The organism is Cytobacillus sp. IB215316, from assembly GCF_033963865.1.
GTDB classification, from domain to species: domain Bacteria; phylum Bacillota; class Bacilli; order Bacillales; family SM2101; genus Nanhaiella; species Nanhaiella sioensis.
This window is the reverse complement of record NZ_JAXBMC010000004.1, coordinates 173014-230684: the sequence shown is the minus strand read 5'-3', so window position 1 is coordinate 230684 and position 57671 is coordinate 173014. Positions and strand designations below refer to the sequence as shown.

Genomic DNA, 57671 nt, shown 5'->3' with positions numbered 1-57671 from the left:
TGGCTTATATTCTCGCAAAATCACACACGACTTTAAAACGAATTATATGACTTTTTATGAAGTTATGGCTGTTGAAAGCGGAGAAATTTCGAAGCTTTTTGCAAACTATTCACCACGTCAATTAATAGTCACAGCTCCCGAGAGGTATGTTGATAAAATTGCTGTAAACCATAAAAAACAAGGTGCTTTTAAAGATCAAGTTACTACTGATGTAACTGATACTTTAACGAGTATCGATATTTTCGTAAATAGTAAAGATGTTGAAAAAGTAAAAGTTGAAATCTACGAAGAGAATACGAGGGTTGCGACAAAGTACGCCAAAAGATATGAATATAGTAGTAATAGACAAGAATATAATATTGGTTTCGGTAATCTACCTGTAAATTTTGATGTAAAAGTGACTGTTCTTGATAAAAATCTTGAGATTAAAGATAAGAAATTTGTCAAAGTAGTTTCTGAAGATCAACTTATTACAAATGTAATAGAAAATTATAAATATAAAACAGCTGGCGAAAGTAACTCGTTAGCTGAGCTCATGGCAGATCCTAAGCTATTTAATACTTATTTGAATGAACATAATATGAATGATATAAGGGTACAGGTTGATAAATAATGAATAATAAAATTGTCGTTTTTTTCGTTACGTTGTTCGTCATCTTAGCATTAGCTATTTCTTTTCCAAATGATCCGCTCCAAGCTTCTGACCCAGAGTTATGGGAAGAAAGCAATATAAATGACCCTCTCAAGCGGTGGGAGATATCATTTAATGAACAGGTAAGAACTAAAAGTGTTGCGTATGATAGAGTATATATTATTGATAACCAAAATAAGCTTTTGAAAACTGATTTACAAGTTAGCTCAAACGGAAAAACAATTATGATTACTCCACTTGAGCAATACAAAACCGATACAAAATATTGGTTATACATTGATAAGTCTGTTCGATCAGTCAATATGGATCCACTCAAGAAAAGCGTAATCATGCCATTTTCTTTATCAGATCAAGTTGCTACGGGCGGCTCGCCTATAGCAGTTAAAAATGATGTGCAAAATACAAGTACAGCTGATAGTCAGGAACAAGCAAAAATGACTATTCAAGTTGAAAAATATGATATGTTTGCAGATGTAACAGTGACAACAAGCTCAAATGTACAATCAGTACTTATGGATAACATAACGATGCAATACGTTGGTAATAATACATTTAATCTTGGAATAGTAGATATTATGCCAGGAGATGAGCTGAATTTTAAAGCGCTCGACCAAAATGGCAAAGTGCTTGAAAACATAAAACATGAAGTGAGATAAGCTTTCACCGTACCCTATTCTGAAAATGTGGCTCCTATACTGTGTAAGGAGCCACTTCGTTTGAAAATATGTATCGTCTTATTAGAAGAATGGTGTTGGAGGGATATAAACACCATAACAAACCTTTATAAACAACAACCTTCTTTATTAGCAACTATATTTTTGGAGATGTGAATATGTTAAAAAAATCCTTAATAAGCTTTTTTGTTTGTTTTTTAGTGTTAATTAATCTAGTCATTTGGCCAATTATTTTGCAAGAAAAACCACAGGATGATAAAGCCGAGAGCAGTGAAACTCAAACAACGAGCTCACATGCGAATAATACGACAGATGAATCCTCTGAAGAAGAATCGAGTGATGATGAACAGATTGAAGAATCAAATCCTGAAGCAAATACTGAACAAAATACTGAAAGTGAACAAGCTGAAGAACTTGTTGATCAAGAGGAACAATTTCAAATTATTGATATAAAATAGAGCTTGTAATAGCGATCTTCCATTTTTAGCAAAGCAAGAATGGTAGCATCATTGAATAGTGAATACACACCATAAGTCCTTGTAAGAAAGGTACCTTAGTCATTACGCTGGATCGCTTAAGCGTGTTAGTTCATTGGATTGGGAATGAGTTCAGCTTCCCTTAGCAGATTTACACAAACAGCCTCTCCTACCAATTGAAGCTTATGAAAGATAAACCCACTCATTATCAATGGAATAACCATCGGCAATGAGTGGATTTCTTTGTTAAGTAGACATTGTTTTAAAGCGTTCAATAAAACTGTTGTTGCTATTACATAAATATATGTACCTATAAAATAATGAGGTGCATCATCACTTTTCTTCTAAAAACAATTACAATCGTATAACACACCCCTAGTTGATACAATTTAATAGCAATCGCAAACAAAGTTCATGCACGGATTGTTGAAAGGTTCTTCAATATTGAATTTTGTTGTTAGCTTCTATTACCATGAGACTATTTCGACAGTTTCCCATTCCGTTAAGTGCTAGAGGTTATTCCTTTGTTTTACCAAAAGTGGGTCGACAGTGCTGTATGAGGTGGTTTACAATGATAAGATATGGTATTTTTCGGTGTGAATTTGTCATAATGGAGGGTTTGTATGCTTCAAGATGTGCTTTCTAAGGAGCAAGTTGTCAATTGCGCAGAAAAAATTAAAGAATTACTTGCCCCGGACAACGAGAAGGACAGAATATTAGCGAATAAAGGTCTTCTTCTTTATCGCCAAGGAAACGTATATAACGTCAACGTTGAAGAAGACGTAGTCAGAGCGCGAGTGCAAGATGTCACACCATTTGATGTCAGCCTTGATTTGGATTTTATTCAATTCAGTGAATGTACTTGTACAGCAGAACATTTTTGTAGACACCAGCTTGCTGTCTTTTTTTCGGTTTATGCTGCAGTCGATCGCGTAGGTAACTTCTTAGAGGAATGGAAGAGAAGTAGAGCAAAGATTGTCGAAAATATAGCTTTAAGTACGCTAGGTAGCAAGAAGGTCATTGCGAAATATGAAGAAAAATCTATCGCTAGTTGGATGGATTTTTTTGAAAAAGAATATACTTCTTTTTTACAGCAGCGTTCACATGACGACAATTATTTTTTTGCTAGCCTTTATCATCGCTATTACGCTAACTTAAAAGGCGAAGCACCGACTCAACTAGAATTAAAGCGCTTATTTACCATGCATGCCGGCTTAACAACCATGGCAAAAATGAACGAACATTTAACTGACATAAGCATGTCAAGTTATGGCATGGATAACTATGTTACTCCATATATACACCACCTCGTAGATGACATCATAGAACAAGCTGAACTACTTGGTAACGTTACATTACCATTTATTTTTGATTCTTTATTACAAGAGAGTATTGAAAGGCTTCATACGCTCTTTATTCCAATAAATCAATTTAAATATGATCGAATGACTGTTTATCGCGTCATTTGGTCTAAGCTATTGCAAAAAAAACAATGGGTTGACTTAGAAAGAGCATGGCTTCAAACACGACTAGACGAGCAAGAAAATGAGGATAAGAAAGCTGATTTATATGTGATAGCCCTTGCACATATGGCATTTTTAGATAAAAACGATGAGGATGCCATTAGCTTATATTCACAGCTTGATGACCCTACTGCCTTACCGTACAGCTTTACATGGCTCATACAGTTAGCCGACAAAAAAGCATGGGCAAGAATGGATCCCTGGGTTTACGATATGTTAACGAAGCTAGATGAGTATATTTCGTCTTCCCACTCCTATGACCAAAGTCGAACGATGACAAGAAAAATATTACATTTACTTGCTGATTACAGCTCAGAGTCTAATAAAGACGATGTATATGTCGAAGCAATGGAAAAGCTGTTACCTTATAGCTATTATGAATTTGATGATTATTTGTATACACATGAACAATATAAAAAATGGGTTGATCTACAAATTTTAGTAGGTTTCGCTGTTGATGAGCATGACAGATATACGTTAAAGGAAATTGAGGAAAAGGATCGCGAAGTGCTACTCCCCTACTATCACTATTCCATCATGAAAATGGTGAAGCTAAAAAATCGTCAAAGCTATAAGCAAGCTATTAAATTTTTAAAAAAGCTGCGCGCACATTATCGTAAGCTAAAGCGAGAAAATGATTGGAATATATATATAAACAAGCTCGCCACGTCCCATAAAAGACTGCGTGCCTTTCAGGAAGAGTTAAGGAAAGGAAAGTTGCTTCATGAATAGTACATTAGCGTTGCACATCGACACGTTAATAGTTGAAGATCAGTTTTTTATATACGATCGTTCCGTCGTTGAGGACAACGATTATGAGAAGCTATTTCTCTGGCATGAAGCCTCTTTTTATGGATCATTTCTTAAAATGCAAACCGTAAAAGGTGTGAAGGGAGTCATTCTTTCTCCTTGGGAAGCACTCGACTTTTTTGCTAAAGATGTTCATAACTCATTTATACATGTTGACTGGAGTGAGGAAAGCCAGCTATATAGGAAAATTGCACCTCTGCTAAAAGAAGCCCTTACGAGTACAGACTTTTTACCAGACTATCATAGTTGGAAGCTTCATCAACGATTCAGGTGGAAATTAACTGACGTTTGGCTTTCAGAGGTCAAGGAAGCTGTTAATCATAATGAAGAGCACGAAAGTATTGCTATAGCATGGTTCTCTAGTGCTTTAGCAAATTGGCTTCAATCCGATGATGAACTAAAAAATGTATGGAATGACATTGAACAAACATTCCCACTTATTAGCCTCAACGCACATGATGAACATCAACGCCTCCAGTCTAGTGAGATTAACCCGAAGCATGATCAAATTCACCCTCAAACGATCGTCTTTAGTGAAGATGATTGGTTAGAAAAGATCGGTTGGAAACTAGATACAACGCCCTTTACTGTTGGATTGCGACTTGATGAACCTGAGCAGGATGATGGAATTTGGCTGTTAGAAACATTTTTACGCTCAAAGGACAATAAAGACGAGCTAATGATTTTGAATGAAGATCAACTGCCAACCAAATGGAAGCCATATATTGATCGCATTGAAAGAGAACAAACATTGTGGGGAAAGCTTATTCCTTGGCTAAGAACAGATAGAGGTATAATGGCAAAGTTAACAGAACAGCACGCATGGGAATTTTTAACCGAGGCAAGTGAAACATTGCTCTCAGCAGGTGTTGAAATTTTGCTACCATCATGGTGGCAAGCATTAAAGGATACGAACCTCTCTATGAAAGCGAAGGTTAAATCGACATCATCCAACGGTAGAAAATCTTTTGTCGGCTTAACACAGCTAATAGATTTCGATTGGCGATTTTCGACAAATGGTATCGATTTATCGGAAGACGAATTTTTGACACTAGTCGACCAGAAACGACGCCTTGTCAACATACGGGGAAAATGGGTGAAGCTTGACCCAGAATTTATTAGAAGAGTACAAAGCGTTCTTGAGAAAGCAAACAAAGAAGGCTTGCATTTTCGAGACATTCTTGAACAAGAGCTATTACGAGATGAGTTAACAGATGGTCAATCAACTGCGGATGACAGACCCTTTGCAATGATCCAAATTGAATTGAATCGCCATTTAAAAAACATGTTAAAGCAGCTAAATGAAGTTCAAGAAATTCCTTCAGCAACAATCCCGGCTACATTTTGTGGTGAGCTGCGTCCTTATCAGCAGCAAGGTGTTGACTGGCTGTTATTTTTACGTAAATTTGGTTTTGGTGCATGTTTAGCTGATGATATGGGCCTTGGCAAAACGATTCAAATGATTGCTTATTTATTAAAGGTTAAAGAGGAAGGAAAAAAACATAAGCCATCTCTATTAATTTGTCCAACTTCCGTTTTAGGAAACTGGCAAAAAGAACTTGAAAAGTTTGCACCTTCGTTACGTGTTCATTTGCATTATGGTTCTTACCGTGCAAAAGGTGATATGTTTGAGTCCACTGTTCACAATGCCGATGTAGTAATCACTTCATATGGACTGTCACACCTTGATTTTGAAGATCTTTCAAGCATACAGTGGGGAACGATTTGCATCGATGAAGCACAAAATATTAAAAATGCGGACACAAAACAGTCTAAAGCGATACGCCAATTAGTAGGTGAACACCATATTGCGTTAACAGGTACACCGATGGAAAATCGACTTTCGGAATTATGGTCAATATTTGATTTTAGTAACCCAGGTTATTTAGGAAGCCTAGGTAAGTTCCACAAAGACTATGTGAACCCGATTGAAAAGGACCGATCTGAGCAACACATTAATAAGCTACAAAAATTAATTCGGCCCTTCTTATTACGTCGCACAAAAACCGATAAAGAAGTAGCATTGAATTTACCTGATAAACAGGAGCAAAAGGAATATTGCCCTCTTACTGTGGAGCAAGCATCATTATACGAACAGCTTGTTCAAGACACGCTTACAAAGATTGAGCAAGAAACAGGGATCAAACGCAAAGGCTTAATTCTAACGATGCTCAGTAAATTGAAGCAGCTATGTAATCACCCTGCTCTCTATTTAAAAGAAGAGCAACCGCTTGATGTATTGAATCGATCTACAAAGCTTAGTAAGCTACGAGAGCTTATCGACAATATTCGTGAAAGTGATGAAAGCTGTCTCATTTTCACACAATATATTGGTATGGGTAATATGATCAAAAAATTGTTAGAAGATGAGCTCGGTGAAGAAATATTATTCCTGAATGGTAGCTTAGCTAAAACAAAGCGTGATCAAATGATCACACGCTTTCAAAATAAAGAAGTAAACATCATGATTTTATCATTAAAAGCTGGTGGAACCGGCTTAAACTTAACCGCTGCTAATCACGTCATTCATTTTGACCGTTGGTGGAATCCTGCAGTAGAAAATCAGGCAACTGATCGAGCACACCGAATTGGGCAAAAGCGTTTCGTGCACGTCCATAAATTTATCTCGACTGGTACGCTTGAAGAAAAAATTGATCAAATGCTTGAGCAAAAGCAAGCACTAAACGATCAAATTATTCAAACTGAAGCATGGATTACAGAACTATCTACAGAGGAGCTGCAAAACTTGCTGCTGTAAGTTGGTGAACTGAATACGCTTCATCTTATATTTGTTAACCATCTATAAAGTTCATATTAAACTCTAGAGCAGGTTTCACCTAATGAGCTGTTGTAGATATAGAGGCAACCAGTTTGCCAATTAGCTGCTCCTTATAAATACCTCCCCCCTACTTAGGTATGGGGGACCCATCTCATAGCGAACTAAAACATCGATCAAGGAGGTAGGAAGATTTGGAAAAGCCTAAACGAACGAGAGGACGAAAGAAAACTACAGTAAACCCAAAACATGAGGGAAAAGCTGAGCAGTGGCAGCAACTGTTACAATTAGTGGAGAAAAAACTAAAGAAGTAAAGCATGTTAGGAAGGAAAAACGATAGGTAGATGACTAACATATTTGCGTAATTCACAGCACATTCAGGTAGATAAAATATCTATTTAGCAAACATGTGGTGCATAGTAAAACAACCTTCAGCTTTAGGCTTTAAATCATAGTAACACGTAGACAAATTATCGAATGATCGCATATCCCTATCTCCTACTTTACCTTATATAAAGTAAGGCTGTTTTTCTTACTAAGAAATACTCACGATCACAACTAAAATTCGTGAAATCTTTTGTGATATAAAATTGTATGAATCACATATCATCTCATTTAAGCAATCAAGTTAACGAAAAAGGTCTAAGGCAAAGACAATTAATATCACCACATATACATATCAGTACTATGTTTATATGACTTCTTCCATTAATGGCATCATTAAAACGATTCATTCAAGTGATGTATCGTTTGCTACTTTCCATATGTACATCATCTAAAAACTTGGAGCTGAACATTATTTCTTGAAGACATAGAATCCAGTTATTTTCACAGATTTTCTGAAAATTATTGCAGCTGTTACGATTCCCACTAAACCACCAAAGCTATCTAAAAGGACATCGGCTATAAGCGGGGAACGACTGCCCGTAAACATTTGATGAATTTCATCGCTAGCAGCATAAATAATAATAAATGACATCGCATAGATCATGCATTTCCATTTATTGCGGAAAATCATCGCTAGAGCATTAAATGTTAAAAAGCCTAATAAAAAATAAATAAAGAAGTGAGCACCTTTACGGATGAAAAACTCAAGAAATGAATAAGGTCCCTTACTTGCCACACTGATTTCCGATCCACTATAAGTAAATTGTATATGTGAAAAATAATCGATAATCCATTGCTTGTCGATATATTTTGCTAGTTGTGGTCTTAAGTCTTGCTGTGAATATGGTTGTGATGAAAAGTAAAAAATGACGGCCGCACAACTAATAACAGACAGCCAAATGAGTATAAGTACAGCTTTTTGTTTCATTTATAATCCCCTTCTATATGCATATCCTTAAAAAGGTTGGTATCAAGTGTGGGAAACAACTGACAAAGGAAGCGCTGACCCTATTTTACACCATCCACCTTTGCTATTTGCAGTTGCCCTTACCAAAGCTCATTGAACTACCTCACCCTGACCTGTTCCATCCTTTTTTAACAGTTATTCAACTACTATTTATAGCCAAAATATTAAAAAATTATATCTTTTTTTCATTATACTCATTTCACTAGATCATATGACACCGTCAGCGTGTTCTTGACAGTTTAACAATTTGTTTCAGTTAGCTTATTTTACTCCTTCTCCTGCTATTTTTGCTGATAATTTACTTACTAATTCTTTTGCCGTTATCGTTTCAGAGCCATTGCCTTGTTGGTGTGCATACTTTAAAATGTCGAGAAATTGTTGTGTAGAAATGATCGGTTTTATTCCTTCTGTTTTTAACATAATACACCTTCCATAAGTCTTATTTTCAATTCATTATTTAGCATTGATTACAGTTAACAGAACAGATCGCTACGGATTTTAAGCCAATGTGAAGCCTTTTCTTTCTAGTGTATTCAACAGCTAGAGGGGAAGACACCTGCTTCTTTAAAACGCTGACTGTTTAGTAAAACTGACAACTTTATAGGCTGTTTTCGCATTGATTGTTGCTTTTCTTCTAAGTTATAAGTACGTATATATCTAACATTCGTGGCATCTTTTCTTCTTTACCAAGATGGCTAACATATAAAATTACTTTTTATGGTACTAATTTGATAACAATAGTAACAAAGTTTACGAAAAGAGGAACTATGGCAACAAAGTTTATGAAAATACCCCTTGCTAAAAAATATAGTGGAATACAATTAGCTTTCGAGCTATCCAATGTTAATTGCGATGACAATCGCAGGAAAGCTTCACTAACTGCCCTCATTCATTAAGGGTAATTGTTACTTTCGAATGAAGGTTAGAATACGTATACAGCTAGTATTCCTGCCACCCATTCTTCAATGGAAGGATAACAGCTTCATAAACTAAACCCTATCTTATCTTGCTGACATTTTAGTGGTGATAACCACAATATCCCTTAACCCTTTCTATCTTTATATACTATTACTCTATCAAATTCAAATAATAACCAGCACATTCACAAAAAATACCATTTTTATACTAGCATGATTTCTTGCGTTTTTAGTATCGTGACATGCACTTTCAAATTTACGGTGAATATACAGTAAATAACTTAAGGTGCGAGGAGAGTCAAAATGAAAATAGTGAAAGCGTCAAATAGTGATGTGCAAACAATATTTCGGCATGCTAAGAAAGTAGCTGTCGAAAGCACGATGGGCTACGCTAAAGGGCATGAACAGCATGCAGTGAATGGCATCAAAATGGCCCTAAGTAATGGCTATTATTTAGTTGCAAAGGAGGACCACAAACTATTAGGTTGGGTTCTTGTTACAGGAACGATAGATTCTATTAAAAATACGTATATCGGCTATATTGCAGACTTATATGTGCTTGAAGAACATCGCAAAAAAGGTATCGGAAATAAATTATTAAAAGCTGGCTTGAATAAATGTAAGCAACATGGTTATAAATACGTTCAACTAAATGTTTTTGCTAAAAATCCCGCCAAAAATCTTTATGAGGAGTTTGGCTTTGAAGATCTCGTACACACAATGCAAATCAAGCTTTGATAAAGGCTCGTATCGTATACTTTCGTGATTATTTTATTAAAAATGGACAATTTGACGAGTTTTATGAGTGCTCATTAATTGTTTAGGTAGAAAAGATGCCACGAATATTAGCTATATTTGTGTTCACCTCTTTCGATGAAACGAACCATTCCTGCGAAAATTGATAAAAGAAGCCTTATACTTATATAGAAAACGCCCTTAAAAATGGGTGTTTTTCATGCAAAGAATATCAACGCGCATACGACTCTCTCCTTCTTTATCTATTAGTTAGCTCAATCAGTTCATGACAAAACAAGAAGATATTAGTATAATATGTAAAAATATAAATATTTTGAGAGGAGAACAGCATATGTCAAGTCCTGTTTCACTTACAAGATACTTAATTCGGACAATTTTATTTGCTGCAATCGGTAGTTCTATATTAGGTATATCATTAAGTACCATAATTGGCTTAGAACGAACCTCATTTGTTACTAATGTGATTGGTGTTATCATTGGAGGTGCAATCATCGGTTCACTTATTAGCTTTTTAAATTACCAAAAGTTTTTCCGTCCAATGACCATGATCATTAAACATACGAATCGACTTGCAGAAGGTGACTTAACATCTCGTCTAGATGAAAACAGAACCGGAAGCTTAAAGCCAATTGCGATATCAATAAACGAAATGAGTGACGAATGGCACCAGCTTATTACAAAAGTCTATGATGTATCGATTCAAGTATCAGAACGTTCACAGGAACTGTCTTCAAGCACCGAAATGAACAACAGAGCAACTGAGCAAATCGCTCTCGCTCTTCAAGGCGTCGCGTCTGGAACAGACAATCAACTCTCAAAAACAGCCTCTACATCACAATTTATGTCAGATATTTCATCAGGCATTAACCAAGTTGCTTCATCTATCCAGTCTGTAGCGAGGTTAACAGAAACGACAAACAAACAAGCAAACTTAGGAACTGAAGCTGTCACAAAAACGGCAGCACAAATGACTCAAATTCAGCAGCAAGCAGCTTTCGCTTCAGAGATTGTTAACAAATTCGGCGAAAAATCAAAAGCGATTGGCAAGATTGTTACACTCATAACCGAAATAGCTGAACAAACAAATTTATTAGCATTAAATGCAGCCATAGAAGCAGCAAGGGCTGGTGAGCAAGGGAAAGGATTTGCTGTTGTAGCAGATGAGGTTAGAAAGTTAGCTGAACAATCTGGTAGTGCGACAGAAGACATTCGAAAGCTTATTGAAGAAATTCAATTCGAAGCAGATAAAGCAGTGCAATCTATGATTGAAGGAAAGACAGATGTTACGAACGGCCTTTCATTAATTAACCAAACTGGACAAGCATTCAATGAGATCGCCAAGATGATTGAAGAAATAGCTACACAATCGACAGAGGTATCAACAACCGTTGAGCATGTAAATGCAAGCGCTAACAACATTGTCGTGGCTTCGGAGGAAATTGTTAACATAGCGGAGCAATCTTCAGCAAATACCCAAAACGTTGCTGCACTAACAGAGGAACAAAGCGCAACGATGGAAGACATCTCTCATGCGACAGTCGTTCTTGCAAATACCGCAGCTGAATTACAGACTATGGTTGGGCGTTTTAAAGTGTAGGCTCTATCCGTAAACTATGTTCTAATTTCACTAAAAAGGGACATTTCTATGTGTTTTATGAGAGCTCTATCATTGAAAAGTAGAAAAGGTGCCTCGAGCACTAGATGTGTATGTACTTATATGTTAGAACGAAAGTCAACAAACAAGGGGATAACAGTAAAAGTTACAAGGAAAGAGCATTCAGGTGGAGTATATCCTTCACCTGATGTCCAAACGGATTAAGCTTTATTATATTTTAAATACCAATCAATAAATTTACTTACTCCTTCTTTCAGTGATGTTTGAGGCTTAAACTTGATCTCATTTATTAAATCCTCAACATCCGCATATGTTTCTACAACATCGCCTGCTTGAAGGGGCAAAAAATTCTTTTTCGCAGTCATACCTAACTTTTCTTCAATAGCTTGAATAAAGTCAGTCAATTTGATCGGGTTATTACTGCCAATATTAAATACTCTGTATGGTACATAGCTCGTTCCAGGATCAGGATTGTTTCCAGACCAATGTTCATTTGGCTCGGGTTTTTTTTGTAATAATCTACTTATGCTTTCAACAATATCATCAATATATGTAAAATCTCGCTTCATGTTCCCTTTATTATAAACATCAATTGGTTCTCCATTTATAATTGCCTTAGTAAATAAAAATGGTGCCATATCAGGACGCCCCCACGGACCGTATACTGTGAAGAAGCGTAAACCTGTTGTCGGAAGGTTGTAAAGATGACTATACGTATGAGCCATTAGCTCATTAGCTTTTTTCGTTGCTGCATATAAGCTAACAGGATGATCGACATTATCATGCACAGAAAACGGTTGCTTCGTATTTGCGCCATATACTGAGCTTGAGGAAGCATAAATAAGCTGTTCTATACCATGACGGCGGCAAGCTTCTAGCATATTAACGAATCCAACTATGTTCGAGTTAATATAGGCATGAGGGTTTTCTAAGCTATAACGCACACCTGGTTGAGCAGCTAGATGTATGACTACAGTTGGCTGATATTCACGAAACACATTCATGATCGCATGTTCGTCAATAATGCTACATTTCTTAAATAAAAAGTTTTTATGTTCCAACAATTTTAATCTATCTTTTTTCAACGAGACATTGTAGTAATCGTTTAAATTATCAACCCCAACAACATCATAGCCATCCTGTAATAACCGTCTTGATACATGTGCTCCTATAAAGCCAGCAGCTCCAGTTACTAGAATCCTTTTCAATCCTCTCTCCTACCTTTCATACCTCACACATCATAAGAAACCTAAATGGCACTACAATGACACCTTAAATACAAAATTACTCGCTAAGATTTTTAGCCAACAACCAATGTTGATTAATATTGGCTGTTTCCGCTTTAATTGTTACTTTTCGTTCTTACATATAAAGCCCGTATATATCTAGTGTTCAAGACATTTTTAAGTTCTCACAAAATTCATCGTAGTAAAAAATAACACAGCGTTTACGAAAAGAAACATTAGTAATCAGTTAAACGATCCTAGCTATTCTCATAAAGTTTAAAATAGCATGCAGGATAAAAAAAGTTTAACTAATAATTGATGGGTTATAGGCTATTAGTGTTCGAAAATGGGCGCTTGTCATATTAGATATTCTATTTTAAACCAACCGAAACTAAAAAGAAAATTGTCATCTTCTTTCGTTTAATTACTTCTCAATTAGCTTATAATAACTGTTGACCTTTGCAAATTAGAAATGGAGTTGATGAAAATGGAGTTTGAAGCTAGAAATTCAACGGAAGCATCTCTTCATCATTATAAGGCTGGACTCGGTTTATTTACTGAAAAGATGCCCGAGCTAGCTAAAAAGTATCATTCTTTTACAGAAGAATGCTTTAAGGAAGGTAGCTTATCACAGAAGGAAAAGCAATTGATTGCATTAGGTATTAGTTTATATGCTCAAGATGAATATTGTATTATTTACCATATAAAAGGGTGTTTGGATCAAGGATGCACTGAACAAGAAATACTAGAAGCTTGCGGAGTGACTACAGCATTTGGAGGCGGAGCTTCAATGAGTCAGGCAGTCACCCTTGTCCAAGAGTGTATGCAAGAGTTAAATCAATTGGAACATTAATGTACGCTTATGGCACAATTAAAAACTTGTGCCTTTTCTCTTGTCTAATCCTTTGAATGGCTTTTTTCGATAATCAGATTATCACACATACACACTTCACGCTCGCACTTCTACTTTAAATAACGGAGATTGGATAATGCCTTGTTCCTAATTAGTTAAAAAAACAACAAAGTTTACGAAAAAAAACCTATCTAATATAATTAAAATATTTATTTTTACCTGCTACCTTTTTATTTAGTACTGCTCCTAAAATATTCGCATTCGTTTGCTCCAGTAATTCTTTAGCTTTTTTCACCTGTTTTTTATCTGTTTTTCCGCTTTTCACTACAAGAAGTACACCTCCACATAAATTGGAAACAATTTGTGCATCGGTTACTGCTAAAACAGGAGGAGTATCTAACAATACTAGATCAAATTTCTGGAGCGCTTCTTCCAAAAAGTCATTCATACGTTTTGAACTAAGTAGTTCAGCAGGGTTATTTGGGATTGGGCCACACGGAACGATGGATAAATGATCTATTTCAGTATTAGAAATGACATCATCTATCGAAGAATAAAACCCTGCTAAAAAATTTGTTAGTCCATTTTCTTGAGATATTCTAAATATATTGTGTAAAGTTGGTTTTCGAAGATCAGCATCAACAATTAATATACGTTTTCCTTGTTGTGCAAATGAGATTGATAAGTTAGTAATCGTAGTAGACTTGCCTTCATTAGGAATCGAAGAAGTAACAACAATTGATTGCTTGGCATGAGCATTCATACTAAATTGGATGTTTGTCCGTAGGGATCGATACTGTTCCGATACTATTGTTTTTGGCTTCAAATAAGCGATCCTACCTCGTAATCTACTTTTAGCTTTGCCTTTTTCAGTTCTCAAGGTTATTCACTCCCCTCTCTAGTTGAACTTCTATGTTTGTCGAATCTTTTTTGACTTTTATCTTTTTTATTTTATTCACAGTACCTAGTATATTCATGCTTAAATCATCAATATCTTGTTCTGATTTAACAGAATTATCGAAAAACTCTATTAAAAAAATGAGTACTAATGAAACTAAAATAGAAGCTACAACAGAAAGAGCAATGATTAGGTTTGGGTTTGGTTTGATAGGATTGCTCGAAGCCTTAGCTTCAGCTAAGATTGTCACATTGTTTACATTCATTAGCTCATAAATATTTTCTTTAAAAACTTGTACAATAGTATTCGTAATTTGTGCGGCCAATTCATTATCCTCATTAGTCACTTCAATCGAAAAGACTTGTGATTGACTTTCCGTTTGTATTGTTATTAGCTTATTTAAACTTGAAGGAGAGTAGCTTAACTCTAGTTCCTCCACTACTTGTTCTAAAATAAACGGACTTTTTATAATTTCGCTATAAGTATTTATTAACTCTAAGCTGAGTCGAATGTCATTAGAACTGAATGGCTGTACTTGAGAATTAGTCGGTGAAACTAGTATTTGTGCAGATGATTTGTAGGTAGGAGTTAGAACATAAAAACTGATTAATCCACTAATAACAATGGCTACTATCATCATGATGATTACAATCCATATTTTTTTAATAACGATATAAAGTATTTGTTTAAAATCGATTTCTGCTTCCATCTCTTCCTCCAATGATATATTTACTTACTTTTGTTCTTCTATCACTTTTGTTAATTACTTAAACTAGTAAACTATCATAAATATGATTACCAAAAAAACATCTCACACTCTACCACCCATCACATTAACTAAATGTACTTTTGTTAAGACTCTTTTTAGTAAGCTTTGTCCCTATAAGTTCCTAAAATAGAAGATAAAGATATAGTCTTACTCAACAGTCGCCGTTTTATAGAAGAAATGATGATCATACGTTTTCAATGCATATGCATGACACCTTGTCCTCCTTAAAGACTACCTCTTACATACCTTTTTCGTTCTAATGCAATAGCCATCACAATAACTTTGTGAACAGTGTCGTTTTTACAAAAGTACTGTTGTTTTTCATATAATTGATGATATTAAATTTTATGTTCATAACTAACAAATATTCCAACTATCTCTTTTTAATACTAAATATCTATCAAGATAACTAGAGTGCGTAGTGCTTTTCTACCTTCCATTTGGTTCGCCTACTATACCAATACGTAAAAATAACATGACTACTAGATAAAATGACCTGTTCTAGACAAAACCACTTTTTGAGCAACCTTCCACATAAAACTCTTCTATAAGATTAATAGTCTTTGAATCTAAGACCTCGACCCAAACTTTTTCAAAAGCTTCGTATTTTATATTCAATGAACAGATCCTATAAAAATTTATATAACAATTCATATGTCTAATACTTAAAAACTAATTAAGTCATCAATTTGCTGCTGGTTGACTTTGAACACTCTTCAGAGACTAATATCATTATTTTATTTTACGAATGGAATGTACCATGTGCGAAATCTAAAAATTTTATAAGCATAAATGGAAGCCATAACTTCCCGAACAATGATGCTTAATGATGTTGCAACAGCTGCACCGATCATCCCAAAGAAAGGTATTAAAATTAAGTTGCCCAGCACATTCGTAACTGCAGAAATGACAATTGCATTCCTAGCTAATTTTTCATTCCCTGTCATGTTAAGCAGTTGCATTACACTACCAGCACATGCATTAATACACTGACCAATACATAAAATGATAAGAGGGATTACCCCTTCGACATAAACATCTCCAAAAATCCCCAAAAGAGCAGGCGCGAAAAGAATAATGATAAATAACAGTGGAATAGACGTCCAAACGATGAGTCTAGATGAAAAACGGAAGATCTTTATTAAATCATGCTTTCGCCCTTCCCAATGCAGCTCAGAAAATTTAGGCAAAATAATCATGTTAATAGAAGACAGTGAAAAGCTAATTAACAGTGATAGTTTAAGAACAATGCTATAAATTCCTACAGCGCTAGTACTTTGAAAAACACCAAGCATAACGACATCTGTCCAATTTAAGATAAGCGACATAGCCGATGTTAAATACATTGGAATTGAAATATGAAGTATTTCCTTTAAACTTTTCGTTTCTATTTGATTAAATAACAGTTTTTGGTCTCCTACATCTTTTTGAATGTAATTATGCCAAGAATACATACTCATAAATGCGGTGATCGTAATAGCGATTGAAAGAGCATATATGATATGCATGAAGTTTTTATTCAATATAAGCAGGAAAAAAACTAGTAAAAGTAAGTTCCCAAAACGAATTCCAATAATTTCAAAATATATAGATTTTGTAATAGATTTGACCGCTCTAAATGCTTTTGAGTACATTCTTGTCATAACCATAAAGGGTAAGATGATAGACACTATTCTAAATGGCTGTATAAGCAGTTGTTCTTGAAATCCTAGGATAGCAATCGGCTCAGCTAAGATAAAAAGTAAAGCACTAAATAAAACAGAGAGTGGTAATAGTAATTTCATAACCTTTGTAAAAATGGTGTTTGCATGCTTCATAGAATATTGACTACGATATTCTGTAATTAATCTAATGATTGCTGTGTCTGTACCAAGTAAAACGAGCGTAAGGCAGATCGTTAATAACGTAAATGACAACGTATATATGCCTAATGCTTCAGCTCCATAAACTTTTGCAATTAAAAAGTTTAATACATATAACAGAATAAATGACAAAAGGCGTAATATAAATGTCACACCAGAACCCTTTATTAATTCCCAATAATCCTTGTTTTTTGTATAGTGACTGATCTTTGACCCAAGCTTGAATTGAAATACTCTCATAGATTCCTTCCCTTTTGATTAATCTACCTACACTATTACATCCTATGTTTATATGAATCTTGTATTCCATTTTTTTTGGAGCTGATTAGACGTTGATATTTATTAAAAATAGTAATTTTGTCCAATCATTTGAAGCAGGTGTTACACAGAATATATAAATAACAAAAAAAGGATGATATAAAATGAATGTGGTTAACATATTAGATTATGGTGCTGACCCTACTGGAAACAGCGATTCAACTGGAGCAATACAGTCTGCTTTTGACGCTGCTGTCAGTGGAGATGTTAAAACTGTATATATTCCTATTGGAAATTATTCCATCTATGATTCGTTACTAGTTGAGGGCTCAATCAATTTAGTCGGTGATGGAAAAGAATATTCAAAATTAATTTGGAAGGAAACATCAAACACGGGTAATGAGGATTTAATATATTTATCTAATGGATCAAGAACTGACAACTTTACGTGGTCTGATTTTCGAGTTCAAAATGCACCAAGAGACGGTATCCATATCGTAGACGTACATCAATGGGTGATTCAAAATATTATTGCTGATCAATGTGGGAGACATGGTTTTTATCATGAAAAATCATGGAAGGGAATCTTCATTGCATGTATGTCAAATCAAAATGGTCAAAACGGATTTCATGCGGGCTCTGAATCTCAAACAACCAATGTGTTGAACTGTTGGGCACTCTCCAATGGAAACTGTGGTGTAGTAGCAGCTGTAGAATCCTTTGTACATGGTTGTACACTCGAATCTAATGAATATTGTGGTATCTATGTTGGTAGTGCAGGGGTAAATGTTGCTGGAAATTATTTTGAAGGAAAAGGTAATTATAGTAACCCTACAGCAGGAAATGTTTATCATGTTTTAGTTGAAGATACGAATGGGGTTCATATTAGCGGTCAAGATGCACTGAAAAATATAGATATTGGACTGATGATTAGAAGCTCAAGAAACATACAGCTTAGTGGATTAACTGGAAGGCAAGCAGGTGGAGCATTAGGGTCATATGGTTGGGATAAATACGGAAACGTTGGGGTATGGATCACCGAAGACTGTGAGGATATTGTTGTTGGTGCTATTGAGTCAGTACCTATGGTCATTGAGGATCTATCTAAAGTTTATTTTCTTAGAGATCGTAAACCTGATCAAGATGTACTTGATGGATATGGTTTTTTCAATGAGGAAGGAAGTTATCCAGGCATCGCTGAAAATTGGATTCCCGATATCGATAAAGGAGTCGGTGAAGCAGAACTATTACCTTCAACTACCGAAGCAATAGGAGAATATGTCCAGGAAATCACCATGACTTCAACCTATCAGGGAATCAATAGCACCGCTACGTTTAAACCAAATACTACCTATACAATAGGTATATTTTTAAAAAATGAAATTAGAGTATTTATTCAAGATCCAGATAACAACAGAATAGCAGATCAAGATATTTACCCTAGTCCTTATATGAGGTTTTTAGCTTTTCAATTTACGACCGGAGGTAATCCAACAGGTTCAATACGCATCAGATCAAGAGAAGGTTCTGGGACCTTTTGGATTGGAGGAGTAAAAGTAGTTGAGGGTGCATTCGATATGAGCTCATTTCCAATGCCGAGCGAACATGATTTAGGAGAGGATGCTTACGTCCTTAAATCACCTAACGGAAGTAGATACAAAATAAGTGTTGATAATAACGGTCAATTAATTATTAGCAGTTTATAATCTCTAGTTAAATTTAGCTCCCCAAGTTTATCATTTTGTTTCAAAAGTAATAACTTTTACAATTCTATCATAGTATGAAAGATCAGCATGTTTTACACGTAATCTAGTAGATAAAGTTGGGGAGTTTGATCAACGTATAAGTTGGTGCATTGAAATAGTAAAATACTGCAGAAAGGAGTGTCTCAATATAAGCGACTATGAAAACATTAAATACGGTAAACTTCGAAGCAATAAGAATAGGAAAAAGAATCTGACTTGGGTACCGCAAATACATAAGTTAGCTAGAAGCAATGATTCTTTGACAATTAAAGGACGATATAGACATCCAGAATATAAACAACTAACTCCTCTTCACTATTCATTTATCGTAGACGAATTATACAACGATTTTTCACTTCTCCGTACGCATGCATTGTTAGCAAGCATAAAAAGCAGGAAAACGATGGACGAGCCTTTACATGTGGGTACAACTGATGACGCTGTCACTAGTGCAACTTCAAGGGTAACAACTACTTCTAGTAGCATAACACTTCCAGCTGATGGTTTAATTATCTCCTTTATCGGCTGTGATGGATCTGGAAAATCTACTATTACTTCGGAATTAACATCTTTTTTATCTAGCAAACTAGACATTTATAACATGTATTTAGGTAGTGGAGATGGTACGAGCTCTCTCATTAGATATCCATTAAAGCTACTAAAACAATGGACAGATAAACGACATACAAAAAAAGGGAACCCATTAAAACAAGAACACTTGCATGCAAGAAAGCTTCGCACAAAACTAACGGTCCTTGCAAAGTTTACTTGGGCTTTAACACTTTCATTCGAAAAAAGAAAAAAGTTAAAAAAAATTCGAAAGCTAAGGAGCCTTGGCTACGTCATCATTACAGACCGTTATCCTCAATATCAAATCATGGGTCGTAATGATGGACCACTCTTACATGATTGGATACAACATAAGAATAAAATCATTCAGTATTTGGCTAGGTGGGAGAGTAGAATTTACAAAGAGGCGGATATGAAGCCTCCTGATCTCATTGTTAGATTAAATGTCTCAGCCGATATCGCATTTCAAAGAAAAAAAGATATGAAGTTTGAGGAGTTTCGAAAGAGAGTCAAAGACATTAGCTCATTAGAATTTAATGAAAAAGCTACAGTTATAGAAATAGATGCAAATCGATCGTTAAATGAGGTTCTTTCAGAGGTGAAAACAAAGATATGGGGTCACATATAAAAAACTTTCATAACCATAACGACATGATGATAGAATTTATCGGTATTCCAGGTGTCGGAAAAACAACACTATCACATATGTTGGCTAAATCATTATCAGTTAAAGGCTTTCATGTTAATGAGCCAACTTATAAAATAAATTCGAAGAAAAAATTATTTAAAAAAATAACTAAGTTATTATATATTATGAAAATATTATTGACAGCTCCAAAAATATGCATCTATGCTATTCATATTATTCTTAAAACACACCAAAGAAGTTATAATGATTTTATCAAAACTGTTTCTAACCTGTTATATGTAATAGCCATTATTAAAGCTAATTCTACTAAAAAAGGAATCCATATTTTAGACCAAGGTTTTGTTCAGGCACTATGGTCAATTGAGTATAGTGCCCATCAGCTCATTAAACCACTCGATTTAAAACAATTAATAGAAATGGTTCACTCAAAACCGCTGTTAATAATAGACCTTCACGTCAAACATACAGAAGTTCTTAAAAGACTACACCAAAGAAAAACAAACTATAGTAGACTTGAAAAATACTTTTTGGAAGCGCTACCAAACCACATAAAAATATCAAATGAAATTTTAAACCAATTGAAGCATGATATTTCTATGACAAATATTGATGAGAAAAAATTAAAAATATTATCATTAAGCAATGATAGTAACGAGCAATTGGATATAAACACAATCGTCATTGACCAGTATATTCAAGAGCAATGTCTTAATTCATTTCGCTCTTATGGCAAATTATAAAGGCTCGCCGATTGGCGAGCCATATATTTTAGTTAAAACTAGCTGCTAGTTCTTTCTCATAAATCATTTCATTTAATAACTCTATCCTTAACAAATTACAATTATACCTACAAAATTCTCCCTCCTCAAAAACCCAGTTACCATTTTCCCACATATATCTACCTGGAATGCCATCAATGTACATTTGACTAGGAGAAATTGATCCGAAAAACACCTGCATTTCATTAATCAAGTAATTACCTTCTAAATCCTCAAAGATATCAAAGGACATTGAGGATATTTTTAATTTTCCACACCATGCTTTAACTAAATTTAACAATTCTTTTGGCGGATCTACCCAGTCACCAAGAAAACCAGATCCACTTCGCAACCCATTTTTCCCTTTTGGTTTTCTAAACCCAAAATAAGAATTGCCAATTTTTATTACTCTCCACTCTGTTTTCATATCCACATGTTCTTGAATGTGGATGTACCCCTGTCCTCTTTCAGTAAAAGGGAAGTATTCTCTATTCATATTTTTATACATTTTTAATGGCTTTAAATAGCTTTTCACAAACTTTGGTAGATCATTTAATGTATGATATCCTCTAAAGATATTTTTTGTAAAAAAAGATTTGTATATTTGAAGCATTAATTTAACTTTAGAATTTATTTTTTTGACACCAAGGCCTGAATTTCCACCATCACTTTTAATGATCTTTGGAAATGCCTTTGTTTGTTTAACGAAATGTAGTGCTTCTTTTATATTAAAAAAGGTGTTTGACGAGACATGTGGCAGCTCATTTAATTTATAGAAGTCAGTCATCATAATTTTAGATTCATAATATAAAATGCTCTCAAGCTCAGGAACGCATTTACCTTCTAGTCTATCTTTGATTAACCATATTCTATTAAGGAACACGTTTCTCCACAATCTTGTTTTAGTAGGAGGGCGTACAATATAACCGTCACACTCAGCCTCCTCAAACTGCTCTATCCAATTAGGTGCAAATATATCAATAATGACATAATCTACATTTCTATGAATACAAGCATCTACAATAGCCTTCTCATGTCCCTGTGGATCGGAAAAAACTCCAATCTTCATTTACCCACCACCTGTACTATTATTCATCCAGACAATAACTTCTTTTTATGATCTCTTTTTCATTTGTTGAACTAAACCGATTAGGTCTAACCGTGTATCTCGAAAAAGGATATTTAGCGAGAAATAAAAAATCATACATAATAAAATCGATATAAAATCCCAGATGAGGCCCTCATTCATTTGTTGTAAAAGATATCCTAATAAACCCATCAAAGTTGCAAAAAAAGCTGAAGGGAGCACGTTTTTAAGCATTTTAATTACAGAAATCCCGATTGCAAACTTCATTATAAATAAATTAACAATGATACCCTGCAACCTGACCCATGAACGCGCAATGACTAACACCCAAAACCCATACTGAACGCTGATGAGACAAACAGGAATTAAGACGACTAAATGTAATACTTGAGCTAATATTGATAGTTTAGGGCGACCTTTAGCTCGATACACTTCACTACAGTATCGCCCGACACCTACCATAATTGCACTAGTCAACGCCCAATAACCAATGACATCGCTAGCTTCATACCAATCATTCCCTAGAAATATTTGGGTCGCTAAATCACTATATAGGTATACACCAATGCCCAGTGGAAATACGATCAAGGAAACGTATCTTTGGATTTTAAAGAAGAAAAGATTAAACTTCTCATTATCATGTTGTAAACGTGACAAAGCAGAAAATAAAACAGGTGCAGTTGAAGCAATAATAAGCCCGAATAAAGCATCGACCATCATAATAGATGTTTTATATATTCCTAGATAATAGACACTTAAGGCACCACTAATAATAAGAACGTCTACCCAAATGGTAAACCAGATCATTACACCTTCAATTAACGACCATATACTAAAGGATAGCATCTGTCTTAATATTTTGAATTTATAAAACAATGATGGTTTCCATTCTGATTTTACAGTTAATACAATTGCACTAAATAATTGTCCTGCAATCATACCGATAATTAACGACCAATAACCTAAACCAAATAGTGCTAAAGGGATCGTAATAAAAAATGGGATACATACAGTCCCTACTCTGACTGTAAATAAAGTCCGAAAATCAAAACTTCGTCTGTATAATGCCATTTGAATACTTGAAAAGGATGTTAAAGGTAATACCATACAAGAAATCGCAACAACCATTCCTAAACCAGGATTTCCTACTAAAGTAGCAATTAAATCACTAAATATAATGATTATTCCCCAAAGAAACAAAGAAATTCCAAGGTTTGTCCAAAAAGCAACATTCGTATTTTTCAGCTTTTCTTCCTTATCCTTAAACTCACGTTGAACCAAGTATTTTTGAAAACCTGCATCTGTAAACATATCTGCAAAGCTAATAATCATTGTGATGGTCGCAACAACTCCGAACGCCTCGGGAGCTAAGATTCTAGCTAAAATCATATTGGTAATAGGAGTAACTATTTTTGCAGCGATCTCAGTTAACGTTGCCCATTTAGTAGCATTTATCATTTTTCCTTTTAATTCTTTATTATCCAAAGTTATATACCTCTTAAATAATATAGTCATACTTAACAGAATTTAGAAATCATGTTTTCCCATTCCTTAATAATATGATTTATATTAAAATCACTTATCCTTTCAACACTTCTATTAGCATAATATTTCCTCAAATCTTCATTATTTAATAAGTGATGAATGTGATTAGCTAACGTTAATTCTTCTTCTAGTAAGCTGTCTGTTTCCCTTAAATGATTACTTCTACAAACTGGTGTTAACACTCCGAACATCTCTCTATCAACTTCATATGTCATATTCTTAACACCCATATGAGTTGGTGCTAGTATTTCTCTTGGACCAGATAAACAGTCTGTTGAAATGATAGGTATACCGCAAGCCATCGCTTCTGCTAATGCATTCGGAAAACCTTCATATAAAGATGAAAGAACAAACACTTGTGACTTATGAATATATTTAAATGGGTTTTGCTGAAAACCCAGAAAATGGACATCTTGTTTAATATTTAAATCCTCGGCCAATTGTTCTAGTTCTTCCTTTAATACACCTTCCCCCAGAATAACTAGTTTCGCATTTGGATTTAATGCTTTCACTCTACTAAATGCTCTAATGAGATGACACTGCCCCTTTTGTTTATTTAATCTTCCAGCTGTAATAATTACTGGATGTTCAAATATATTTCTATATTGCTCTTCAATGGGTTCTTCTGATAATTGATTAATTTTTTGAATTGGGTATGAGTTATAAATAATTGTTATTTTATCTGCATCAATGCCATAATTCGTAACTAAATCACTTTTAATTTCGTGTGAAACTGCCACAATTTTATCAGCTTTTTTATACAAGATTTTGATAGTCTTTTTCCAAAAAAAAGCTTTAAGCCCCTTTTTATGTTTCGTAGACATATGATTTCTAACAGAAATAACCGTTTTTCCATATTTTCTAGTTAATAAGTTGATTAGATTCGGATATTCTAAAAAGCTGATCATTGTTTTAATTTCATTTTCTTTCTTTAGCTTCTTAATGATATTCATCCTATAATAAAGTGCTAAACATTTATAAATGACATTGCTTGCTTTTACATTTCTCACTTTAATTATTTCTCCAGTATAGGGGTATTCAACCTTTGCTTTATTTTCAAATAAAATTATATTGTTATCAAATTCATTTGATAAATTTAATGTTAAATTTGATACCGCTCTTTCAGCTCCACCTGTTGCTAGTGTTCCTATGAAAAATGCAATTTTATGTTTCATGAGAAGCCTCCTGGTATAACAAACAGTTTTGGCGATCAATCAGAACTAGCAATGAAGTCCAACCCACAAAGTATGTTGCTTACTAAGTATTCAGGTAACTTAGTTTACAATACTTACTTGAGGGCTACATTATTCATTTTGCTTCTTTTTAAATCTACAGCAATAATTAATAAAATCATTAGAAATATCCATAGCATCGTATTCCTAATACCATTATGAAACAGACCATAAAACATTAAGCCAATAATTGAACTGATATTTTTAAATCCCTCTACCTTTTCTATATAAAAAATAATAAATATAAAGATAAATAGACCTACTATTCCATATGAAAAAACAAGGTTCCCAATCGTTGAATGGATTTCCTTATTAATTTGACTTTCAAAACGATCGTATAATCCCTCTCCAGCTCCAAATATTAAATAATTGATATGGTTAAAAATCCTATCGTACCCTCGCCCACCTAATGAATCATCTTTATCTTGTCCAATTTTATTAATTCTTTCAACTACATTAGTCGTTAATGGATTGTTTACAATTTCATCCTGAAAAACAACTCCAATTGGAATAATAATTAATAGTAGAATAAAAAGTGTTTTGATCCATTTACCGTTCTTCATAGAAAATCGTTTAACAAGTGTTGGAATAAAAATGAGTAGATATGCTAGCATTGCAGCTTTTGACAAAGATATTAAACATATGACTAAACTAGAAAATAAAGATATGAAATACAAAGGTTTATATATAACGTAAGCTTTTAAAGCAAGGAGTAGGGCTGCGATTAGTATTGCATAATAACCTAACTGATTAGGGTTATTAAAAAACAACACCATTCTTGAAGAGGAAAAACCACCATATATGATGAATAGCAAAAATTGAGTAATGATGGATAATTGGACGGCTAAAGCTGATGCTCTCAAAAAGGCTACATCGTATACTTTATATAATCCTACTACCATTAGCATCGCAAAAAAATTAAATATATAAAACAACGAATTTTTAAAGTAAGCACTCCATTCTTGATTGATGATTCCCCAAATAACATTGATAAAAACTACATACATACAAAAAAACAGCGCAACTTTCAAAATTAACATAACTGGTTCAGGAGCGAGAAACTTTCCATTTAGACCAATAAGAAGTATCCCGAAGGTGGCCAACAAAATAAAATCGGCGATTTGTAAAGATCCACTACTAAAAAGGTAAAAGGGTTTCAAGGTAAAATACATCACATAGCCAAATAATAAAGCCACAGCAGGCTTAGTATCATTAATACTTATCATAACCATTTACTCCAAGCTCCTTGATTTTACAGGGCTAAAATAATTTCTTAGCATGGTATTCACCTTACCAGGTAAGATATACATCAGCAGTGCTTTAATAATACCTGACATACATGCCTTTTTAGGAAGGTAGTTATTTTTCATTGCATTTACTCTAATTTTTATTCCATTCCTTAATTGAACTTTATTTTTATTGTAGGTAATAGAATTACTAATATCATAAACACTTGTTGATAATGTCTCTGGAATAACATATAAACTAGAAGTATGGAGCATTTTTACCCACAAATCGTAATCTTGAGAAGTATAGTATTTTTTGTTATACCCACCAACTTCATCATATATAGATCTTCTAAACATAGTAGTACAATGCTCAATTCTATTACCTAAAGCCATTGATTTCTTAATATTTTCAGCTTCTAGTACTTTGTTGTACTGTTCTATCATTATTCCATCTTTCATTTTAATAATGTTACAATATGAAGTAACTAAGCCAACCTTATCATGTTCATCCAAAATTTCTTTTTGTTTTCTAAGTCGTTCAGGGTGCATTAAATCTCCAGCATCAATTCTCGCAATATATTCCCCGTGTGATAAACGAACTGCTTTTATAAGTGATTTTGTCAAACCTATATTCTCTGTATTTTTTATTAAAGTCATTCGAGGATCTAATGTAATTTTTTCTTCTATTGCTTCTACTGTATTGTCGGTTGAATAATCATCAACAATAATAAGTTCATAGTCTTGAAATTGTTGGGATGAAATTGATTCTATCGTTCTCCCAATTATTTCAGCAGCATTATAACAACTCATTACAATGGAAATATATTTTTTTATAATAACCTCTCCTTCTTTAATAAATAGAGTTTTACCATCACCTTATCCATCAGCTTATACAATTGTCGATTCAATAAGCTAGGTATCACTCTTAGCCCGAGTTTATACTTTTTCCAGCATTTAAGGGCCGCTAAGAAATCTTTATTCAAAAGATGTTGCTTATAAATCTCTAAATAGTTATAAAAATAAATTAAATGACCTCGTTTTTGATAAGTTTGTATAATGCCCTCATATTTAGATAAAAACTGTTTTTTTATTTTTTCCATAGCGGCGGTATCCAATATGTTAGCCCTGTCATCTTTATAAATACTTAACAAGGACTTATTAATATATTTAGTCTTATAGTCATTAAAAAACCTTACTAGAAACTCTAAATCCTGATGTCTGTTAAATCTCTCATCATAAAATCCTGTGTTTTGAACTGCATTTTTCTTAAAAAGGAAGTTAGAGCCTGAAATATTCAATTTGTTGCATAATACATCGAATTGTAAATTACCTTCTTTGTTATACCGATTCTTTCTAATTATTTGATTGTTATCCTTCACTACAAAGTCACAATACACGGCACCAATCTTTCCGTCAGTTTTTCGTAATTCCTTCACTTGGTACCAAACTTTATCCTTATGAAACTCATCATCATCATCTAAAAAGCCGATATATTGACCTCTTGCTAGTTTTATACCTGAATTTCTTGCTGAAGCACCATTTTTGTTTCTATCATGTTTAAAATAAATAACATTTGGTGTATTTATAAATTCTTTCATAATGCTTTCAGTTTTTTTTCTATACTCTGTATGAGGATCATTATCGTCTACAACGATAACCTCAATATTTGTATATGATTGATTTAACACACTCGCAATGGCTCTTTCTAATAAATCAGCTCTTTTATATGTTGGTATAATAATGCTCACAAATTCATCTTGCATTCTTAAGTTCACCTCATATGAAATCAACTATAAGTAACTATTATGTCTATAGAAACAAATCATGGTGGGAAGCATGTTTTCCATCACACGATTTATTAATAGTTTAATAGCTCCTCTGCCTCTCATTCATTACATTAATATCATATTCCTTGCTTATTAAATCTCTATAAAGAACATCTAGCCTAGCTGCCACTTTCGCTTCGGTAAATTCGCTAATTATTCTTTCTCGCGAGTTCTTTGCAAATTGTTCTAACTCTAATCTATAATTCTCTGAAATCCACTTGGACATTGTTTCTGTCAAACCTTCTATGTCATTTAATTCTACTAATTCACCCGTTTGATTATGCACAACTAATTCTTTCGTTCCTAGCACATTTGTAGCTAATACCGGCTTATTGAACGCCATGGCTTCCATTAAAATTCTCGGTATCCCTTCTTTTTCCGAAGTTAGAATGACAGCATCACATAGTTGGATTAAGTCATACATATCTTCTCTATATCCTAAAAACAAAACTTTGTCTGTAATACGAAGATTCTCAGCCAATAACTTCATACTTTCTAATTCATCTCCTGTACCAGCAAGAAGAAACTTACACGAACGATCGGTTTTTAAATTGGCAATTGACCTCAATAACATTTGATGATTTTTCACACCCTCAAACCTTGCACCCATTAAAAATACAAATTCATTATTGTTGATACCCATGTTTTGTAGCAGCTCTGCTTTTCTTGAAGTCGCTATCTTTTCATGCTTATCAATTTTATTTAAAGGAATACCATTTCCTTCATATGCTGTTATAATTCTTTTTGGTACGATCTTCCTTATAACATTTAAATCTTCTTTATTTTGAGAAAAGTAAGCATGGCTAAAAAAGCTAGCCATTCTCTCTAAACCTTTATAGACAAAGTTTTTTATGCTAGATTGCCCCTGGTAAAAAGGTAAGCCATGACTTGTATGAATGATCATTTTTACTCCAGCTATTTTAGCCGCTATTCGACCTATGACACCTGCTTTAGCTGCATGTGTGTGCACAATATCATATTTCTCATTTTTCAAGATTTTAACAATCTTCATAATACTAATGAGATCCTTTAATGGTTTTATTTTGCGAGACATACTTACTGTAATGTGACGATAACCTCTGCCCTCTATTTCTGTAACTAAGCCGGTATCATCAGAAAGAAAATCAATGGTATAATTTAACTCTCTTAGTTCATCCATCTTATCTAGCAGCATATCTTTTATCGTTAAATCAATTGTTGACATATGAAGAACCTTTACATGCTTATGATTCATATAACCAACTTCCCCTATTTCGTTATTGGAGTGTAGTATTTTTTGTACCAATCGACAAATTGATTTATTCCCTGCTCAATGCTAGTTGATGGTGTAAAGCCGATATCATTTGTTAATGAATCTATATCTGCATACGTTTCTTTTACATCTCCTGGTTGCATCGGAAGGTATTCGATGATTGCTTTTTTTCCAACAGCCTTTTCTATCGTATCGATAAAGGTCATTAACTCGACTGGTCGATTATTACCAATATTGTATACTTTATACGGTGCATAGCTTGAATCTGGCACAGGATGCTCTCTATTCCAACTTTCATTCGATTGTGGAACCTTATCTATTAAATTTACAATTCCCTCTACGATATCATCTATATAAGTAAAATCCCTCTTCATCTTTCCATGATTAAATACTTGTATAGGTTTCCCTTCAATAATTGCTTTCGTAAATTTAAAGTAAGCCATATCAGGTCTTCCCATTGGGCCGTATACAGTAAAAAATCTTAAGCCAGTAGTTGGTAAACCATACAAGTGACTATACGTGTGTGCGAGTAATTCATTTGACTTTTTTGTCGCTGCATAAAGACTTATAGGGTGATCTACATTATCTTGAACCGCGTATGGCATTTTTTTATTAGCACCATAAACAGAACTTGATGATGCGTAAATGAGATGTTTAATGCCATGATGTCTACACGCCTCCAATACATTTGTAAAACCTAGAACATTTGAGTGGATATAAGATAAAGGATTTTCTAAGCTATATCGAACACCAGCCTGTGCTGCTAAGTTAATTACTTTAGATATTGGGTAATTATTGAATATATGCATCACTTGACCTTGGTCTTTCAAATCTACCTTCTCAAATGTAAACCTCTTGTTTACCTCAAGTAGCTTCAATCTATCTTCTTTTAATGTGACATCATAGTAATCATTTAAGTTATCTATGCCTAAAACTTCATGTCCTTCTTTTAATAGATACTGTGATAAATGATAGCCAATAAAGCCTGCAGCACCAGTAACTAAAATCATATTTTTTATCTCCTTATATTTAAAATCTTTTTTACTACCTTGCTCCATTTCCTGTAATTACGATGCGAACTGTTTTTAACATAATCTTCAGCTCCATCAAAATAGATTGATTCTCTATATAATAAAGATCCAGCTTTAGTTTCTCATTTGGAGTAATCTCATATCCACCATTAATTTGAGCCCATCCAGTTAATCCCGGTTTTACTGATAAGCGATTTATAAAGCCAGGAATTTCTTCATTAAATTGAGCTGTAAACATCGGGCGTTCAGGCCTTGGACCTATAATACTCATGTTACCTCTTAATACGTTAATAAATTGAGGCAATTCATCAATCCTTGTTTTTCGCATAAAACTTCCAACCTTCGTTACTCTTGGATCATTTTTTTGGGCCCATTGAGCTCCATTCTTTTCTGCATCTATACACATAGATCGCAATTTGATTAAATTAAAGTATTTTCCGTTTTTACCCACTCTTTTTTGAATAAAAAATGCAGGTCCTGGTGTCTCCAGTTTTACCAAAATAGCAAATACGATAATAATGATAGATGTCATTAACAATCCGATTAGCGAAAGAAGTATATCTGCCCACCTTTTCATTACTGGAAATATAATATTCTTTTGCATTTTAAAACTATCTTTTTCTATGTAAGTAGCAGAAACATAAGTGTCGAAAAAGTTATTTGTTGTTTTCAATACGCTGCTTCCCTCCTGTTTTGTTTAGCAATTTATCCTACTTCCTATTCTCACTCTCTATGGGCAACAAGTATCCCTCCTCTAACTAATGCTATAAACATACAAATCTACTTTTTTATAGTTGGAAAATGAACACTGAAATGTGTTTAAACCAAACCTTGATTCATTATATGCACTTGATTACTTATTAATACTGTTTTTATCATTATTAAAAAATTAAGAGAGTTTCTATCATAAAGGGTGGAAAAATATAAGAATGAGATTGCCAACCAACATCTTTTTAGTGAAGTGATAGGCAATCTTTGTGAAATCTACCTTATACTAAAGAGTAGTTTTTATAATAATCTATCGTTTCTTTTAAACCTTCTTGAAATGAGTAGGACAAATTCCAACTTAGTTGTTCCTCTGTAGATTTGTTACATAATACGCTATTCGCTAGTTCTCCTTTTCTAGAATTTTGATAGCTTGCTTCTTGCTTATAATCTAGCAAAGCTGTCATTGTCTTAAATAAATGGTTTATTGTTACTGGCATAGTTGAAGAAACATTTAAGACTAATCCATCACCATTCTTCAAGGCTCGAATATTAGCAGCAGCTACATCCTTAACATAAATAAAATCTCTCGTTTGCTCGCCGTCACCATATATGTTAATTTCCTCATGATTACTCATTTGATTGGCAAAGATGGCTACTACTCCACCCTCACCCAAATAGTTTTGACGTGGTCCATAAACATTGCTATACCTTAAAATACTGAACTTCACACCATAATACTTTGAAGCCATTTTCAAATATTCCTCTGTTGTCCATTTGGATAAACCATATGGAGATTGGGGCTTTGTAGGATGATAGATATCAATGGGTAGGTATTGCGTTTCACCGTACACAGCAGCTGATGATGCAAAAATAATCTTTTGTACTTTAAACCGTTTGGCTGCTTCAATTACATTTAAAGAACCCTTAATATTAACTTCAGCATCGTGCATCATATTCACAGTAGAATTGACAACTGATACATGTGCTGCTTGATGTATGATATAATCTGGTTTTGTTTTTTGCACAACCTCATGGAATTCATCACTTGTAACATCACATACAAACAACTCAACCTTATTTGAAGGAATGTTATCTAAACGACCAGAGCTGAGATTATCCACTACTACAACTTCATACTGTTGTTCCAGTAGTTGATCTACTATATGAGATCCAATAAAACCACATCCGCCAGTTACCATAATTTTTGTACCCATTATTGCTCCCCCTCATCTTATTCATATGAATTGCAGCTAATTATCAATTTTCTTTGTGTTACATTTCGATATGAATCTACGAATCAATACTTTCAAGTTACCTAACTCGCTTTCCATGTTATGTACGTATGACTACTTCTGTTGTCTAGCATAATATTCTCACTCACACTCCCTTTCAATAATTTATAGATAAACAATACTATGCGTCTTCATTTACCAATATGTCATTTTTTGCTAATCAAATAATCCAAAAAGTGCTTTTCATAAAACTTAATAATATTTCATAAAATTCAAATAATTTAAATGGATTTTATATCAATATCAATAACTTATGAATAATATGCACGAACGCTAGTTATATTCGTCTTTATTTCTTAGTGTGAAGATAACGCATAATGAGAGACCTTTTTAATGTTATTCAAGTATATAAAAGTGAGGGGCATGCCTTGCTAGCGGCATCAAGAGGTAAACGTGATGGAGCTTGACTTAGATGTAACTGAAACTTCTTAGCTATTAAAAAAACCTCTCAATCAACAGCAAACGTAGATTAAGAGGTTTCATATTTATTATTTCATCTGAAAAATTTTCGGCAGAAAGGTCATACTAATACCAACGATAGCACCAGCACTATCGATGATAACGTCCCTCATTTGAGCACCTCTGCCAGAAACAAATAGCTGATGAAATTCGTCCGATATTGCAAATAACACACAAATCATTAGAGCAACACCAGAGGATTTCAAACTAGACCATCCACTGTTCCTCAATGCCAATACAATTAGCATTCCTAATACTAAGTAAGCAATAAAGTGCGCATTTTTCCTTACTAAACGATTCATTTTATGTAAATTAAATTCAGATTGAGGTGAGACCTTTTCTGCTGATTCTATGATAACTTGTGTGATGTTTTTACTTAGATGATCAGATTGCTCCTCCACTTGTGAGGATAAATAAAAAATAAGTATCATCCATGTAATGACAGTAATCCATAAAATGATGTAACTCGGCTTTTTTCGGCCACTCACCATGTAAGCTCTACCCTTTCAGTTTACTTCTAATTCTACCTAGTCTGTATTATACAAATCCCTCGTGTATACTTTCTCTTTAACATCTTCAATTTCGGCACTTAGTCTATTTGAAACAATGACATCTGATAACATTTTAAACTGAGACAAATCCTTAATAACTTTTGAGTGAAAGAAAAGTTCATCGTTTAAGGCTGGCTCGTACACTACAACCTCAATTCCTTTCGCTTTAATTCTTTTCATAATTCCTTGAATCGATGAATCTCTAAAATTATCTGAGTTTGTTTTCATTGTCAGCCTATATATTCCAACAACTTGAGGTTTTTTTGCTAAAATTTGATCGGCTATATGATCTTTTCGCGTTCGATTTGAATCTACAATGGCACCAATGATATGGTTAGGTACATCCTCGTAATTCGCTAATAGTTGCTTCGTATCCTTCGGCAAGCAATATCCACCATACCCAAAAGAAGGATTATTATAATGATTGCCGATTCTAGGATCAAGCCCTACACCATCAATAATTTCTTTTGTATTTAGTCCTCTGATTTCAGCATAGGTATCTAGTTCATTAAAATAGGCAACTCTCATCGCTAAATAGGTATTTGAAAAAAGCTTTACTGCCTCAGCTTCAGCAGCGTTTGTATATAAAATAGGGATGTCCTTTTTAACAGCTCCTTCTGCTAATAAGCTTGCAAACCTTTCTGCTCTTTCAGATTTTTCTCCAACGATTATTCTTGAAGGATATAAATTATCATGAAGAGCTTTACCCTCTCTTAAAAATTCTGGTGAGAAGATGATATTATCGGTCTCAAACATTTCCTTCACCCTGGTAGTATATCCTACAGGAACAGTTGATTTTAAAATCATTGTAGCCTTAGGGTTAACTGCAAGGACATTCGCTATAACTGCTTCAACTGTTCTGGTATTAAAATAATTCTTGTCAGGATCATAGTTCGTAGGTGTAGAAATAATAACATAGTCAGCATGCTCATAAGCTTTATATACATCTGTTGTTGCTGATAAATTCAACTCCCTAGTTGTTAGAAATTCTTCAATCTCTGTATCTACAATAGGAGATTGTCTATTGTTAATCAAATCTACCTTCTCCTGATGAATATCTATCGCTATTACTTCATTATGTTGCGCTAATAGTATCGCATTTGATAAACCTACATAACCAGCTCCCGCTACTGTTATTTTCATTATTCAAGAATCGCCTCCTCAATCTACTAACTTAAATTCAAGCTGTATACTTTTTATTTAAAATAATAACCTTCTTCATAAACTATGATTTTTTGTTGCTTATTATACCCATTTTTTCTTCTTACTAAAACGTTAAACGCATTCATACTATTTTAATTTATACATATAAACAACATAAAAGAGGGATAATAGATTCAGTGGTTGGCCTAATTATATTGTAGTGCAATGAATGATACGAGTTAACAGAAGAAATGATGGAATGTTTAGCTAGGAAATGTGCAAAAGCTATGATGGTGCTGGAAATGAGCTTAATTGACACGTTCTACAAAGCAACATACTCTTTCTTTGACTGTGGATGAATGTAACAGCTTCACTAGCATAGATGAATCCTTACCCATTCACATCCCTAGCTGAAGATCTCAACGACCAAAACTAGGCGTTATTCTTTCATAGCTATAAGTTGCTTTTAGTCATAAAAGATAAATACGAAAAACAACTAAGTTCTGGGAACCTTTTCTTCTCTAGCAATTATAAAAATCATATAGTACACACCAATTTCTCAAATGTAAGTGAAAGTAAGCAACAAAGTTTACGAAAAAAAACTAGATTTAAGAAATCTTCACTTCAATGCTTGATAAAATTAGCCACAAGCTCAACCTGTGAGGATATAAGCTTAAGTAAGGACATGATTTTTGGACTTATTATTTCAATGGGGCGCAATATGTTTATGAAAGGACCGACTCGTTTGAATAAATCATCCATAATCTACTTTCCACGTATCTCATATTATCTGGATGAAGTCATTTACAAAACGAAAAGCCACTCCATTGAAAACACGCATTAACGAAAGTTTGTCATTATTTCTTTTAAAAATATCCCTCATTGATTATGATATACTGTAAGAAATGAAGTTGTTTCTTATTAAATGAGGGAGGTGTATACATGAAAACCTTCAGATTAGTTGCCCTCACTATATTAAATGATGACGAAATACAGGTTAGTAAGCAAGGCATCTCATTACTTGATGGGTTAATCATTAATAAAGAGGACGGCGAAAACAGGTGGTTACTTGATATTCTAATTGCTCAAGACTATTTACACCTATTCAATGAACTACATAAACAGAGTCAAATAAAGAGCATTCCGATTCAAACGGTCATCTCCAAAGAAGACAATGATCCAGCAACAATGTCTGTAAAAGTAAAGAAGATTACAACCATGGGGGATAGTGTGAGCGTTTTAATGGATGGTGTCTTGATCAATCGAAGAACGAAACGTGCCGAAATATTATTAACTGACTTACTCCAAAGAGGTTTACAAGGTGAACAGCTATTACAAGAATTTAAACAACAGCTTAATAACAATAGTCGTTAAGTGGTGAAACGTGCATGTATGCTATCTATCACTTTGTTACAACTTACCATACAACAATGCGTCTCATGCATGGTGGCATACACGCTAACCATAATAATATTAATTTGAGGTATTCCTAGGGTCTGACCTTACAATATATGTACTACATTTACCGTGAATGGAATCAATTTTTCAAAGTTGTAAGATTGACCCTTTTCAATATTTCGGCTCTATCACATCGTTGTGTCCTACTATTCATTCTTTCTATCATTTGGAAAAAGTATAAATGAAAAAACATTCCCCTTCATAACACTAAATCGTTTTAATACCCTTTGAATAGAGACTTCCATAAAACTATCTTCTACATGCAATGGTTGTAAGATATACTCTTTCATTCGTTTATTCCACTTATAGGTTAATAAGCGTATTTTATGATGTTCAAGGAAAATCGATGCAACTACTAATTGTTTTTTATCATTAGATAAAAAGTCTAGTTCAATGATGGAATTAGTTTTACAATAAAAGGCCGTGGAATGCGAGTGTGGTTTTGGTAAAGCAGATAAAGGTATTTGCACGTCATCGAAGTGATAAATAATTTGGCTAGTAATGACATCATCCAAATGCTTCAAATGTGTATTTTTATGATTATACATCGCTGGATCTTCATTAATGAGAATTTTGTAGAATGAACCATTTTCCTCTGTGTCGCTCCGCACTTCTGATACCGACACCTTTGTAAGGTAAAAGTAAATACTCACATAAAAACCCCCTAAAAAAAAGATAATATTTATTATATAGTATAATTATCTCAAATTTATGAAAAGATAGAATTTTTATCTAAATATTACTACTTTTAATCCTACCTACTATACTACCTTCTTTAAGTCTGTTCTTATAGAGTATGAATTTAATAATGAAATAGTTTTATAAGAGGGATGCAGGATTAAGTGTGGGGTAGTACCTATTGAATAAGGACAGTCCATATAGGGGTATGGTACCTGTCCATCGATACTTTATATTGTTAATGGTATAATTTAAAGTCTTTATCCTGTGTCATATCATCAAGCTCATCAATTCGTTCTTCTGCCGCATTAAGCTTATCCTGTGCTTGCTTCCCAATTTTTGTGAGATCATCAAGACTATATGCCTGTTCAGGTAATTCTTCTTCAAATGCCTGAAAATACAAGATTTCAGTTAATTTTTGTCGTTGCTGTTTTTTTTTACAGCCTTTGTTAATTGGTCAATATGGTATTTCGCTTCTGATTTACACGCATAATCAATATCTTCTATTTGCAGTTCATTAACTAGAGATTCGATTTGTTGTATTTGATCGTTTGTTGGTTGTTCTGATAAAAGCTTCTCAATTGTTTCATTAATTTTATCAGCGAGCTGTTCATGAAATAAAGGATTTTCTTTAATTTCATCTTCTATTTTATCAAACCATGATGCATTTTTGTCTGCATAGTGTCTCCAATGCTGAATAAAATCATTGGTATCATATTTTTCTTCATTCCACTCAATTTTGTTCATATACTGTTCGAATGCTGCAGATATTGAGCGAGAAATACTAATTTTTATACCGTGTGGAAGATTTTTGAACATTTACTATCCGTACCTCCAAAATTAATCTGACTAATTATTAATAATACCATATAGTTATTCAAAATGACAAATATTGAGGAAATTTGTTACATTGTGAAGAAGTATTTCGAAGTGGGTAGAATTCGGAGGATTATTTAGAATATACTTAAAAAGCTGTTTTCGTTTCTATTGTTATCCAAATTAGTACCATTCATCGTTGGACAAAAGAAAAGGTGCCACGAACGCTAGTTATATGCTTGTTTACTTCTTAATACGAAAAACAACGATCATAACGAAAACAGCTTTCGTAAACTTTGTTGCTATTGAGACTAATTTTCGGACAGCAATAAAAATTTATTTGCCATTGACCTCATGTCAAATGAGAAAGGTGCCACGAACGCTTACTTATAAGTATTTATTTCTTACAATCAATTCGAATACAGTCTAACGAAAATGAGCCCACAAAAGTGGGCATTAAAAGTAATACGTATATTATCCCTCTTGATTTTCTTCCTCTTCTTCCATCATATCTTCCTCATAAGTATTATTATTTAAATCTTCTTCAGGCATTTCTTCTTCCATCGGTGTTTCAGTCTCAGGTGGTGGAGGGTTTTCCGGATTCGTATTACAACCCGTAAATAGTAACGCAAATAATAATGAATTCATTAATGTTAATGACCATTTTTTGTTCATGAAACTCACTCCTTATTAATCCTCTTAGACATCCAAAGGTTTGTCTTTGAATATGTTTCCCAAAATTGATTAAAATTCTTCATTAAAAAATTGTTATTTTTAGGTAATTTTATATTCATTTGTATCTTCATTGCATTATTAACGACATTCGTATAAGAGTTGGTTTAGCAAGATCCTAAAAAACTTAGCATACCAAGGGCTCTTCTCGTAACCCAAGTTGATAAAAGGTCTAAGATGCCGCGAAACCTATTGTATACATGTATATTTATTCGTACGTAAAATAAGGTTTGCCTAAAAAGCAAAAAAAAGACTACCACTAGGGTAATCGTGTTATTACAACATTCTTTTTTAAAGAATACATTTACTCGGTTTTCTCACCAAGAGCAAACATAATTTCTGCTTCACATGCAACTTCTCCATCAACTGTAGCTACAGCCTTTCCCTTCCCTATGGAACCTCGCACACGAATCATTTCTACCTCTAGACGCAATTGATCTCCAGGCTTCACTTGTTTTTTAAATCTACAATTATTAATCCCACCAAAAAACGCTAACCTGCCTCGATTTTCTTCTTTTTTTAGCATAGCGACTGCACCGACCTGTGCAAGTGCTTCTACAATTAAAACACCAGGCATAACCGGAAAATCAGGAAAATGTCCATTAAAAAATTCTTCATTTGCTGTGACATTCTTTATACCTACAGCTCGTTTGCCTTCTTCTATTTCTAGGATCTTATCAACTAATAAGAATGGATAACGATGGGGTATAATATCTTTAATTGCTGTTACATCTAACATCATTCGGTAATCTCCTTCTTACTTTGTATCTTTTTCAACTAAATTAAAAATGTGCTGCCACGTAGATTTTTTCAATGCATCAGATGGGTCTCCATTTCCAATGACACCATAACCAACAATGGCACCTAATAACAGACTGAGAACAAGTAGCACAGCAACAATCATTAATTTTAACCAAATGGGAATTAAGCGAACACGAGCTTTCAGTTTTCTTTTACTCGTATGCTCTTCCCCTTGTTGTTTTTGTTCGTGTCGTTCTTGTCTCAATTGAGATCGCGTCTTTGTTTCAGACTGATTTGCATTCGTTGTCAATGATCTTTGCTCCTTTAGAATATTGATGCGTGTTCAAAAAGGAAGGGGGAATAATATCAAAACTGCATAACATGCTAAATAAACATCATCGTTGCCTTGTTCATTGGAAATTACTCCATAGAATAAATCAGAAAGCAATGTCTAGCATAGATTTATATTTCTACCTCCTGCTGAAACATTCTGTAATATTCACAGGACTAGCGTATCTTATTCAAAATTATTTAGCCGTATTTCCCTGATTTTTTGAACAATCTTTATTATCGAATTCCATTTACGAGGCCCATCATTTGATCAGCGATAGAAATCGATTTTGCATTAAATTGATACGTCCTTTGCGTTGCAAGCATTTCCGTCATTTCAGTTGATACGTCAACGTTGGACTGTTCTAATGTACCATTCTGTAGTCTAATTTGTTGCTGAAGATCGTCAGTTAATAATGTTAAAACTTCTTCTTCATCTAAGTTAAGCTGTTCTAGATTCGGTAATCCAAGTAAATTTCCACCGACAGACTGTAGTAGTTGTGGTCGATGTATTTTAACAATAGAAAGGTTATTGCCTTCTACTTTTTCCCCATCACTATTTATTAAGTTTATTGTACCATTTTCATCGATTGATATGTCTTGGTAATCATTTTCAATATTAATCGTGTTACCAGAGTTATCAAGCACAGGATATCCGTCACTCGTTACTAGTATCAATTCATCAGATCCTTCTTCAAGAGGTGAAAGATAGAGTGCACCATTTCTTGTATAATGAACAGCTTGCTCGCCATTATTTTCTACAGCTACACGAAGAAATTGTCCTTCCTCAGTAAAAGCAATATCAAGCGGGCGGTTTGTTTCTTTTAGACTTCCTTGAGCTATGATCATATTCGTTTGACCTAATTTCGATCCAGTCCCTATCCTAATACCATTAGGAGTTAAACGACCAACCTCTTGTTCCTCTCTTGGTTGATTATTATAATTCTGATACAACAGCTCGGTAAAGCTTGCTTGACGACGTTTATAGCCGACTGTATCTACATTGGCAAGATTATTCCCAATTGTGTCAAGTTTGTGTTGTAACTGACTCATCGTATTTGCGGCTGTCAAAATTGACCTATTCATTACATATTCCCTCCCAATAATCAGCAATAATAAGAGTGTATGCTCAATTGAACTACCGGTCTTAATTTATTTCTATCGTAGCCTTCCAATTTCATTTACTGCTTTATCCATACTTTTATCATATGCTTGTAATATTTTTTGATTTGCTTCAAACGCACGGTAGGAAGTCATTAATTCTGTCATTGTTTGTGCTGTGTCAACATTTGACCCTTCTATAAAACCCTGCTCAATATTAAATACAATATCTTCGTTTGTATTCACATTTGGCAAAGGCTGGTTATCTTCTGTTCTTAGCATACCGGTCTCATCTTTAATAAGGCTATTCGTGTCAGCTGCATAAGCGATATTTATTCGAGCAATAGCCTCATTGTTTTCTAACACTGTTCCATCGCTGCTAACTGTAAATTGACCACTGCCCACATTTATCGGTGCGTTATCTTCATCAAGGACATAATAACCACTACTAGTTGTTAAATTCCCTTGGCCATCTATCGTAAAATTACCATTCCTAGTGTACAAAGTGTCACCATTTGCGCTTTGTACCGTAAAAAATAGTCCACCTTGATTATTTGTATTTTCATTAGTTGGTACAAATACATCAAGTAACGCTAAGTCAGTATGTAATCCCGTTTCTCTCAAGTCACCTTGAGTGAAGTTTGGTCTAGTTTCCTGTAAATATACACCTGTATTAAGTTCACCAATTGGTTTTGCAAAAGGAAGGTTCTTCAACTCTTGTCCTGGAATAGAATTCGTACCTAGTTGCTGCAATAGCATTTCTGGAAATGCTCGTAAGGACCCTTGTTCTGCTTTATAACCTGGTGTATTTGCATTTGCCATATTATTTGTTAACATATCCGCTTTTCTCTGCTGTGATATCATCCCTGATGCTGCTGTGTAAAATCCACGTAACATTGTTATCACCTCATCCTTAAATCTATATATCTGTTATCCATGCGCTGCTCTTTTCGTAAATTTTGCTACTACTAAACACAACAAGTGATTTATGCGTTTGTCATCGTATGATATAAAAAAAGATGCCATGAATTCTATTTGTGAACTTGTTTAATTTTTTGTGCGTAAAACAACAATTAGTAGCAGCTTAGCCGTAATTACGTACTGGAAGCTTGTCCAAATTCTCAAGCATAATACCAGTACCAATTGCCACACATTCCATTGGATTTTCTGCAATAAGTACAGGAACCCTCAGCTCATCAGACAATAGCTGATCGATGCCATGTAATAAGGCTCCTCCGCCAGTTAAAATGACTCCGCGATCAATGATATCTGCAGATAATTCTGGTGGTGTTCGTTCTAGTACGCTTTTTGAAGCTTGGACGATAAGTGCTACAGATTCATGCAATGCCTTTTCAATTTCTTCTGATCTGACCGTAATTGTTCGAGGTAATCCAGATACCATATCACGTCCACGAATATCTATTTCCTCATTACGTGCCCCAGGAAATACTGTTGCTACTTGAATCTTAATGTCCTCTGCTGTACGCTCACCAATTAATAACTTATATTCTCGTTTTATGTATTGAAGAATTTCCATATCAAGCTTGTCCCCTGCCATTTTTAACGAAGAAGATGTAACGATATCTCCCATTGATAAAACAGCAACATCAGTTGTACCACCACCAATATCAACGACCATATTTCCACTCGGTTGAAAGATATCCATACCAGCACCAATTGCTGCTATTTTCGGCTCTTCCTCTAAAATAACTTTTTTTCCGCCGCTTTTCATCGCCGCTTCTCTTATCGCCTTTTGCTCGACCGATGTAATATTCGTCGGACAGCATATAAGTATGCGTGGCTTAGAAAGAAAACCTTTTACATCTAGTTTATTAATAAAATGCTTAAGCATTGCTTCGGTGATTTCAAAATTCGCAATGACTCCATCTTTTAGTGGGCGAATGGCTGAAATATTTCCAGGTGTTCGACCAACCATACGTCTTGCTTCTTCACCAACTGCTAACACTTTTTCTAAATGACGGTCAATGGCAACAACGGATGGTTCGTTCAAAACAATTCCTTTTCCTTTTACGTGAATGAGCACATTCGCTGTACCTAAGTCAATTCCGATATCTCTAGCAAACATTATTATAAGCCTCCTTGCAAAATTCCCGATACTTTCTCTAATTTTATATTTTATCACAAATTTACGCCTAGAAGGCAATGATGTAAAAAAATAGTCGAATTTTAAGAGTTAGATCAAATATATGAAAAGAGGATGCCTCAATTGAGTGTGATTTCATATTATATTCAGGATTTATTAATCATTGTTATTTAACATATAGGCTATAAAACCGAGCTCTACCCAATTCATGATTCATCCTCTTTCTTTTTATCGGACAGTCTCTTCTTCTCGTTCACCCTCTTTCTTATATTTTAATTTTGTTGCTTCTCCACCACGTAGATGACGTATTGATTTATGGTAATCTAATATTTCCTTCACTTCATTTGCAAGTTCTGCATTAATCTCAGGTAATCTTTCTGTTAAATCCTTATGAACAGTACTTTTGGAAACGCCAAATTCTTTCGCTATTACACGAACGGTTTTTCTCGTCTCCACGATATACTTACCAATCTTGATAGTACGCTCTTTGATGTAATCGTGCACACCACTCGCCCTCCCTAAATTGGATGTGAGAAGTGTCAAAGGAGACTCGTTTTCTTTCCAACGATTAAAATGCTCTAATTTGTTACGGCAGTAATAAGTTGTTGTATAAATGAAATAAATTATATCGTTATCATAAAACCCAAGCCCCTCACCTCAAACACTCTCTTTTATCAGGTTTGTAACATTTTATTAGCTTGGATGATTATATATTCCATAAAAGTCAAGAGGGACAAGGGATTTGTTAATTTTTTGTTCAAATTACAACCATGATCCTTTTTGAAACTAAATTTCCGACAAAAGATCCGCTATACTGCAAACAGGAAATAACTTATTTGACGATGTAAACAAATGTATTTTTGTATGTTCATACAAGATTATTTTCCATAAAGGTATAAATTGTTACAAAGCAATGGATGTCTTCACATTGATTGTTTTTTTGCACATAGATATAAACACGAAACACCTAACGTTCGAGGAATTTTTTTGTTAGGTTGTTGTCGTGTTAATTGTTGCATTTTGTAGTTAGAGCTAAATAAGAATATAGCTATCGTTCGAGGCATCTTTTCTTCTGTACAACGACTAACAATAGCAACAAAGTTACGAAAGGAGCTTTTAGCTAAAATAATGGTCACCTAAAACCACCAGTAAATTGACAACAAACAAAAAGCCACTCTCTAATGAGAATGGTCATAATTGTATCAAGCTATTCACTTTATACTAAAGCAGATAATTATGAATCTTTATCTTCTTTTTCATCTCCTGGCTTTTCTTCTTCAGCAGGAGCTTCCTCTTCTTTTTCTTTTTCTTCAGCTGGTGCTTCCTCTTCTTCTTCCTCTACTTCTTCTTCAGCTTCTTTCTGCTCTTCTTCAGGCAATGTTTCTTCTTTCTTTCCTTCAGAAGCCTCTAGATCCATATTTTCATCTTCATCTAACAAAGAAGTGATAGGACTTCCAAATAAATTAATTGGATTGATCGCTTCGTCATTTTTACGTATTTCAAAATGCACGTGATTTTCTGCCTCACTATTTAAGAGACTTCTACCAGACTGTGCAATAACTTGCCCTTGTTCCACCATATCATTTTCTTGGACTTGGATATCAGCAAGTGATTGATATACAGTTACGATCCCATTTCCATGATCAATCTCTACAACATTCCCAAGGGTTGAATCAACGCTCGTTCTTGTAACAGTTCCACTAGCAGAAGCAACTACATCAAAGACACTATTATCCTTCGTTACAATATCAATACCTTTGTTTGGAATATATTGATTGTCATAGTACAACAGCGCTGCTTCTTGATCTGCGTCAGATGCATCGGCATCATAAAATTGCTTTTGAATTTCCATTTCTTCAACATTTGTCACTGGATACATAAAACTTTCAAGCGATTGTGTTACTGGTACAGAATCATCATCCACAAAGTAATCGGATTGCAATGATACATTATCAAGATCATATTGATCAGAATCTGCAACATTTTTGCTGTTTTGATACCAAAGGATAGCTGTTAGAATGATTGCTGCACTAGCAATATAAATTGCTGGAAGAACCCAACGACGTTTAAAAAATCGTTTCATTTTTGAGAATTTCTTTTCTTCTCTCATGAATTCATCACCTCAGCAACCATTTTGAACACATTTTCATATTTTTATACAATCTTTTTATATTTTTTTGATTTAATATCCCCATCATGTAAAAAATTATCCATAATAATTAAAAAAAGCCCTAAATTGGGCTAATTTTTTTCTTATTACAATGAAAGAGAGCTTTCTTAACTGATTTTTATTAATTTTACTCAGGATCAAATAATTAATTCTTCACGATAAAGTTCGTTAAATAAGGAGTTGCATCACTAATTTGCGCACCTTTGTAGTAGTGTGTAAGAATTTCTTGATATGTTTTTCCTTCTTCAGCCATTCCGTTTGCGCCATACTGACTCATACCAACACCATGTCCATAACCTTTTGTTGAGATGACAATTTGATCATTTTTACGTACCCATGTAAAATCTGATGAAGATAACCCTAATTGATCACGAACCTCTCTCCCTTTAAAGGTTTTACCGCTTATTTCTACAGTGTCAACACGTTTACCAGGTGTTCTTGCAATAATCTTTCCTACTGTACCATCGCTCGGTAATTTTATGTTAAGTTTCTGTTCAAACTCAGCCACCGTCATCGTTACTTGATTATGAAATTTTGGGGAAGTCTCATCCCAAGGACTTGCTACACTTGTTAAATAGGGGAACGGATTTTCCCAATAATCCTCCGAGTTTTCTGTAAACCCATTACTCGTTGAGAAAAAGGATGCTTCTATTGGGGTACTATCATAAGTTAATATTTGACCGGCAGTTGAACGTACAGCCTCTTGAAATTTTTCCATCTTCCGTTCATAATCAATCCCCCACAATTCCTTCAACTCATCTTTGTTTTTATATACTTGATGAAGTACCATATCTGTAACATCGGCACCCTCTGGTACGCCGACTGCTTGCCCACCTATCATCTTTTTAACAATATAAGTTCTGGCACTTAAACTTTGTGCTTTTAATGCCTCTAGCTCAAAATCTGCAGGCATTTCTGATGCTAGGACTCCAACGACGTATTCTTCAAGAGGGACATGCTCGATCGTTTTAGCTTGACTACGATAGACAGCCACTTCCACTTCGGAATTTAATGTGTTCGTAGTTAAGGTGGGAGAAGGTTCCAACTTCGATTCTTCAATGAGCTTTCCACCTTCCTTGGCTGAGAAAGGGAAAACTAACAATGAGGGGATTACAATAATCATGGCAAATAGTACAGAAATTAGTATAACGAGTGGTTTTACTTGTTTCATCGCTTCAAGCCTCCAAAAAGATTTTTTGTGTAGTCCTAAGATCTTTAAAACCACACTTCTATATATGCTTATGGAGGTGGACAACCTTTTATGATAAGAAAACCTAGTACTTTATCTCCCAAAAATACAAAAGCAACCTCAACGGTTGCTTTTTATTTTAAAATTATTTAATTATATACTTATTGTTACATTCATAGCCGTTGAAAGGATGGTCCTTTAAGCATTCACATCTGTTACATGCTGATCAAAAGGTATTAATTGATCTCTTTGAACCGTTACGCGTTCAATATCAGCTCCAAGGCCTGTTAATTTCTCATGAAAGCTCACATATCCACGATCCAAGTGCTTTAGCTCAGTAACCCTTGTATGCCCTTTAGCAGCTAATCCAGCTAAAATAAGAGCTGCTGCTGCACGGAGATCTGTAGCAGCTACTTCTGCACCTTGTAAATCAGAACGACCGTTAATAATGACTGAACGTCCTTCAATCTTAATATTACCATTCATTCGACGAAATTCTTCAACGTGCATAAAACGGTTTTCAAAAACAGTTTCAGTGATCATGCTAGTGCCTTCTGCACATAACAGTAATGACATCATCTGTGACTGCATATCTGTTGGAAATCCAGGATGAGGCATCGTTTTTAGATCTACAGCTTTTAACTTTTGAGGACCAATTACTCGTATGCCATCATGCTCCTCAGTAATCGTTACGCCCATTTCTTCCATCTTTGCTATTAATGAGCTTAAATGTTCCGGTACTGCTCCTTGTACGTATACATCACCGCCAGTAATTGCAGCTGCTACCATAAAAGTACCCGCTTCAATTCTATCTGGAATCACTTGATGTGTTGTTCCATATAAGGTTTTTACGCCTTCGATACGTATCGTACCAGTTCCAGCACCACGCACTTTTGCACCCATTTTATTTAAAAAGTTTGCTAAATCGACAATTTCTGGTTCTTTTGCACAATTCTCGATAATCGTTGTTCCTTCAGCTAATGTAGCTGCCATCAAAATATTTTCAGTAGCACCTACACTAGGGAAATCTAGGTATATTTTTGCACCTTGTAGTTTTCCATCTACCTTTGCATCAATATATCCATTACCAACTTTAACAGTTGCTCCCATGGCTTCGAAGCCTTTTAAATGTTGATCAATTGGTCTTGAGCCAATTGCACATCCACCTGGTAAAGCAATTTTTGCTTGACCATTCCTCGCTAATAATGATCCCATTACTAATACAGAAGCCCTCATCTTTCGAACATATTCAAACGGTGCTTCTATCGTTAACTCTCTAGATGCATCAACTATAATTTGATTATTGTTAAATGTTACGTCAGCATTTAAATAACGTAACACTTCATTTACCGTGTATACATCGGAGAGCTCAGGTACATCACTTATTATACTTTTTCCTTCACTCGCTAATAAAGATGCAGCGATTACAGGTAAAACGGCATTTTTTGCACCTTCTACTTTAACCGTACCACTTAACCTTCTTCCGCCACGGACGATGATTTTTTCCAAGGTATATTCCCCTCCGCGTCCATTTTCTATATAATATTAATATTCAGATGTTATGATAGGTGTTCCAACTACAACGTTAGTCCTCCCACCTAACCCTGTACTACGCAAGGCTACTTGTATATTGATCGGTTCAGTTTTTGTTGGAATAATATCTTTCCAATCATCAGTATATGCAGAAATTGAGACAAATGTCTCTTCGTTCAACGCCTCAATTGCTCTAGCATTAAATTGTTGTAGTATTTTGTCCGCTCGTTTATACAAAACCTCTTCAATCTTATCATTGAAATAGCCCTTGATACAAGTAAAAATTGTGACATCATCAGTAAAAATGTCAGCTATTCTGTTTTTTGTTGTGCTATTTACACTAGTCCAATCGGTGTGATTTCCTTTCACCTCATAAAATAGGTATGAATACCGATGTCCATTGTCATATGATGAGATGAGCTTTACAATTTCTGTTTGGTTTTTTTCCAAGTGCTCAAATGTCCCAACAGCTTCCCATTTATTTGAACTTTCAGAAATATCCCAATTAAAGTTGCCAGTCTTCTCCTTAAGCTCCTCTATCCGTTGTTCGAATTCCACCTGATCGCTGATTTCTAATGCCTGTCTACTGTAGAGGCTCCATTCTTCGATCGTAATATGATTATTTTCGTATACATTTGCAATTTCCTCTAGTTTATTTACAGACTCATTTGCACTAGTCATCGAATTTCCATAAATACTTAGTAAAATCATTACAATAAATAACATACATATTTTATGAAGCTTATTTTTCATCTCTCGCCACTTCCTCTCCTTATTTTCATTGTTGCCACATCAACGCAGTTCATACTTGGAAAAACTCGTCATCTTTAGACAAGAAAATAAGTGAAGGAAATGAAGGAAATACGTTACTATGCAAATGGGTTACTAATATGACTGTTAAGTATTAACCAGATAGCAGCTTAGTCATAACTTTGCGGAATGAGCCTTTATTATTTCATTTAGCTTCGAGAGTGAAAGTTCGTATTGTCTGTTTTTATAATTCCCAGAATGTTGTAGGTTTAGGGATACCAATATTTTTGTGGCAATGGATATGGAAGGTAGCTGAAGAAATTCACGTAATTGTTTGTTAGAAATGATTGGGCTAAAGAGGAGATATAAATCTTTTAAAGCATAAACATGAGCATTTTCAATATTCGATTTACATACGGGACAACTCCAAGCACCTCGTTGTCGATGTAACGGAAGGGTAGAACATATTGGACAATGAACTCCTGTAATGATCTCAGAAGGCTGAATGTGAAATTTTTGTAACACATCCGGATATGTTGGAGAATGTTGTTTTACGAGCAGTTGGATTATTTTGTTAAGGTCCCTCTTAGTTAATATTTCTTTTTTATATACGGAAGCTAGATCGTTTAGTTTAGCTGGGAGTGATGCAGCGTGGATCACTTTTTGAGAGGTTTCCTTAAAGTTGGAAGTGGTTTTTATAATTGTTGAAGGCTTGCTTATGACGATGAGTGATATAACTGGTATAGATGGATATTTATACTTCGTTAGCAAATTTTTCAGTTGACTTTCTTGCCTACTAGCTTGTAAAAAGGGGTCCGGAAATGCCTCTTCGTTTCCATCTAATTCTCGAATCAGCTGGTGAAAGGTTCGGTCGAATGTGAGTGTGCCAGAGATGTTCTTCACTTCAATAATGAGAATAAAACATGCTGATATGATGAGTGTATCTAGCTGAAAATAACGGTTTTCACCATCGGGAAATCTTAAATCATGTAGTATGAAATACTTTTCACTTGGGAGAAAGTCAAAAAAATAATCAAGCGACTTCTCTCCTCGAAAGCCAGCATACGCTTTTGCTAATTCTTCACTAAGCATCTCTTTTTTGGAGTGTGTAGGTGGCAACCGTCTTAATAAAGCCTCTAATTTTTCTATCTTAGGTGGGATTTGCCTTTCTTTTTTGATCATTCTATCACCTCACATTATTTTTTTGAAGAATTCTCCACCTTTTACTCGTTCTCCTTTAATTTTCTTACATTCTTTTCATTATCTTAGCAACAATAGAAGCTGTACTTGTCCGCATTTGGGGTTTTACTATCCGAACTTGGGGCTTTACTAGCCGGACTTCGCGTTTACTAGCCAAACTTGGGGCTTTACTATCCGTTTTTGGGGCTTTACTATCCGAACTTCGCGTTTACTATCCAATCTTGATGTTTTACTATCCAAACTAAGCACTTTACTATCCAATCTTGGCGTTTTACTATCCAAGTCATACGTGATACTATGCAAAGTTCACTCTAGGCAGTTTTAGCACAAATTTAGCTAAATAACGTTGTAATTTGTTTCGACCAGAAAAGGTAGTCTAAAAAGAAGTTACTAATGGTTGAACCGAGTGCAATTGTGATTAAAATAAATAATGTTCGAGCTTGAAATACACGATTTTTTTTAAAAAGCTTTTCAAAATTTAGCGATTGTAGTGCCCACCATGTAATTGTAATAAATATCAAATGTGATAGGATGCTAACAAGCGCATCTATACCATAATTTGTCATAATTATATACCTCCCATCGTTTTTCAGGTAGTTTGCTATTGATCTTCTTTACTTGAAAAGCTGCTCCGTTCATAGCATCTTTCAATTAGAACCACTGAGCCTTCCCACAAAAAGGAGAGGTAGCATTGTCCACCTCTCCTTCTATCTTATCAATAAACCCCTATGTTTGTGAATTCAAATGACCAATGGACGTTTCGACCGGTTTACTTTCTCTCCACCTTGCTTTCAATATCTCATTCCTAGAGCAGTAAAACTTTGTCCTTCTCGGCCTCAACTAGCGTACAAAATCATTAAAATAGTTAAAAGTATCGTATAAAAAGTCGAATGCAATGCCAGGCAGTAACCCTAGAAGAATTGTACCAATTGCACAAATGACGATAACAGCTATGACACCAAATGAGATGTTAAATGTACCTTGCGATGGCGCAGGACGAAAGAACATTTGCGTCAATATGCCGAAGTAATAGAAATAAGATATGACAGTCGTCACGATTAAAATCGATGCGAGTACGTAATGGCTAGGAACAGAAGCAAATGCGCTTATAAATATATTTAGCTTCCCAATAAATCCTGCTGTTCCAGGAATACCTGCAAGCGATAATATAAAGATGGTCATCGTCACTGCTAAAATTGGTGAGCGTTTATATAGACCAGCAAATTGGCTTATATCCTCAGAACCTGATTTATCAGTGATTAGTTGTAATACTGCAAATGCGCCTAAATTCATTAGTAAATACGCAGCTAAGTAAAACCAAATAGTGTCAATCATAAATGGTGAGAGTGTGACAAAAGCTACTAATACGTACCCAGCATGAGCGATACTAGAGTAGGCAAGCATACGTTTAACATTTCTTTGTTTTAACGCAATGGTATTACCAATAATCATTGATGCTCCTGCTAAGAATGCAATGTAATCTTGCATTTCGAAAAACATCCAATTCCCACTTGTTCCTCCTGCTGGTGTTCGTGGAAAGATGGATAAGAACAGACGCATAATAATTACAAAGCCAGCTGTTTTTGATACTACACTTAAAAACGCAGTTACTGGTGTAGGTGCCCCTTGATAGACATCTGGTGCCCACATATGAAAAGGTGCAGCTGCTAGTTTAAACGCTAAGCCAACGAACATAATTAAAAATGCCAATGATAACATGTATTGCAAGTTCGTATCGTAAATTGTTGAAAGCTGGTATGCAATTTCAATTACATTTGTAGTACCTGTTAATCCATAAATATAACTCATTCCAAACAACGTTAGTGCTGTGGCAATTCCACCATTTACTACATATTTCATCGCTGATTCATTTGATAGCTGATTCTTTTTGCGCAATCCAGCTAATATATATGATGAAATAGAAAGTAATTCAAGGCCGACAAATAGTGTAATCATATCTCCACTTGAAGTCATAATCATAGCGCCTAGTAGTGCAGTTAAAAATAAATAATAGAATTCACCACGGTATTCTAGCTTATCTTTTGGCTGATAGCTCATAGAAAGCAATAACACTAAGCCAGCACCTACTAGCAATAATAGCTTAAATGCTTTACCGAAAGAGTCAAGTCGATACGTATCATATAAAATGGATGTCACGTCTTTATCAAATGATCCTACTAAAAAGATAATAGCAACGACAATCCCAGCAATGCCTAACCACGCGAGTGGCTTACGACTTTTATTTTGCCCCATAAATAAGTCTATTAATGAAAGAAGGGTTGCAACACCGAGGATGACGAACTCTGGTGCCATAATTCCCCATTCGTAAGTAAGCAAAGTATCGAGATCCATCCCGCTCACCCTCCTATTCCTAACATAATAGTCTCAATAGTTGATTTTAACGGCTCTGATAGAACAGTTGGGTATACACCTATTAAGATAATAAAACCGAGTAATACGAGTGCAGGAACCATTTCTACACCTTTGAAATCAGCTAGTTTCCCATATGATTGATTTGCAGTTCCAAATGTTACTTGCAAAACTGCTCGTAGTAAATAAGCTGCTGTCAAAATAATCCCCAGTGCCCCTATTGCCGCAATGACAGGCATTTCTTTAAATAAACCAGCAAATGCCATAAATTCACTTACGAACCCTGACATGCCAGGTAATCCTAATGATGCCATTGCCCCAGCAAGTAAGAACCCTGCTGTTAATGGCATCACCTTTGCTAAACCACCAAGCTTGTCAATCGATGAGGTGTTGACACGTTCATACATTACACCTACGAGGAAGAACAACAATGCTGAAATTAAGCCGTGTGATACGACTTGAAAAATCGCACCTTGAATGCCAGCCTCATTTAATGCAGCTAGTCCAATTAATACAATTCCCATATGTGAAATACTTGAATAAGCTAGTACCATTTTTAAGTCTGTTTGAATAAGTGCTAAAAATGCACCATATAACAGGTTAATAACACCTAATATCGCTAGCCATATTGCTATTGACTCAAACTCGTTCGGGAATAACCCCATACCAAACCGAATGAGACCGAAAGCACCGATTTTTAATAGGACACCTGAGTGAAGCATTACAATGGCTGGTGGTGCTTGGACGTGAACACGTAGCATCCAGCTATGTAACGGAAATATAGGTAGCTTCACGCCAAATGCAACAATAAGTGCAATGAGTAACCCAAAACGAAGTTGTTCAGAAACCGGAAAGAAAAATTGAATTTGATCGACAGGGTAGCTTAAGGCAACCTTAAGATCCTCAAAATTGGCTGTTCCAGTTTTCGCAAATAAGATAATAATAACGATTAATAGGATAGCTGAACCAATCCCATTATAGATTAAGAAGCTGAACGCTGCTTTTTCTTTTTCAAAATAGCCCCATTTTCCAATGAGGAAAAACATTGGAATAAGCGTTACTTCGAAGAAGATAAAGAATAAGATAAGGTTCCCAGCAGCAAAAACGCCAAGCATACCAATTTCTAATAACAGGAAAAGCATGAAATAGCCTTTCCATTCTTTTTTAATATGAATAGACGCGATCGCCGCTAGAGTCGAAAGGACTGTTGTAAGTACGATCATGACGAGTGCTAGACCGTCGAGACTTAGCTCATAATCAATTCTCCAAGCAAATTCAGGTACCCCTGGAAACTGACCTAAATGAATCCATTCATATTTTTCAGCATATTGACTTAAAGCTTCACCAGATACATATTTCACAAAAACAATGAGTGATAAGGATAATGCAGGTAATGTTGCTAAAAAACCTACCAGCTTAATTTGCTTCTCTTGCGTTTTAGGAATCAACATGAGAAGAATAATTCCTAGCAATGGGGAGAATATTAATAGTGATAAATAGAAAGATGCGTTCATCCGATATACCCCCCTGTCAAAGCAAAGATCACTAATAAGATTGCTAAACCAATAATAGTCACTGCACCATACATTTGAATCTGACCATTTTGCAGCTTGGACCCTATTCTACCTATGCTTTGTGTAAATAATGCAATGCCATTCACTATACCTTCAACGATAAATTTCTCAATATATTTCATAAATAAGCTAATCACTTTAGTCGAGTAAACAACCGTTGCTTGATAAAACTCATCTATGTAATACTTATTTAACAAAATGTTATAAACAATCGATTCACGTGAAGAAAAGGTATCCCTTGCAAGTGATTTTTTCCCATACATTAAATATGCTAGAAAAATCCCGACAAATGAAACGACCGTTGCCACAATCATAATCCAAGCTGGGGCTTTAATATGTGCAGCTTCCAAGTATTCATTTCCTTCTGCCAACCAATCACCTAAGAACGTTCCAAACCAAGGTGTATTTATATATCCAGCTACAATCGCTAAAATAGCTAACACAATCATTGGAAACGTCATCGATAATGGTGACTCGTGTACCTCTTTTGTAGTTCCATTTTGTTTTCCCGTAAATACTAAAAAGAATAAGCGGAACATATAAAATGCTGTGAAGAATGCTGCAATGACAGCGATCCAAAACAACCCATAATTGCCATGAGTCCATGTCGCAACTAAAATTTCTTCTTTACTGAAAAACCCAGAAAGCAATGGTACTCCGCTAATTGCTAACGTACCAATTAAAAATAACGGACCTGTGAGACGCAGCTTTTTCCATAAACCACCCATCTCATTGATGTTCTGCGTGTGAACTGCGTGAATGACACTACCAGCTGCTAAGAATAGCAATGCCTTAAAGAATGCATGTGTTGTCAGGTGAAATACCCCAGCAACATAGCCGGCAGAGCCTAGTGCAAGCATCATATACCCTAACTGACTAACTGTTGAATAAGCTAGCACTCGTTTAATATCCGTTTGAACAAGTCCGATCGATGCCGCAAATATCGCTGTAAAGCCACCAACAATAGCAACTGTTGTCAATGCTGTTTCACTTGCAGTAAACAATGGAAACATCGATGCAACCAAATATACCCCTGCAGCTACCATCGTCGCCGCATGTATAAGTGCGGATACAGGTGTCGGACCTTCCATCGCATCAGGAAGCCATGAATGTAATGGAAACTGACCGGACTTACCCATCGCTCCAATAAAAATTAAAATAGCTGTTAATGTAATCATTTCCATTGGTATCACATTTGTTGATACTGCATGAAAAATGTCATCATATTCAAAGCTACCGACCTGCCAAAATAATAGAATCATACCAATGAATAGTCCTACATCACCGATTCTTGTCATGATAAACGCCTTTTTGGCAGCTGCTTTCGCATCCTCTTTATAAAAATAAAAACCGATTAATAAGAATGATCCTACACCAACTAACTCCCAAAATACATATGTTTGAAGTAGGTTTGGTGAAATCACTAATCCTAGCATAGAAAATGTAAATAATCCTAGATATGCATAAAATACTGGAAACCGTTCATCTCCATGCATATATCCCTTTGAATAAAGGTGTACAAGAAAACTGACAAGCGTCACTACTACTAGCATTAGTGCATTTAATTGATTGATTTCAAATCCCGCTGTTAAGTTGATATTCCCAATCGTAAGCCATGTACCTTCTTGCTTAAATGTTGGTTCACTCAGCCGTTCTACCAATACGAAAATTGCCAATGTGAAAGATACCAACGTCATGAGAATACCTACATATGCACTCCCCTCCTTCAAACGCTTACCAATCAGGAGAAGAAGCACAAAAGAAACTAACGGGAAAAGCGGTATTAACCATGCATATTCCATCATCGTATCACGATCCCCTTTTTTTAGTCAGTGAAGATAAACTGTCCATTAATGCTTCATCGAATCCATTTCGTCGATGTTAACTGTCTTTCGATTACGATATAGCGCCATTAAGATAGCTAAACCAACCGCCGCCTCTGCTGCAGCAATAGTTATCGTAAAAAGGGAAAAGATTTGACCAGTAATATTTGGATTGACTCCAAATTTACTAAATGCTACTAAATTAATATTTACAGCATTGAGCATTAGCTCAATCGAAATGAGCACAATGACCATATTTTTTTTCGTCAGCGCACCATACAATCCTAAGCAGAATAAAAACAACGCTAATAATAAATAACCAGCTAAAGGAGTTGAACTCATTTATTGTCTGCCTCCTCATCATCTTTTTTTGCTAAAATAATAGCCCCAATCAGTGCTACAAGCAAAAGAACAGACATTAACTCAAACGGTATAACAAATTTAGAATAAAGCGCTATACCTATCTGCTTTGTATTTTCTACATGTAAGGTAGTCGCTTGTTGACCGAAATCAAGATTAACAATTCCTAGCATGACAACGATTCCAAAAGCTATGACACCCACTAAGGTAAGAAGCTTACGCAGCATGCTTGCCTTAGAGTCACCCGTTTCATCATTATGACGAGTCAGCATAATACCAAACAACATAATAATCGTAATAGCACCAGAGTATATTAATATTTGAACAGCCGCTACAAATTCTGCAGACAACAGGACATAAACACCAGCAATACTAATAAACGTAAACACAAGTGAAATGACCATGTGTACTACCTTTGTTAGAGACAACATGAGGATACTGCCAATTATAGCGATTAGTGAAAGTACTATTAGTGCTATAAATTCACCGCTCATGCCTTATTCTCCTTTCGAATGTTTTGGTCATTCTCATCTAACCATTCTAGATTTTTAAATAGCTCATCACGACTGTACTCAGCAAGCTCAAAGTTGTTGGTCATGACTATTGCTTCAGTCGGACAGACTTCTGTGCATAAATCACATAAAATACAAATTTCAAAATTAATATCATAAGTATCGATGATTTTCCCTTTTTTATTTGGATCAGGGTGCTTCTTACCAGTCAGTCTAATGCAATCTGTCGGGCATATATTTGCACACTGGTTACAAACGATACATTTTTCAGGATAGAATTTTTGTATTCCTCGAAAACGATCAGGAAGTGGTAATGATTCATTCGGATAATCATACGTAACCTTCTTCTTCGTTACACTATTTAGGGTATATTTTAATCCTTTTGCTAAACCTAGCATGTACCCAACCCCTTATTTTTTAATGACATATTACTAGATGAGGATGTTCCTCTAAAAGTAGTTAATAATTTCTTTAATTACAGCTGTAATAAAAATATTTGCAAGAGCTACAGGTAGTAACACCTTCCAGCCAAATTCCATTAGATGGTCTGCTCGTACGCGTGGAAATGCAACACGGAACCAAATAAGTAAAAATACTACGAAGCTAAACTTTAAAGCAAACCAAACCGCTCCAGGAATGAAATCAAGGAACATGATCGGATGCCATCCACCTAAAAATAATACAGTTATTAGTGAAGCCATCGCAAAAAAGTAAACATATTCAGCTAGCATGAAAAATGCCCAGCGAAACCCTGAATATTCGACGTGGTAACCTGCGATAATTTCCGACTCTGCCTCTGGCAAATCAAAAGGTACACGATTTAACTCTGCAACAGCAGCAATTAAAAAGACGACAAAACCAATTGGTTGCCTAAATATATTCCACCAAGTTTCTTGACCTTGAACGATATCATTTAAATTTAAGCTTCCAGTTAAGAAGATGACCCCTAATACTGACATTACAAGTGGAATCTCGTAAGAAATCATCTGTGCAGCGGCACGCATACTACCTAATAATGCATATTTGTTGTTTGATGCCCAACCACCAGTCACAACCCCAATTGTCGTTAAGCCAGATATAGCGATATAATACAATAATCCCACACCAATATCTGCAAATTGAAATGCATCCGTGAATGGCATTGTTGCCAATACCATAAATGCAGGAGCAAAGGCAATGATTGGAGCAATTAAAAATAGTGGTCTATCAGCATTCTTCGTTACGACATCTTCTTTTAATAGCAGTTTAAGAACATCTGCAACAGTTTGTAATAAGCCCCAACGGCCCCCCACTTGGTTTGGGCCTATACGTCCCTGCATAAATCCCATTACTTTCCTCTCTGCTAAGATGCCATATGTAACAAATCCTAGTACTACAAATAAAAATAGCGTACCTAATCCTAAAAAAATACCCAGATTTCCGACAGTTGGTGAGGAATGCAATAAGTCTTGCATCATTACCCATCTACCTCCCCAAGAACAATATCAACTGCTCCTAAAATAACAATTAAATTCGCCATATTTTCCCCTTTTAATAATTTTGAGAGGATTTGCAAATTATAAAATGAAGGACGACGGAATTTTAAACGATACGGCTCCTTCTTACCGTCACTTGCAATGTAACAGCCTATTTCTCCACGAGGTGATTCAATTCGGACATACGCTTCACCTTTTGGAGCTTTAATAATCCTAGGTACTTTCGCCAATATTGGACCTTCATTTGGAAACTGTTCAC

General features: G+C 34.8%; 55 protein-coding genes (2 of these 55 only partly in view). 12 read left to right on the top strand and 43 right to left on the bottom strand.

Annotation, left to right across the window (positions count from 1 at the left end; all coding sequences use genetic code 11):
- The 5 genes from SLH48_RS09975 to SLH48_RS09955 form a co-directional block, all read left to right on the top strand.
- Positions 1-613, top strand: partial view of an Ig-like domain-containing protein gene (locus tag SLH48_RS09975; RefSeq protein ID WP_214480806.1) — the 3' portion only. 353 nt of this gene lie to the left of the window's left edge; 613 of the gene's 966 nt are visible here — the last part of the coding sequence; its start codon lies off the left edge, out of view; its stop codon occupies positions 611-613.
- Positions 613-1308: an Ig-like domain-containing protein gene (locus SLH48_RS09970; protein WP_320258019.1), complete on the top strand. Its 696-nt coding sequence runs from the start codon at positions 613-615 to the stop codon at positions 1306-1308. The genes SLH48_RS09975 and SLH48_RS09970 overlap by 1 nt, the downstream gene beginning before the upstream one ends.
- A gap of 176 nt (positions 1309-1484) precedes the next feature.
- A complete protein-coding gene (locus SLH48_RS09965) occupies positions 1485-1784 on the top strand; it encodes a hypothetical protein (protein WP_320258018.1) in 300 nt (99 codons plus the stop codon).
- A 641-nt stretch (positions 1785-2425) separates the two neighbouring features.
- Positions 2426-4057: an SWIM zinc finger family protein gene (locus tag SLH48_RS09960; RefSeq protein WP_320258017.1), complete on the top strand. Its 1632-nt coding sequence runs from the start codon at positions 2426-2428 to the stop codon at positions 4055-4057.
- Positions 4050-6893 (top strand): DEAD/DEAH box helicase, encoded by a 2844-nt coding sequence (locus tag SLH48_RS09955; RefSeq protein WP_320258016.1) that lies wholly within the window; start codon positions 4050-4052, stop codon positions 6891-6893. The genes SLH48_RS09960 and SLH48_RS09955 overlap by 8 nt, the downstream gene beginning before the upstream one ends.
- A gap of 814 nt (positions 6894-7707) precedes the next feature.
- On the opposite strand, the gene SLH48_RS09950 is transcribed toward SLH48_RS09955, so the two are convergent.
- Together SLH48_RS09950 and SLH48_RS09945 are read right to left on the bottom strand one after the other, a co-directional pair.
- Complete coding sequence (locus SLH48_RS09950) at positions 7708-8226, bottom strand: VanZ family protein (protein ID WP_320258015.1); 519 nt, start codon at positions 8224-8226, stop codon at positions 7708-7710.
- Positions 8227-8526: 300 nt separating this feature from the next.
- Positions 8527-8685 (bottom strand): hypothetical protein, encoded by a 159-nt coding sequence (locus tag SLH48_RS09945; protein ID WP_214480812.1) that lies wholly within the window; start codon positions 8683-8685, stop codon positions 8527-8529.
- Between the two features lie 800 nt (positions 8686-9485).
- Between SLH48_RS09945 and SLH48_RS09940 the strand changes: the two genes are divergently transcribed.
- Positions 9486-9920, top strand: a complete 435-nt coding sequence (locus SLH48_RS09940; RefSeq protein WP_320258014.1) for a GNAT family N-acetyltransferase — start codon at positions 9486-9488, stop codon at positions 9918-9920.
- Positions 9921-10269: 349 nt separating this feature from the next.
- On the top strand, positions 10270-11535 hold the full coding sequence (locus tag SLH48_RS09935; protein WP_320258013.1) for a methyl-accepting chemotaxis protein: 1266 nt from the start codon (positions 10270-10272) through the stop codon (positions 11533-11535).
- Between the two features lie 218 nt (positions 11536-11753).
- Here the strand turns inward: SLH48_RS09935 and SLH48_RS09930 are convergent, their stop codons facing one another.
- Entirely contained in the window at positions 11754-12761 is a 1008-nt protein-coding gene (locus tag SLH48_RS09930) for an NAD-dependent epimerase (protein ID WP_320258012.1), read from the bottom strand.
- Positions 12762-13266: 505 nt separating this feature from the next.
- Here SLH48_RS09930 and SLH48_RS09925 point away from each other — a divergent pair.
- On the top strand, positions 13267-13632 hold the full coding sequence (locus SLH48_RS09925) for a carboxymuconolactone decarboxylase family protein (RefSeq protein ID WP_214480816.1): 366 nt from the start codon (positions 13267-13269) through the stop codon (positions 13630-13632).
- A gap of 187 nt (positions 13633-13819) precedes the next feature.
- Here SLH48_RS09925 and SLH48_RS09920 read toward each other — a convergent pair whose 3' ends face one another.
- The 3 genes from SLH48_RS09920 to SLH48_RS09910 form a co-directional block, all read right to left on the bottom strand.
- Positions 13820-14512 carry a CpsD/CapB family tyrosine-protein kinase gene (locus tag SLH48_RS09920; protein WP_214480817.1) on the bottom strand — a complete coding sequence of 231 codons (693 nt, stop codon included), beginning with the start codon at positions 14510-14512 and terminating at the stop codon, positions 13820-13822.
- The gene (locus SLH48_RS09915; protein WP_214480818.1) at positions 14502-15239 is read right to left on the bottom strand and encodes a YveK family protein; all 738 of its coding nucleotides are present in this window, start codon (positions 15237-15239) and stop codon (positions 14502-14504) included. Before SLH48_RS09915 ends, SLH48_RS09920 begins: the two co-directional genes overlap by 11 nt.
- Positions 15240-16036: 797 nt before the next feature.
- Positions 16037-17401, bottom strand: a complete 1365-nt coding sequence (locus SLH48_RS09910; RefSeq protein ID WP_320258011.1) for a flippase — start codon at positions 17399-17401, stop codon at positions 16037-16039.
- Positions 17402-17583: 182 nt separating this feature from the next.
- On the opposite strand from SLH48_RS09910, the gene SLH48_RS09905 reads away from it, so the two are divergent.
- From SLH48_RS09905 to SLH48_RS09895, 3 genes are all read left to right on the top strand, one after another.
- The gene (locus tag SLH48_RS09905; RefSeq protein WP_320258010.1) at positions 17584-19125 is read left to right on the top strand and encodes a right-handed parallel beta-helix repeat-containing protein; all 1542 of its coding nucleotides are present in this window, start codon (positions 17584-17586) and stop codon (positions 19123-19125) included.
- A gap of 298 nt (positions 19126-19423) precedes the next feature.
- The gene (locus tag SLH48_RS09900; RefSeq protein ID WP_320258009.1) at positions 19424-20362 is read left to right on the top strand and encodes a hypothetical protein; all 939 of its coding nucleotides are present in this window, start codon (positions 19424-19426) and stop codon (positions 20360-20362) included.
- Positions 20347-21123 carry an AAA family ATPase gene (locus SLH48_RS09895; RefSeq protein WP_320258008.1) on the top strand — a complete coding sequence of 259 codons (777 nt, stop codon included), beginning with the start codon at positions 20347-20349 and terminating at the stop codon, positions 21121-21123. Before SLH48_RS09900 ends, SLH48_RS09895 begins: the two co-directional genes overlap by 16 nt.
- A 28-nt stretch (positions 21124-21151) precedes the next feature.
- On the opposite strand, the gene SLH48_RS09890 is transcribed toward SLH48_RS09895, so the two are convergent.
- From SLH48_RS09890 to SLH48_RS09835, 12 genes are all read right to left on the bottom strand, one after another.
- Positions 21152-22210 carry a hypothetical protein gene (locus tag SLH48_RS09890; RefSeq protein ID WP_320258007.1) on the bottom strand — a complete coding sequence of 353 codons (1059 nt, stop codon included), beginning with the start codon at positions 22208-22210 and terminating at the stop codon, positions 21152-21154.
- 45 nt (positions 22211-22255) lie between these two features.
- On the bottom strand, positions 22256-23713 hold the full coding sequence (locus SLH48_RS09885) for a lipopolysaccharide biosynthesis protein (RefSeq protein WP_320258006.1): 1458 nt from the start codon (positions 23711-23713) through the stop codon (positions 22256-22258).
- Positions 23714-23745: 32 nt separating this feature from the next.
- On the bottom strand, positions 23746-24948 hold the full coding sequence (locus tag SLH48_RS09880) for a glycosyltransferase (protein ID WP_320258005.1): 1203 nt from the start codon (positions 24946-24948) through the stop codon (positions 23746-23748).
- Positions 24949-25061: 113 nt separating this feature from the next.
- Complete coding sequence (locus SLH48_RS09875; protein WP_320258004.1) at positions 25062-26231, bottom strand: O-antigen ligase family protein; 1170 nt, start codon at positions 26229-26231, stop codon at positions 25062-25064.
- Positions 26232-26237: 6 nt separating this feature from the next.
- Positions 26238-27044 (bottom strand): glycosyltransferase family 2 protein, encoded by an 807-nt coding sequence (locus SLH48_RS09870; protein ID WP_214480827.1) that lies wholly within the window; start codon positions 27042-27044, stop codon positions 26238-26240.
- Positions 27045-27064: 20 nt separating this feature from the next.
- Complete coding sequence (locus SLH48_RS09865; protein ID WP_320258003.1) at positions 27065-27997, bottom strand: glycosyltransferase family 2 protein; 933 nt, start codon at positions 27995-27997, stop codon at positions 27065-27067.
- A 103-nt stretch (positions 27998-28100) separates the two neighbouring features.
- Positions 28101-29294, bottom strand: coding sequence for a glycosyltransferase family 4 protein (locus tag SLH48_RS09860; protein WP_320258002.1), 1194 nt, complete (start codon positions 29292-29294; stop codon positions 28101-28103).
- Positions 29295-29308: 14 nt separating this feature from the next.
- Positions 29309-30322 (bottom strand): NAD-dependent epimerase, encoded by a 1014-nt coding sequence (locus SLH48_RS09855; RefSeq protein ID WP_320258001.1) that lies wholly within the window; start codon positions 30320-30322, stop codon positions 29309-29311.
- A gap of 34 nt (positions 30323-30356) precedes the next feature.
- Positions 30357-30947, bottom strand: a complete 591-nt coding sequence (locus SLH48_RS09850) for a sugar transferase (protein ID WP_320258081.1) — start codon at positions 30945-30947, stop codon at positions 30357-30359.
- Between the two features lie 385 nt (positions 30948-31332).
- On the bottom strand, positions 31333-32265 hold the full coding sequence (locus SLH48_RS09845; RefSeq protein ID WP_320258000.1) for an NAD-dependent epimerase/dehydratase family protein: 933 nt from the start codon (positions 32263-32265) through the stop codon (positions 31333-31335).
- A gap of 566 nt (positions 32266-32831) precedes the next feature.
- On the bottom strand, positions 32832-33293 hold the full coding sequence (locus SLH48_RS09840) for a VanZ family protein (protein WP_320257999.1): 462 nt from the start codon (positions 33291-33293) through the stop codon (positions 32832-32834).
- A gap of 36 nt (positions 33294-33329) precedes the next feature.
- Positions 33330-34496 carry a nucleotide sugar dehydrogenase gene (locus tag SLH48_RS09835; RefSeq protein WP_214480833.1) on the bottom strand — a complete coding sequence of 389 codons (1167 nt, stop codon included), beginning with the start codon at positions 34494-34496 and terminating at the stop codon, positions 33330-33332.
- Between the two features lie 942 nt (positions 34497-35438).
- Between SLH48_RS09835 and SLH48_RS09830 the strand changes: the two genes are divergently transcribed.
- Positions 35439-35870, top strand: a complete 432-nt coding sequence (locus SLH48_RS09830) for a YwpF-like family protein (protein ID WP_214480834.1) — start codon at positions 35439-35441, stop codon at positions 35868-35870.
- 230 nt (positions 35871-36100) lie between these two features.
- Here SLH48_RS09830 and SLH48_RS09825 read toward each other — a convergent pair whose 3' ends face one another.
- The 25 genes from SLH48_RS09825 to SLH48_RS09705 form a co-directional block, all read right to left on the bottom strand.
- Positions 36101-36607, bottom strand: a complete 507-nt coding sequence (locus tag SLH48_RS09825; protein WP_320257998.1) for a hypothetical protein — start codon at positions 36605-36607, stop codon at positions 36101-36103.
- Between the two features lie 263 nt (positions 36608-36870).
- Positions 36871-37035, bottom strand: coding sequence for a hypothetical protein (locus tag SLH48_RS09820; RefSeq protein ID WP_320257997.1), 165 nt, complete (start codon positions 37033-37035; stop codon positions 36871-36873).
- Between the two features lie 8 nt (positions 37036-37043).
- Positions 37044-37451, bottom strand: coding sequence for a hypothetical protein (locus tag SLH48_RS09815; protein ID WP_320207445.1), 408 nt, complete (start codon positions 37449-37451; stop codon positions 37044-37046).
- A gap of 471 nt (positions 37452-37922) precedes the next feature.
- Positions 37923-38123 (bottom strand): hypothetical protein, encoded by a 201-nt coding sequence (locus SLH48_RS09810; RefSeq protein WP_320257996.1) that lies wholly within the window; start codon positions 38121-38123, stop codon positions 37923-37925.
- A gap of 361 nt (positions 38124-38484) precedes the next feature.
- A complete protein-coding gene (fabZ, locus tag SLH48_RS09805; protein WP_214480940.1) occupies positions 38485-38919 on the bottom strand; it encodes a 3-hydroxyacyl-ACP dehydratase FabZ in 435 nt (144 codons plus the stop codon).
- 18 nt (positions 38920-38937) lie between these two features.
- Positions 38938-39231 carry a DNA-directed RNA polymerase subunit beta gene (locus SLH48_RS09800; protein ID WP_250886507.1) on the bottom strand — a complete coding sequence of 98 codons (294 nt, stop codon included), beginning with the start codon at positions 39229-39231 and terminating at the stop codon, positions 38938-38940.
- Between the two features lie 257 nt (positions 39232-39488).
- Positions 39489-40337: a flagellar hook-basal body protein gene (locus tag SLH48_RS09795; RefSeq protein ID WP_214480839.1), complete on the bottom strand. Its 849-nt coding sequence runs from the start codon at positions 40335-40337 to the stop codon at positions 39489-39491.
- 72 nt (positions 40338-40409) lie between these two features.
- Entirely contained in the window at positions 40410-41249 is an 840-nt protein-coding gene (locus SLH48_RS09790) for a flagellar hook-basal body protein (protein ID WP_214480840.1), read from the bottom strand.
- Between the two features lie 187 nt (positions 41250-41436).
- Positions 41437-42438, bottom strand: a complete 1002-nt coding sequence (locus SLH48_RS09785; protein WP_320257995.1) for a rod shape-determining protein — start codon at positions 42436-42438, stop codon at positions 41437-41439.
- Between the two features lie 246 nt (positions 42439-42684).
- Positions 42685-42960, bottom strand: a complete 276-nt coding sequence (gene spoIIID, locus SLH48_RS09780) for a sporulation transcriptional regulator SpoIIID (RefSeq protein WP_214480842.1) — start codon at positions 42958-42960, stop codon at positions 42685-42687.
- 419 nt (positions 42961-43379) lie between these two features.
- Positions 43380-43592 (bottom strand): hypothetical protein, encoded by a 213-nt coding sequence (locus tag SLH48_RS09775; protein ID WP_320257994.1) that lies wholly within the window; start codon positions 43590-43592, stop codon positions 43380-43382.
- A 98-nt stretch (positions 43593-43690) separates the two neighbouring features.
- The gene (locus SLH48_RS09770; RefSeq protein ID WP_320257993.1) at positions 43691-44566 is read right to left on the bottom strand and encodes a M23 family metallopeptidase; all 876 of its coding nucleotides are present in this window, start codon (positions 44564-44566) and stop codon (positions 43691-43693) included.
- A 205-nt stretch (positions 44567-44771) separates the two neighbouring features.
- Positions 44772-45797 carry a stage II sporulation protein D gene (gene spoIID / locus SLH48_RS09765; protein ID WP_320257992.1) on the bottom strand — a complete coding sequence of 342 codons (1026 nt, stop codon included), beginning with the start codon at positions 45795-45797 and terminating at the stop codon, positions 44772-44774.
- A 216-nt stretch (positions 45798-46013) separates the two neighbouring features.
- Positions 46014-47324: a UDP-N-acetylglucosamine 1-carboxyvinyltransferase gene (gene murA / locus SLH48_RS09760; RefSeq protein ID WP_214480845.1), complete on the bottom strand. Its 1311-nt coding sequence runs from the start codon at positions 47322-47324 to the stop codon at positions 46014-46016.
- A 36-nt stretch (positions 47325-47360) separates the two neighbouring features.
- A complete protein-coding gene (locus SLH48_RS09755; protein WP_320257991.1) occupies positions 47361-48101 on the bottom strand; it encodes a YwmB family TATA-box binding protein in 741 nt (246 codons plus the stop codon).
- A gap of 171 nt (positions 48102-48272) precedes the next feature.
- Positions 48273-49280, bottom strand: a complete 1008-nt coding sequence (locus SLH48_RS09750; RefSeq protein WP_320257990.1) for a nuclease-related domain-containing protein — start codon at positions 49278-49280, stop codon at positions 48273-48275.
- 350 nt (positions 49281-49630) lie between these two features.
- Positions 49631-49864 carry a DUF1146 family protein gene (locus SLH48_RS09745; RefSeq protein ID WP_214480848.1) on the bottom strand — a complete coding sequence of 78 codons (234 nt, stop codon included), beginning with the start codon at positions 49862-49864 and terminating at the stop codon, positions 49631-49633.
- Positions 49865-50138: 274 nt separating this feature from the next.
- Complete coding sequence (gene nuoN / locus SLH48_RS09740) at positions 50139-51650, bottom strand: NADH-quinone oxidoreductase subunit NuoN (protein WP_320257989.1); 1512 nt, start codon at positions 51648-51650, stop codon at positions 50139-50141.
- A 5-nt stretch (positions 51651-51655) separates the two neighbouring features.
- Positions 51656-53182 (bottom strand): NADH-quinone oxidoreductase subunit M, encoded by a 1527-nt coding sequence (locus SLH48_RS09735; protein ID WP_320257988.1) that lies wholly within the window; start codon positions 53180-53182, stop codon positions 51656-51658.
- Complete coding sequence (gene nuoL, locus SLH48_RS09730; RefSeq protein ID WP_320257987.1) at positions 53179-55047, bottom strand: NADH-quinone oxidoreductase subunit L; 1869 nt, start codon at positions 55045-55047, stop codon at positions 53179-53181. The genes SLH48_RS09735 and nuoL overlap by 4 nt, the downstream gene beginning before the upstream one ends.
- A gap of 45 nt (positions 55048-55092) precedes the next feature.
- Entirely contained in the window at positions 55093-55407 is a 315-nt protein-coding gene (nuoK, locus tag SLH48_RS09725; protein ID WP_214480852.1) for an NADH-quinone oxidoreductase subunit NuoK, read from the bottom strand.
- The gene (locus SLH48_RS09720; RefSeq protein WP_320257986.1) at positions 55404-55919 is read right to left on the bottom strand and encodes an NADH-quinone oxidoreductase subunit J; all 516 of its coding nucleotides are present in this window, start codon (positions 55917-55919) and stop codon (positions 55404-55406) included. Before SLH48_RS09720 ends, nuoK begins: the two co-directional genes overlap by 4 nt.
- Positions 55916-56335 carry an NADH-quinone oxidoreductase subunit NuoI gene (gene nuoI, locus SLH48_RS09715; protein WP_214480854.1) on the bottom strand — a complete coding sequence of 140 codons (420 nt, stop codon included), beginning with the start codon at positions 56333-56335 and terminating at the stop codon, positions 55916-55918. The genes SLH48_RS09720 and nuoI overlap by 4 nt, the downstream gene beginning before the upstream one ends.
- Before the next feature lie 51 nt (positions 56336-56386).
- Positions 56387-57394 carry an NADH-quinone oxidoreductase subunit NuoH gene (gene nuoH, locus SLH48_RS09710; RefSeq protein WP_320257985.1) on the bottom strand — a complete coding sequence of 336 codons (1008 nt, stop codon included), beginning with the start codon at positions 57392-57394 and terminating at the stop codon, positions 56387-56389.
- Positions 57394-57671 carry the end of an NADH-quinone oxidoreductase subunit D gene (locus SLH48_RS09705; protein WP_214480856.1) on the bottom strand. The gene runs 823 nt beyond the window's last position, so the window shows 278 of its 1101 coding nt (coding positions 824-1101); the start codon falls outside the window, past its right edge; its stop codon occupies positions 57394-57396. The genes nuoH and SLH48_RS09705 overlap by 1 nt, the downstream gene beginning before the upstream one ends.

What these genes read in the sequence shown, in the direction of transcription:
- SLH48_RS09870 (WP_214480827.1), bottom strand. Translation starts at nt 27,044, where the DNA reads ATGAGTTGTTATAATGCTGCTGAAATAATTGGGAGAACGATAGAATCA.
- SLH48_RS09785 (WP_320257995.1), bottom strand. Translation starts at nt 42,438, where the DNA reads ATGTTTGCTAGAGATATCGGAATTGACTTAGGTACAGCGAATGTGCTC.
- SLH48_RS09850 (WP_320258081.1), bottom strand. Translation starts at nt 30,947, where the DNA reads ATGCAAAAGAATATTATATTTCCAGTAATGAAAAGGTGGGCAGATATA.
- SLH48_RS09865 (WP_320258003.1), bottom strand. Translation starts at nt 27,997, where the DNA reads ATGCAAGATGAATTTGTGAGCATTATTATACCAACATATAAAAGAGCT.
- nuoI (WP_214480854.1), bottom strand. Translation starts at nt 56,335, where the DNA reads ATGCTAGGTTTAGCAAAAGGATTAAAATATACCCTAAATAGTGTAACG.
- SLH48_RS09970 (WP_320258019.1), top strand. Translation starts at nt 613, where the DNA reads ATGAATAATAAAATTGTCGTTTTTTTCGTTACGTTGTTCGTCATCTTA.
- SLH48_RS09890 (WP_320258007.1), bottom strand. Translation starts at nt 22,210, where the DNA reads ATGAAGATTGGAGTTTTTTCCGATCCACAGGGACATGAGAAGGCTATT.
- SLH48_RS09955 (WP_320258016.1), top strand. Translation starts at nt 4,050, where the DNA reads ATGAATAGTACATTAGCGTTGCACATCGACACGTTAATAGTTGAAGAT.
- SLH48_RS09905 (WP_320258010.1), top strand. Translation starts at nt 17,584, where the DNA reads ATGAATGTGGTTAACATATTAGATTATGGTGCTGACCCTACTGGAAAC.
- SLH48_RS09940 (WP_320258014.1), top strand. Translation starts at nt 9,486, where the DNA reads ATGAAAATAGTGAAAGCGTCAAATAGTGATGTGCAAACAATATTTCGG.
- SLH48_RS09830 (WP_214480834.1), top strand. Translation starts at nt 35,439, where the DNA reads ATGAAAACCTTCAGATTAGTTGCCCTCACTATATTAAATGATGACGAA.
- SLH48_RS09770 (WP_320257993.1), bottom strand. Translation starts at nt 44,566, where the DNA reads ATGAGAGAAGAAAAGAAATTCTCAAAAATGAAACGATTTTTTAAACGT.
- fabZ (WP_214480940.1), bottom strand. Translation starts at nt 38,919, where the DNA reads ATGTTAGATGTAACAGCAATTAAAGATATTATACCCCATCGTTATCCA.
- SLH48_RS09845 (WP_320258000.1), bottom strand. Translation starts at nt 32,265, where the DNA reads ATGGGTACAAAAATTATGGTAACTGGCGGATGTGGTTTTATTGGATCT.
- SLH48_RS09860 (WP_320258002.1), bottom strand. Translation starts at nt 29,294, where the DNA reads ATGAATCATAAGCATGTAAAGGTTCTTCATATGTCAACAATTGATTTA.
- SLH48_RS09945 (WP_214480812.1), bottom strand. Translation starts at nt 8,685, where the DNA reads ATGTTAAAAACAGAAGGAATAAAACCGATCATTTCTACACAACAATTT.
- SLH48_RS09815 (WP_320207445.1), bottom strand. Translation starts at nt 37,451, where the DNA reads ATGTTCAAAAATCTTCCACACGGTATAAAAATTAGTATTTCTCGCTCA.
- SLH48_RS09840 (WP_320257999.1), bottom strand. Translation starts at nt 33,293, where the DNA reads ATGGTGAGTGGCCGAAAAAAGCCGAGTTACATCATTTTATGGATTACT.
- SLH48_RS09880 (WP_320258005.1), bottom strand. Translation starts at nt 24,948, where the DNA reads ATGAAACATAAAATTGCATTTTTCATAGGAACACTAGCAACAGGTGGA.
- SLH48_RS09795 (WP_214480839.1), bottom strand. Translation starts at nt 40,337, where the DNA reads ATGAATAGGTCAATTTTGACAGCCGCAAATACGATGAGTCAGTTACAA.
- SLH48_RS09910 (WP_320258011.1), bottom strand. Translation starts at nt 17,401, where the DNA reads ATGAGAGTATTTCAATTCAAGCTTGGGTCAAAGATCAGTCACTATACA.
- SLH48_RS09855 (WP_320258001.1), bottom strand. Translation starts at nt 30,322, where the DNA reads ATGATTTTAGTTACTGGTGCTGCAGGCTTTATTGGCTATCATTTATCA.
- SLH48_RS09835 (WP_214480833.1), bottom strand. Translation starts at nt 34,496, where the DNA reads ATGAAAATAACAGTAGCGGGAGCTGGTTATGTAGGTTTATCAAATGCG.
- SLH48_RS09935 (WP_320258013.1), top strand. Translation starts at nt 10,270, where the DNA reads ATGTCAAGTCCTGTTTCACTTACAAGATACTTAATTCGGACAATTTTA.
- nuoH (WP_320257985.1), bottom strand. Translation starts at nt 57,394, where the DNA reads ATGATGCAAGACTTATTGCATTCCTCACCAACTGTCGGAAATCTGGGT.
- SLH48_RS09915 (WP_214480818.1), bottom strand. Translation starts at nt 15,239, where the DNA reads ATGGAAGCAGAAATCGATTTTAAACAAATACTTTATATCGTTATTAAA.
- nuoL (WP_320257987.1), bottom strand. Translation starts at nt 55,047, where the DNA reads ATGATGGAATATGCATGGTTAATACCGCTTTTCCCGTTAGTTTCTTTT.
- SLH48_RS09925 (WP_214480816.1), top strand. Translation starts at nt 13,267, where the DNA reads ATGGAGTTTGAAGCTAGAAATTCAACGGAAGCATCTCTTCATCATTAT.
- SLH48_RS09735 (WP_320257988.1), bottom strand. Translation starts at nt 53,182, where the DNA reads ATGAACGCATCTTTCTATTTATCACTATTAATATTCTCCCCATTGCTA.
- SLH48_RS09720 (WP_320257986.1), bottom strand. Translation starts at nt 55,919, where the DNA reads ATGAGCGGTGAATTTATAGCACTAATAGTACTTTCACTAATCGCTATA.
- SLH48_RS09960 (WP_320258017.1), top strand. Translation starts at nt 2,426, where the DNA reads ATGCTTCAAGATGTGCTTTCTAAGGAGCAAGTTGTCAATTGCGCAGAA.
- SLH48_RS09950 (WP_320258015.1), bottom strand. Translation starts at nt 8,226, where the DNA reads ATGAAACAAAAAGCTGTACTTATACTCATTTGGCTGTCTGTTATTAGT.
- nuoK (WP_214480852.1), bottom strand. Translation starts at nt 55,407, where the DNA reads ATGAGTTCAACTCCTTTAGCTGGTTATTTATTATTAGCGTTGTTTTTA.
- SLH48_RS09750 (WP_320257990.1), bottom strand. Translation starts at nt 49,280, where the DNA reads ATGATCAAAAAAGAAAGGCAAATCCCACCTAAGATAGAAAAATTAGAG.
- SLH48_RS09895 (WP_320258008.1), top strand. Translation starts at nt 20,347, where the DNA reads ATGGGGTCACATATAAAAAACTTTCATAACCATAACGACATGATGATA.
- SLH48_RS09755 (WP_320257991.1), bottom strand. Translation starts at nt 48,101, where the DNA reads ATGAAAAATAAGCTTCATAAAATATGTATGTTATTTATTGTAATGATT.
- SLH48_RS09790 (WP_214480840.1), bottom strand. Translation starts at nt 41,249, where the DNA reads ATGTTACGTGGATTTTACACAGCAGCATCAGGGATGATATCACAGCAG.
- spoIID (WP_320257992.1), bottom strand. Translation starts at nt 45,797, where the DNA reads ATGAAACAAGTAAAACCACTCGTTATACTAATTTCTGTACTATTTGCC.
- SLH48_RS09875 (WP_320258004.1), bottom strand. Translation starts at nt 26,231, where the DNA reads ATGATAAGTATTAATGATACTAAGCCTGCTGTGGCTTTATTATTTGGC.
- nuoN (WP_320257989.1), bottom strand. Translation starts at nt 51,650, where the DNA reads ATGGATCTCGATACTTTGCTTACTTACGAATGGGGAATTATGGCACCA.
- SLH48_RS09810 (WP_320257996.1), bottom strand. Translation starts at nt 38,123, where the DNA reads ATGAACAAAAAATGGTCATTAACATTAATGAATTCATTATTATTTGCG.
- SLH48_RS09965 (WP_320258018.1), top strand. Translation starts at nt 1,485, where the DNA reads ATGTTAAAAAAATCCTTAATAAGCTTTTTTGTTTGTTTTTTAGTGTTA.
- SLH48_RS09745 (WP_214480848.1), bottom strand. Translation starts at nt 49,864, where the DNA reads ATGACAAATTATGGTATAGATGCGCTTGTTAGCATCCTATCACATTTG.